The 57,671-nt window shown below is 46.8% G+C and carries 56 protein-coding genes, 2 tRNA genes and 2 pseudogenes; 22 read left to right on the plus strand and 38 right to left on the minus strand.

What is annotated here, in order from left to right; translation table 11 throughout:
- Nucleotides 1-50 precede the first annotated feature (50 nt).
- Entirely contained in the window at nt 51-1,730 is a 1,680-nt protein-coding gene (locus ON05_RS27050; RefSeq protein ID WP_010473097.1) for an OmpA family protein, read from the minus strand.
- A 1,166-nt stretch (nt 1,731-2,896) separates the two neighbouring features.
- Between ON05_RS27050 and ON05_RS27055 the strand changes: the two genes are divergently transcribed.
- Nucleotides 2,897-4,165 carry a hypothetical protein gene (locus ON05_RS27055; protein ID WP_010473095.1) on the plus strand — a complete coding sequence of 423 codons (1,269 nt, stop codon included), beginning with the start codon at nt 2,897-2,899 and terminating at the stop codon, nt 4,163-4,165.
- Between the two features lie 137 nt (nt 4,166-4,302).
- On the opposite strand, the pseudogene ON05_RS27060 reads toward ON05_RS27055, so the two are convergent.
- A pseudogene (locus ON05_RS27060) lies at nt 4,303-5,294 on the minus strand (IS1 family transposase).
- Nucleotides 5,295-5,349: 55 nt separating this feature from the next.
- Here ON05_RS27060 and ON05_RS38745 point away from each other — a divergent pair.
- Entirely contained in the window at nt 5,350-5,547 is a 198-nt protein-coding gene (locus tag ON05_RS38745; RefSeq protein ID WP_396150226.1) for a lipase family protein, read from the plus strand.
- Here ON05_RS38745 and ON05_RS27065 read toward each other — a convergent pair.
- The 8 genes and pseudogenes from ON05_RS27065 to ON05_RS27100 form a co-directional block, all read right to left on the minus strand.
- A pseudogene (locus ON05_RS27065) lies at nt 5,527-6,588 on the minus strand (ISKra4 family transposase). The gene ON05_RS38745 and the pseudogene ON05_RS27065 overlap by 21 nt on opposite strands.
- 343 nt (nt 6,589-6,931) lie before the next feature.
- Complete coding sequence (locus tag ON05_RS27070; RefSeq protein WP_010478056.1) at nt 6,932-7,996, minus strand: ABC transporter ATP-binding protein; 1,065 nt, start codon at nt 7,994-7,996, stop codon at nt 6,932-6,934.
- Nucleotides 7,997-8,028: 32 nt separating this feature from the next.
- Nucleotides 8,029-8,544 carry a DUF937 domain-containing protein gene (locus tag ON05_RS27075; RefSeq protein WP_010478058.1) on the minus strand — a complete coding sequence of 172 codons (516 nt, stop codon included), beginning with the start codon at nt 8,542-8,544 and terminating at the stop codon, nt 8,029-8,031.
- Between the two features lie 156 nt (nt 8,545-8,700).
- Nucleotides 8,701-9,375, minus strand: coding sequence for a response regulator transcription factor (locus tag ON05_RS27080; protein ID WP_010478060.1), 675 nt, complete (start codon nt 9,373-9,375; stop codon nt 8,701-8,703).
- Nucleotides 9,372-10,886, minus strand: coding sequence for a cell wall metabolism sensor histidine kinase WalK (locus ON05_RS27085; protein ID WP_010478062.1), 1,515 nt, complete (start codon nt 10,884-10,886; stop codon nt 9,372-9,374). Before ON05_RS27085 ends, ON05_RS27080 begins: the two co-directional genes overlap by 4 nt.
- Nucleotides 10,887-10,898: 12 nt before the next feature.
- The gene (locus ON05_RS27090; protein ID WP_010478064.1) at nt 10,899-11,510 is read right to left on the minus strand and encodes a cupin; all 612 of its coding nucleotides are present in this window, start codon (nt 11,508-11,510) and stop codon (nt 10,899-10,901) included.
- A 28-nt stretch (nt 11,511-11,538) separates the two neighbouring features.
- Nucleotides 11,539-11,676 carry a hypothetical protein gene (locus ON05_RS27095; protein ID WP_010478066.1) on the minus strand — a complete coding sequence of 46 codons (138 nt, stop codon included), beginning with the start codon at nt 11,674-11,676 and terminating at the stop codon, nt 11,539-11,541.
- A gap of 4 nt (nt 11,677-11,680) precedes the next feature.
- Nucleotides 11,681-11,950: a hypothetical protein gene (locus ON05_RS27100; RefSeq protein WP_010478067.1), complete on the minus strand. Its 270-nt coding sequence runs from the start codon at nt 11,948-11,950 to the stop codon at nt 11,681-11,683.
- 360 nt (nt 11,951-12,310) lie between these two features.
- Between ON05_RS27100 and ON05_RS27105 the strand changes: the two genes are divergently transcribed.
- Both ON05_RS27105 and ON05_RS27110 read left to right on the plus strand, forming a co-directional pair.
- Nucleotides 12,311-12,652 carry a hypothetical protein gene (locus ON05_RS27105; RefSeq protein ID WP_029315502.1) on the plus strand — a complete coding sequence of 114 codons (342 nt, stop codon included), beginning with the start codon at nt 12,311-12,313 and terminating at the stop codon, nt 12,650-12,652.
- Nucleotides 12,653-12,843: 191 nt separating this feature from the next.
- Nucleotides 12,844-13,305: a hypothetical protein gene (locus ON05_RS27110; protein ID WP_396150230.1), complete on the plus strand. Its 462-nt coding sequence runs from the start codon at nt 12,844-12,846 to the stop codon at nt 13,303-13,305.
- Nucleotides 13,306-13,412: 107 nt separating this feature from the next.
- Here ON05_RS27110 and ON05_RS27115 read toward each other — a convergent pair whose 3' ends face one another.
- Both ON05_RS27115 and upp read right to left on the minus strand, forming a co-directional pair.
- The gene (locus ON05_RS27115) at nt 13,413-13,688 is read right to left on the minus strand and encodes a YggT family protein (RefSeq protein ID WP_029315503.1); all 276 of its coding nucleotides are present in this window, start codon (nt 13,686-13,688) and stop codon (nt 13,413-13,415) included.
- 161 nt (nt 13,689-13,849) lie between these two features.
- Nucleotides 13,850-14,503, minus strand: coding sequence for a uracil phosphoribosyltransferase (upp, locus tag ON05_RS27120; protein WP_010478073.1), 654 nt, complete (start codon nt 14,501-14,503; stop codon nt 13,850-13,852).
- A 315-nt stretch (nt 14,504-14,818) separates the two neighbouring features.
- Here upp and crtH point away from each other — a divergent pair, with 315 nt between their 5' ends.
- The 11 genes from crtH (at nt 14,819) to ON05_RS27175 (ending at nt 28,122) form a co-directional block, all read left to right on the plus strand.
- Complete coding sequence (gene crtH, locus ON05_RS27125; RefSeq protein WP_010478075.1) at nt 14,819-16,339, plus strand: carotenoid isomerase; 1,521 nt, start codon at nt 14,819-14,821, stop codon at nt 16,337-16,339.
- Between the two features lie 98 nt (nt 16,340-16,437).
- Nucleotides 16,438-16,521: transfer RNA gene (locus ON05_RS27130), tRNA-Leu, on the plus strand.
- A gap of 13 nt (nt 16,522-16,534) precedes the next feature.
- Nucleotides 16,535-17,320 carry an RNA methyltransferase gene (locus ON05_RS27135; RefSeq protein WP_010478077.1) on the plus strand — a complete coding sequence of 262 codons (786 nt, stop codon included), beginning with the start codon at nt 16,535-16,537 and terminating at the stop codon, nt 17,318-17,320.
- A 90-nt stretch (nt 17,321-17,410) separates the two neighbouring features.
- Nucleotides 17,411-17,869: a hypothetical protein gene (locus tag ON05_RS27140; RefSeq protein WP_010478080.1), complete on the plus strand. Its 459-nt coding sequence runs from the start codon at nt 17,411-17,413 to the stop codon at nt 17,867-17,869.
- A gap of 386 nt (nt 17,870-18,255) precedes the next feature.
- The gene (glnA, locus tag ON05_RS27145) at nt 18,256-19,677 is read left to right on the plus strand and encodes a type I glutamate--ammonia ligase (RefSeq protein WP_010478081.1); all 1,422 of its coding nucleotides are present in this window, start codon (nt 18,256-18,258) and stop codon (nt 19,675-19,677) included.
- Nucleotides 19,678-20,197: 520 nt separating this feature from the next.
- On the plus strand, nt 20,198-21,076 hold the full coding sequence (locus ON05_RS27150; RefSeq protein WP_010478083.1) for a pentapeptide repeat-containing protein: 879 nt from the start codon (nt 20,198-20,200) through the stop codon (nt 21,074-21,076).
- Nucleotides 21,077-21,349: 273 nt separating this feature from the next.
- Entirely contained in the window at nt 21,350-24,139 is a 2,790-nt protein-coding gene (locus tag ON05_RS27155) for a GAF domain-containing protein (protein ID WP_010478085.1), read from the plus strand.
- A 446-nt stretch (nt 24,140-24,585) separates the two neighbouring features.
- A complete protein-coding gene (locus ON05_RS27160; protein WP_262562387.1) occupies nt 24,586-26,226 on the plus strand; it encodes a response regulator in 1,641 nt (546 codons plus the stop codon).
- 20 nt (nt 26,227-26,246) lie between these two features.
- Nucleotides 26,247-26,924: a response regulator transcription factor gene (locus ON05_RS27165; RefSeq protein WP_010478090.1), complete on the plus strand. Its 678-nt coding sequence runs from the start codon at nt 26,247-26,249 to the stop codon at nt 26,922-26,924.
- A 129-nt stretch (nt 26,925-27,053) separates the two neighbouring features.
- Nucleotides 27,054-27,731 (plus strand): hypothetical protein, encoded by a 678-nt coding sequence (locus tag ON05_RS27170; protein ID WP_010478092.1) that lies wholly within the window; start codon nt 27,054-27,056, stop codon nt 27,729-27,731.
- A 22-nt stretch (nt 27,732-27,753) separates the two neighbouring features.
- Complete coding sequence (locus tag ON05_RS27175) at nt 27,754-28,122, plus strand: hypothetical protein (protein ID WP_050857521.1); 369 nt, start codon at nt 27,754-27,756, stop codon at nt 28,120-28,122.
- Nucleotides 28,123-28,137: 15 nt separating this feature from the next.
- Here ON05_RS27175 and mgtE read toward each other — a convergent pair whose 3' ends face one another.
- On the minus strand, nt 28,138-29,580 hold the full coding sequence (gene mgtE, locus ON05_RS27180; protein ID WP_010478095.1) for a magnesium transporter: 1,443 nt from the start codon (nt 29,578-29,580) through the stop codon (nt 28,138-28,140).
- 279 nt (nt 29,581-29,859) lie between these two features.
- On the opposite strand from mgtE, the gene ON05_RS27185 reads away from it, so the two are divergent.
- Both ON05_RS27185 and fba read left to right on the plus strand, forming a co-directional pair.
- Nucleotides 29,860-29,931: transfer RNA gene (locus ON05_RS27185), tRNA-Lys, on the plus strand.
- Between the two features lie 140 nt (nt 29,932-30,071).
- Nucleotides 30,072-31,151 (plus strand): class II fructose-bisphosphate aldolase, encoded by a 1,080-nt coding sequence (gene fba, locus ON05_RS27190; protein ID WP_010478097.1) that lies wholly within the window; start codon nt 30,072-30,074, stop codon nt 31,149-31,151.
- Between the two features lie 185 nt (nt 31,152-31,336).
- Here fba and ON05_RS27195 read toward each other — a convergent pair whose 3' ends face one another.
- From ON05_RS27195 to ON05_RS27210, 4 genes are all read right to left on the minus strand, one after another.
- Complete coding sequence (locus tag ON05_RS27195; protein WP_236619094.1) at nt 31,337-33,115, minus strand: M23 family metallopeptidase; 1,779 nt, start codon at nt 33,113-33,115, stop codon at nt 31,337-31,339.
- A gap of 648 nt (nt 33,116-33,763) precedes the next feature.
- Nucleotides 33,764-34,225, minus strand: a complete 462-nt coding sequence (locus tag ON05_RS27200) for a tRNA (cytidine(34)-2'-O)-methyltransferase (RefSeq protein ID WP_010478101.1) — start codon at nt 34,223-34,225, stop codon at nt 33,764-33,766.
- Between the two features lie 26 nt (nt 34,226-34,251).
- Nucleotides 34,252-35,397: a glutamate--cysteine ligase gene (gene gshA / locus ON05_RS27205; RefSeq protein ID WP_010478103.1), complete on the minus strand. Its 1,146-nt coding sequence runs from the start codon at nt 35,395-35,397 to the stop codon at nt 34,252-34,254.
- A 329-nt stretch (nt 35,398-35,726) separates the two neighbouring features.
- Nucleotides 35,727-36,431, minus strand: a complete 705-nt coding sequence (locus ON05_RS27210) for an alpha/beta hydrolase (protein ID WP_029315505.1) — start codon at nt 36,429-36,431, stop codon at nt 35,727-35,729.
- 333 nt (nt 36,432-36,764) lie between these two features.
- Between ON05_RS27210 and hisA the strand changes: the two genes are divergently transcribed.
- Entirely contained in the window at nt 36,765-37,538 is a 774-nt protein-coding gene (hisA, locus tag ON05_RS27215; protein ID WP_010478107.1) for a 1-(5-phosphoribosyl)-5-[(5-phosphoribosylamino)methylideneamino]imidazole-4-carboxamide isomerase, read from the plus strand.
- Between the two features lie 318 nt (nt 37,539-37,856).
- Here the strand turns inward: hisA and ON05_RS27220 are convergent, their stop codons facing one another.
- The 8 genes from ON05_RS27220 to ON05_RS27255 all read right to left on the minus strand — a co-directional run bounded on the left by ON05_RS27220 (nt 37,857) and on the right by ON05_RS27255 (nt 40,911).
- Complete coding sequence (locus tag ON05_RS27220; RefSeq protein WP_010478111.1) at nt 37,857-38,159, minus strand: hypothetical protein; 303 nt, start codon at nt 38,157-38,159, stop codon at nt 37,857-37,859.
- Nucleotides 38,160-38,358: 199 nt separating this feature from the next.
- Nucleotides 38,359-38,688: a type II toxin-antitoxin system RelE/ParE family toxin gene (locus ON05_RS27225; protein ID WP_010478112.1), complete on the minus strand. Its 330-nt coding sequence runs from the start codon at nt 38,686-38,688 to the stop codon at nt 38,359-38,361.
- Nucleotides 38,672-38,935: a hypothetical protein gene (locus ON05_RS27230; protein WP_010478114.1), complete on the minus strand. Its 264-nt coding sequence runs from the start codon at nt 38,933-38,935 to the stop codon at nt 38,672-38,674. The genes ON05_RS27225 and ON05_RS27230 overlap by 17 nt, the downstream gene beginning before the upstream one ends.
- A 140-nt stretch (nt 38,936-39,075) precedes the next feature.
- Entirely contained in the window at nt 39,076-39,411 is a 336-nt protein-coding gene (gene mazF, locus ON05_RS27235; protein ID WP_010478116.1) for an endoribonuclease MazF, read from the minus strand.
- A 2-nt stretch (nt 39,412-39,413) separates the two neighbouring features.
- Nucleotides 39,414-39,656, minus strand: coding sequence for an AbrB/MazE/SpoVT family DNA-binding domain-containing protein (locus tag ON05_RS27240; protein WP_010478119.1), 243 nt, complete (start codon nt 39,654-39,656; stop codon nt 39,414-39,416).
- A 207-nt stretch (nt 39,657-39,863) separates the two neighbouring features.
- Nucleotides 39,864-40,163: a HigA family addiction module antitoxin gene (locus ON05_RS27245; RefSeq protein ID WP_039781435.1), complete on the minus strand. Its 300-nt coding sequence runs from the start codon at nt 40,161-40,163 to the stop codon at nt 39,864-39,866.
- 8 nt (nt 40,164-40,171) lie between these two features.
- A complete protein-coding gene (locus ON05_RS27250; RefSeq protein WP_029315507.1) occupies nt 40,172-40,450 on the minus strand; it encodes a type II toxin-antitoxin system RelE/ParE family toxin in 279 nt (92 codons plus the stop codon).
- A 59-nt stretch (nt 40,451-40,509) separates the two neighbouring features.
- Complete coding sequence (locus ON05_RS27255) at nt 40,510-40,911, minus strand: hypothetical protein (protein WP_010478124.1); 402 nt, start codon at nt 40,909-40,911, stop codon at nt 40,510-40,512.
- Nucleotides 40,912-41,007: 96 nt separating this feature from the next.
- Between ON05_RS27255 and ON05_RS27260 the strand changes: the two genes are divergently transcribed.
- On the plus strand, nt 41,008-42,249 hold the full coding sequence (locus ON05_RS27260; RefSeq protein ID WP_262561900.1) for an ISAs1 family transposase: 1,242 nt from the start codon (nt 41,008-41,010) through the stop codon (nt 42,247-42,249).
- A gap of 90 nt (nt 42,250-42,339) precedes the next feature.
- Here the strand turns inward: ON05_RS27260 and ON05_RS27265 are convergent, their stop codons facing one another.
- The 5 genes from ON05_RS27265 to ON05_RS27285 form a co-directional block, all read right to left on the minus strand.
- A complete protein-coding gene (locus ON05_RS27265; RefSeq protein ID WP_139026117.1) occupies nt 42,340-42,585 on the minus strand; it encodes a hypothetical protein in 246 nt (81 codons plus the stop codon).
- A gap of 377 nt (nt 42,586-42,962) precedes the next feature.
- On the minus strand, nt 42,963-43,910 hold the full coding sequence (locus ON05_RS27270; RefSeq protein ID WP_010479935.1) for a lipopolysaccharide assembly protein LapB: 948 nt from the start codon (nt 43,908-43,910) through the stop codon (nt 42,963-42,965).
- 126 nt (nt 43,911-44,036) lie between these two features.
- Entirely contained in the window at nt 44,037-45,422 is a 1,386-nt protein-coding gene (murD, locus tag ON05_RS27275) for a UDP-N-acetylmuramoyl-L-alanine--D-glutamate ligase (protein WP_010479936.1), read from the minus strand.
- Between the two features lie 72 nt (nt 45,423-45,494).
- A complete protein-coding gene (locus tag ON05_RS27280) occupies nt 45,495-46,541 on the minus strand; it encodes a zinc-dependent dehydrogenase (protein ID WP_010479937.1) in 1,047 nt (348 codons plus the stop codon).
- A 120-nt stretch (nt 46,542-46,661) separates the two neighbouring features.
- Nucleotides 46,662-47,504, minus strand: coding sequence for an acyl-CoA desaturase (locus tag ON05_RS27285; RefSeq protein WP_010479938.1), 843 nt, complete (start codon nt 47,502-47,504; stop codon nt 46,662-46,664).
- Between the two features lie 151 nt (nt 47,505-47,655).
- On the opposite strand from ON05_RS27285, the gene ON05_RS27290 reads away from it, so the two are divergent.
- A complete protein-coding gene (locus ON05_RS27290; RefSeq protein WP_010479940.1) occupies nt 47,656-48,888 on the plus strand; it encodes a methionine gamma-lyase family protein in 1,233 nt (410 codons plus the stop codon).
- A gap of 55 nt (nt 48,889-48,943) precedes the next feature.
- On the opposite strand, the gene ON05_RS27295 is transcribed toward ON05_RS27290, so the two are convergent.
- The 7 genes from ON05_RS27295 to ON05_RS27325 form a co-directional block, all read right to left on the minus strand.
- Nucleotides 48,944-49,186: a NifU family protein gene (locus tag ON05_RS27295; protein WP_010479941.1), complete on the minus strand. Its 243-nt coding sequence runs from the start codon at nt 49,184-49,186 to the stop codon at nt 48,944-48,946.
- A gap of 180 nt (nt 49,187-49,366) precedes the next feature.
- A complete protein-coding gene (locus ON05_RS27300) occupies nt 49,367-49,666 on the minus strand; it encodes a DUF3155 domain-containing protein (protein ID WP_012162079.1) in 300 nt (99 codons plus the stop codon).
- A gap of 204 nt (nt 49,667-49,870) precedes the next feature.
- Nucleotides 49,871-50,257, minus strand: coding sequence for a glycine cleavage system protein GcvH (gene gcvH / locus ON05_RS27305; RefSeq protein ID WP_010479943.1), 387 nt, complete (start codon nt 50,255-50,257; stop codon nt 49,871-49,873).
- A 76-nt stretch (nt 50,258-50,333) separates the two neighbouring features.
- The gene (gene gcvT, locus ON05_RS27310; RefSeq protein WP_010479944.1) at nt 50,334-51,440 is read right to left on the minus strand and encodes a glycine cleavage system aminomethyltransferase GcvT; all 1,107 of its coding nucleotides are present in this window, start codon (nt 51,438-51,440) and stop codon (nt 50,334-50,336) included.
- A 198-nt stretch (nt 51,441-51,638) separates the two neighbouring features.
- Nucleotides 51,639-52,373, minus strand: a complete 735-nt coding sequence (locus tag ON05_RS27315; RefSeq protein WP_010479946.1) for a class I SAM-dependent methyltransferase — start codon at nt 52,371-52,373, stop codon at nt 51,639-51,641.
- 335 nt (nt 52,374-52,708) lie between these two features.
- Complete coding sequence (locus ON05_RS27320) at nt 52,709-53,572, minus strand: DUF4344 domain-containing metallopeptidase (protein WP_010479950.1); 864 nt, start codon at nt 53,570-53,572, stop codon at nt 52,709-52,711.
- A gap of 34 nt (nt 53,573-53,606) precedes the next feature.
- Entirely contained in the window at nt 53,607-54,134 is a 528-nt protein-coding gene (locus ON05_RS27325; RefSeq protein ID WP_010479952.1) for a hypothetical protein, read from the minus strand.
- Between the two features lie 287 nt (nt 54,135-54,421).
- Here ON05_RS27325 and ON05_RS27330 point away from each other — a divergent pair, with 287 nt between their 5' ends.
- Both ON05_RS27330 and ON05_RS27335 read left to right on the plus strand, forming a co-directional pair.
- Complete coding sequence (locus tag ON05_RS27330; RefSeq protein ID WP_262562388.1) at nt 54,422-55,894, plus strand: hypothetical protein; 1,473 nt, start codon at nt 54,422-54,424, stop codon at nt 55,892-55,894.
- Nucleotides 55,895-55,923: 29 nt separating this feature from the next.
- Nucleotides 55,924-56,355 (plus strand): hypothetical protein, encoded by a 432-nt coding sequence (locus ON05_RS27335; protein ID WP_010479956.1) that lies wholly within the window; start codon nt 55,924-55,926, stop codon nt 56,353-56,355.
- Nucleotides 56,356-56,402: 47 nt separating this feature from the next.
- Here ON05_RS27335 and ON05_RS27340 read toward each other — a convergent pair whose 3' ends face one another.
- Entirely contained in the window at nt 56,403-57,341 is a 939-nt protein-coding gene (locus ON05_RS27340) for a serine hydrolase (RefSeq protein WP_010479958.1), read from the minus strand.
- Between the last annotated feature and the right edge of the window lie 330 nt (nt 57,342-57,671).

Here is a 57,671-nt window from a genome sequence, read left to right on the forward strand (position 1 = left end):
ATAAGTACTAAGCTTGGGTGATTAATCCACCTGATAATCGATCTAGCTATCTAAGGCGTTAATCCTTTTCCGATTGAGACTCTAATATTAGGGCTTTCTGTACCACCAGAATTCAAAGTCGTCTGAACACTAGCTGTAGGCAGCTTATCCACAACATATTGCTCCACTGCCGTCGCTCGACTTTTGAGGAGTGCTAAAGCCCTCGCACTACTGGCATCCGCAAAAGTGGCAGTAATCCGCACCGTATCGTCGGGATTGGCTGCGTCCAACACCTGATCCAATGACTTTTTAGCCTGATCATTAAGTTGGGCCGCCCCCACTTCAAACTGAATGGCAATGGTTGTTTGCGTTGTTGTCGCCACCGTTGTCTGGGTCTTTGCCACAGGGGGAGAGGCTGTAGGGTTAGGCTTGGATGAAATCGGTGGGGCAGTCGCTTGGGATGCAGGGCAGCTCGCAGCAGCATCTGACGTCGCCACTTCAGCCACAAACCGGCCATCATAAAGTTGATCCACACTATTCGGCGTAGCGGTCAGACGGCCACTACCATAGAGCACCTGTTTCGTGTAGTTGAGCCGCTGGCTCAGCAGTTTCGTCGGGCCATTCATCCAATGATTGGCACAATTGGCATCAAAAAAGTACACGCCTTGTAAAAAGTTCAAGGACTCTGATGCAGTCAATCCCCCTAAATTTTCAAACTGCTGTCGCCAAGCAGTTTTATCAATGGCACGTCGCGAAATATGCTCATAGTAGGCCTTGACAAACTCTTGGACCTTACCAGGGTGCTCCTTCAGGACTTGGGGAGAGGCCACTACTACATCAACAATCGATCGTTGAACATGGGCAGACGAGAGAGAAGGGATATACCCGGCTCGGTTGGCCTGAGTGACGTAAGGCTCCCAAAAAATTCCGGCAACGATATTTTCTCCGGGTTTGGGATTCTGAAACCGCTGCCAAGCCGTTGATGAATCATCCACCCGAATGATGTTGAATTTCTCCAACGCAAAATCTGGCGACTTATCAGCCAACAGAATACTGAGATATTCGCTAGGGGTATTCCCTGCAAAAATGATGGAGAGGAGTTCGCCCTGCTGGGCTGCTTGGGTGGCTGCACGATTCAAACCTTGAACCGTTGTGACTTGGGGAAATTGCTTATTGTTCAGAACCAAACGATCAGCACCACGGGTCCAGTCCCACATGGCGACGATTTTGCCGGTATTGGGGGTCTCAAACAGTTGATTGATGGTCGTCACCATAAAATCAACTTCACCACTGGAAAGCTTCTGCGATCGCGTTTCCTGATCTAATTCATCCGCATAGCCAATGGTAATTTCAGCATCTTTAAGCTTTTTCTGAAAGTCTTGGTCCCAGAGGGTACTGTATCCCAAGAACGTATCGCCTAAAACCTCAATATTGGCAGGGCCAGGACTGGCAACTGTCTCAGTCGCTCGCTTCCAAGGACTGATTAATGCGATCGCAGCACTGACGGCCCCTGCAAAGAGTAAAAAACTCAGAAGCACCGTTGTTTTCTTATTCGGTCGCTTAGCTTTATCGTCAGATGGCAAAGTATTCTGGGGTTGAGTAATACGTTTATGCTTAGGCTTGTCGTACAGTGGAGCCCCACACACGATGCACTTGGTCATGTGCATTCGGGTTACAAAATCGCATTGCCAGCAGTATTTACGATCGCCTTCGTCGCCAGCTTTTCTTTCAATGTCTAGTTCAGTTGCCAATCGAATGTCCCCTCAGCATTCATGTTATTCATTATATAGACATAATAAGCTGTAAGTCCTCGTTCCAGGACTCTAAAGTTCAAACTCCCCGATAAATAAGGCGAAGCTGGCAATTTAGCCCTATTATCATCCAGTGACTAAATAATAATTGTTATGAGTGAACCTTTTTGCCATTCGGTGGTTGGGCTGGCTAGAGCTTTATGAGAAGCCGTTTCGATCCCTTGTAATAGGTTGCACAGATTTTGAGCGAAGGAAAATGTCCAAACGGCTCAAGAATAGATCCTACTAGGCATTTTTCCAGGTGATGCATTACATTGACCCAAATTTGAACATGTAGCTTCAAGTGACACTTAGGGCAGTTGCCCCAGTCAGTTCAAGCCGAGAGCGGAAAGTCCTAAGCCTAATTGCCAGTAGCCAGTGCAGTGAGTAATCACTAAATTGCAGAGCTTCCTTGTATGTTGGAGAGCGCTGTTAAAAAACATGTCACGAATCTATTCAGCCGTCTCAGTAGTTGCGATCACACATAGGCAACACTGCTTACCCATTCACTATTAAAACAACAGTTCTCACAATATAATCACTAAATCAAAAATAGTAGAGCAAAGAATAACCTCAGACTATTTCAGCAGTAAAAACAGTATAATTTTTAGCCTAATATGGTCAACAGATCAAAACCCCACAGGCAATACAGCCAACTTAGTAGGAACAATAGACAGGTAGCTTATCAACTAGTTTTTTAGACAAATAAAAGCATTCGACCGACATATTACAATCATTAATCAATGGCTCACAGGAAGACAATAAAAAACTCTTTAAAATCATTTTTTTGCATAACTAAAATCTACTCAAAGTCAAAATATCAGACTGCAAATCATTAAGCATTGCACAGACATAGCGTAAAAAAATGTATCGAACAGCATAAAAATTCAATGCCAATCTGACAGATTTATAGACAATCAATCATAAATACATTGCCAAATTTACAACCATTGTGGCAGCTAGATTCTAGTAGCAAAAAGCTAATAATAGCAGTCATATATCTAGCTAGAACCCAAGCATGCAAAAAGTGATATTTGGGCAAAGCTCATGGATTTAATAATGCAATGAAGACTATATCTAGATTTATAGGGCTATTCATAGCTTGCATCGGATTTACTTTGAGTCTGATGGTGCCAATTTCTCCCTCTATAGCTGATACATTAACTCTGGACGTCAATGATGTCTCCTTCCTGTGGCCTATCCCCACCACTCAACAAGACGTGGCAAGATTAATTTCCGTGGGAGAAGAAACTTTAACCGGCGGAAAAATATGGCCACAGCAAGTATTTGATTCTGTTATTAACCAAGCACAAACGGTTAAAGTCTCAAACAATACGATTGATTTTGGTCGCACCTTCGCACCTCAGATCCAGCAGATAGACACCTGGAAAGTGGTAGGGGTCAGGGTAGATCCATGCGCACCCGGCACGGACAAAGCCATTAATCGGGTCTTTGGTTGTGCACCGCAAATCCGTGTGGTTGCTCAGCCTGTAACTGTTAGTGCTGCTGGACCTAAGATCCATGATTTGACAGCGCATCTAGTGTTCAGATACCTCCAAGGGGTGGATACACCAGCTATCCCCAATGGACCACCCAAAGCCATACCAGATGAACGTAAATTTCGTGAAATCGTTAATGATTTAAAGACCTTAAAAGCAGACCTACAGTTAGCTGGAATTGAAACCAACGGGAATTTAAGTATTCATCCCGGACTCAAAGCCAAACAAGCTAAGTTCGAAAGCAGTCTAAAGCAATTTCTACAAAAACACCTTTCAGAACAACAACTCGGAGGTGTTGCATTTATGGGGCTAGATGGAACCCAAGAACCCTGGATATTCTTTGCGATGTCTAGACAACCAGATGGAACCTTTGTGCAACAGGCTTTCCCAACACTTGGGGGACTAAATGCTCAAATGATCACTGGGACAAGCTTTGGTCAACGCATTATTCCAACCCCCACGCCCACCAATATTGATCGGAACCAAGGGGTCAGTACAGCTATGTTGCTTGGCCCCACCACTACAGCTAGATTAGGGAACTCTGTTGTTCAAGGCAGTCCAACCCCACAGGTACAGGATATTCCTGACATTATTGCTAATCCTCAAAAATCCAACTTTTTCAATACGGATTGCGTCAGTTGTCATACGGAAAGTGTTTTCCGTAGCCGACTAATCAAATCCAAAAATAGAGCCTTCAGTTACAAGCGACCCACTAATATTTCTAGTGTTGATCCATCACTCCTACCCAAAAGTGGATGGAATGTCAGGAGTTTTGGGTGGTTCCCTCCTGCAAGCCCAACTAGAAAAGCAATTCCAACCATCTCAATGAGAACAGCTAACGAAGCTGCTGAATCCGTAGAGTTTATCAATCACAAATATCTGGGCGAATCTGATTGAAGTTTTTTATATCTCAAGCATTCTGATCTCCAAAGCTTAGGCCAAAGATGCGGACATATATCGCTTTCACATCTGCATAAACTTTAGGGTTTTACATCTTGATGACATGGCTAACCAGGATTTTTGGCACTGGTCTACTAACAGGGCACATACCTAAACCCTTTATTGGTGAGGAGTTCTAGTGTGCTCAACGGACGAGAACAAAATCCCATCTCCATTGCTGGTGTGGTCTGCTTACTGAGCCCCAATGGGGTCTAACCCAGTTATGAATCAGGCGTTGTACATCTAGCACTCGCTGTAACCCGACCGCTTCTTAGCGTAGAGATTCTGCCGTCTTCGATAAGCACTACATCGTCTCCTCAAGGCAGCATTGTGAGCCTCATTATGATTGGCATGGACCTCAGACCCTAGACTGATAGCGGTAAAGGGATGCTCTGCTTTCACCCACTCTACTCGCCGATTCCCCTGAGACCCTTTAACTTTCATCGCGACTTCTAACCCCTCTCGCCAAACCTTGCGATGCCCATAGTCAGGATGACACTCCTCACCATTGAGATAGACATTGGCGAGCTTCCAAAGTTCTTGTCCATAACGCCTCTCACCATCGGTAAACCATCGAATCCCATCACAGGCTTTGACCCACTCCCAAGCTGAGTAAACGCCATTTGCAAAAGTTGTGCATCCTTGAGGCCAGCTTGTGCTGTCAACCAATAGCGGCTTTCGCGTTCAAGGAAATGGATGGTCCAGCCCTGGGATTGGCTGGGGGGAAGATTTTTGCCTACACGCGTGTAAACTTCATCCCTTCTACCGTCACATCAGAGGCTGCTGGTGCGGGAGGTGACCAGTTCTGTGCTTGGTCTGCTAGGCGTTTTTCCCAACGCATAATGGTGGTATGAGATTTACCGAAAGTTCGACCTGCAGCACGAATACCCATCCCTTCGGTGCGAGCTTTGATGGCATAGCTCACTACTGAACTAGCGGTGCGTAAGCGAGCCATTGGGGTACCCGTGCGTTCGTTGAAACGCCGATTGCAATCCTTACACTGATATCGCTGGACTAATATCCCATCTTGCAGGCTATCAAAGCCGCGCTTTAGGATCTTCTCGCTTAGACAATATGGGCATTCCATTGATCTACATTAGGTTGCGTCGGAAGCATTATAGCTAGATCCTGCTAACAGACCAGTGCCAGTCAGTGGGGTTTACACCTATGGACAGCCCAGAGTAGGCGATCAAACGTTTACAAACAAATTCAATCCCCCCTTAAGGTCTAAAACCTTCCGCGTGATCAATAACAATGATGTTGTCGCTAGAATTCCCAACATTGGCTATACAGATGTAGGGCAAGTTAAGGGGAGCATGTCACCTTTGCATTCCAATTAAGCCATTGAGGTAAGCACACCGATGTGCCAGCACTTGCGGGACATTACTTTCATTCCACTGCGCCCCTGAAATTTTGACTCTGCGACTAATCTGCTTGATAGCAGATTCAACAGCCCCAGACCCAATAGAGCAGATTTGCTCACTCTGGTAATAGTCATAATTGACGATCCGATGCCGATGTTTGCGAACATAGTTGCAAAAGACTTGGGCCTGCTTTTCTTCAATGACTCAAATAGAGCCAAGGTTTCATCAACCTTCCCCTGCCATAAGAGCTGCTCAGCCTGGTGCAGACGTTTGAGGGACCCACCGACCTTATGAAGATTTTCCACCAGATGGTACCAGTCCAGAATCTCTCGCCGTTGCTCAGGTATGCTCAGCTGACGAATGATATTCCAAATGCCATCATGACCATCCCTAAACAAGTCAGTGGAGAGGCTAACGGTTGCTGGTGAGTCCAGTCAATGAGCCGGGCATTATTGTGATAATCCGCGATGAGTCCCACATGCGTTGCCAGGGTTTTATAGTCTTTCCACTGACAAGGGTGTCCTAAAGGGGTGCGGATGCGCACTTTGCCACCATCTACACTCACTTCGGTTAAGCTTCATGAGCCTGGGGGTAGGAAACCGTTGTTGATGCACCAATCGCTGCTGGGTTTTGGCTGGTACCTGAATCCCAGTTAAATAAGCCACATCTTTAGCAGTTTGAGCATAGGAGACATTGGCACTGATGCGCAAGCAACAATTCTCTAAATGAGGACTGATTTGACGATAGGGGGAAACGGCTAGATGCTGTGCCTGTTGAGTTGTAATGCTTAGAACGCCCAAGGTGCTTTTCAGGCGTCGGTTGCGGCCTGCTGCTGTGCCAGTAGCTGTGCGGATAAAAATGACCGAGTTCGGGACTGACATGGGTCTGAATTTGCTGACGCACCGTCATCTCAATACCTTCTAGCGTCTTCAGGTTCTCTGGATCGCTTTCTTCGTACAGTAATTGGGCTATCGCATCAAGATGGACTTTGAGTTGAGCTGCTTTTTCGGAGTTCATTGATGAAGACTTCTGGGCAACACTTGTATCCTGAACGATTTCAAAACAATCTGCAAAGGTGACATGCTCCCAAGTTAAGTATTTTGATGAAGATGGTAGTTTATATGATGAATCTAACCTGAATCGATTTACAAAATTCCTAACTCGCCTGGAAGGTCGACTGAAAGACTTAGGAAGTCCTAGTTCCGATGGCATAAAAGATCACAATTTGGGCGAAGAATATATTCCACACCTAAAAGCTAAACGTCCCAATTCCATGACGGTATAGCTTCAAGAGCGTGTTGGTGTTATCTCATTCAGTGACACGTGACACGCTCCTCTTTTATTCAACCCAGTTTCATGGCTATTCCAAACGCTTCTGAGTTTGAACATCGAACCAATGCAGCTGATTCGTGGGTAATGCCACCGAAATCGTATCTCCCGACCAAGTTTGATCGGTGGGTAACAAAGCCCGAATCGTCTCTTCACCGCCCTGAACTTTAATGCTCAAGAGATTACTCATCCCCAAGTTCTCCACCAGGTAGACTTGGCCTGTAACCGTGGTGGCATCCCCTGATGTAGCGAGTCGGGTATGTTCAGGCCGAATGCCTAAAACAATTTCCCTCGGGTTCCCGGCACTACTCGGTAGAGGAATCCGAGTCTCCCCGAGAATAGCTGATTGATTCTCACACCTGAGGGTTAACAGATTCATCTGGGGGCTACCAATAAATCCAGCCACAAACTGGTTGGCAGGCCGAGAATAAATTTGTTGGGGCGGATCGAGCTGCTGTAAATCCCCTTGGTAGAGCACCGCCACCTTGGACGAAAGCGTCATCGCTTCTGTCTGATCATGAGTGACGTAGACAACCGGGGCATTTTGCTTTTCAAAGAGCTGCTTGAGTTCCGCTCGCACCTGCTCTCGCAGCAAAGCATCTAGATTGCTCAACGGCTCATCTAACAGGAATACGGCAGGGTTGCGCACTAAAGCTCGACCAAGGGCCACTCGCTGCCGCTGTCCCCCGGAGAGTTGTCCCGGTTTACGACGCATCAAGTCATCGAGGTTGAGGACTCGGCTGGCTTCAGCCACCCGCTGCTGGATATCAGTGCTAGACATTTTGCGTAGCTTCAGTCCTGACGCAATATTGTCGTAGACATTCATATGGGGATAGAGGGCATAGCTTTGAAACACCATGGCAATATCTCGGTCCCCGGCACTTTTATGGGTAACCACGTCGGGTCCAATCACCACATCCCCTCGGGTGGGCTGTTCTAGCCCTGCAATCAGCCGCAGAGTTGTGGATTTGCCACAGCCGGAGGGCCCCAACAACGTCAAGAACTCACCATCCTCCACCGTTAAGCTGAGGTCTTTAACAGGAACAACTTTAGGGTTGTAGGTTTTATTCAGGTGTTTGATCTCAAGTTTGGCCATAGGGCAGAGGGAAGTTGAAGTTGGTTAAAAGGCTAACGCTGGCCTAAAAAGTTTCCGGCTAAGCGCAGGGCATCGGCAACATCGACATCACCGTCCCCATCACTGTCTAGAAATTGATTTAACACAGGATTAGAACCCTGTTGCGGATTGGCTTGGGAAGAACCGCTATGGAGCAAATTCAACACAATGGGAACCAGGACGGGCAACAGGCCTTGAATCACGCTGCTACTTAAGCCGGTCCGCTGAGCAATTTCTTGGGCAATTTGCTGTTGTTGTCCGTCAGAAAACAGGGCATTGACTGCAGCCCCATTCGCACTCGTACCACTATATTGGTTGACGAGGGCTTGGGCTTGGTCCGCTGACTGAGACTTTAATGCAGAACGAACATGGTTGCCCAGTAGAGACATCGCCGCTTCGGTAGAGCTATTGTTCATGCCTTGTTGCTGGCTGAGTTGCTGCACCGTATTCAGGATATTGCCTAATTGGCCGGTATTAGCCTGTAAGGCTGGGTTATCAATAGCACTAACGATTTGATCAAAGAGTCCCATAGTTTTTTGTCGGCTTCAGGTGAGGATCGGACTGCAGCATCATGCTTCAGTCCAGAGATCGATAACTGAGCCTCATCCTAAGGGGTGAGCATTCATGGGATCAAGTTAAGGGCGCATCCCTTCATTGGACTTTACGTTTACCAAAGCAATAGCAATTTACTCTCTCATCACATAACCCACGCCCCTGACCGTCTGAATTAACCGCTTTTCTTGGTTCTCTTCTAGCTTGAGACGAAGGTAGCGAATGTAAACTTCGATGATATTTGAGTCCCCCATAAAGTCGTAGCCCCAGACTTGTTCCAGGATGCGATCGCGGGTCAATACCTGGCGAGGATGCATCATCAAATACACCAGCAAATCAAACTCTTTGGCCGTTAGCTCAATGGAGCGTTCACCCCGGAAGATCTCACGGGTGCGCTGGTTAAGGGTCAAGTTAGAGAATTCCAAAACATCGGGATCTTCTTCTTGGGTTCGCCGCAAGTGGGCTCGCACCCTGGCTAACAGCTCTTCGATGCTAAAGGGCTTCACCATATAGTCATCCGCCCCGGCATCCAGCCCTTCGACCCGATCGCTAATTTCATCTTTGGCGGTCAATAAAATGACGGGTACTTTATCCCCAGTTGCCCGCAGACGGCGGCAGACTTCAACACCAGAGAACCCTGGCAACATCCAGTCTAGGAGAATCAAATCCGGTTGAGACTCGCGAGCAGCGGTGAGTCCGCCGATGCCATCATTGGCCACGGTCACCTGATACCCCTCATGGGTCAGTTCCATCTCAACAAATTGAGCCAGTTTGGTTTCGTCTTCAACCAGGAGAATATGTGCTGTCATATTTTTGCTTCAGGAGATATGGGTAACGTCACGGTGAATGTACTGCCTTCACCCTCGGCAGACAGGACACTGACTTGTCCTCCCATGCCTTCGGTAAAGGTCTTGACTAGGGAGAGGCCCAGACCAACGCCACCGGTACAGCGGGCTCGGGCTTCATCTAATCGATAAAAACGTTCAAAAATGCGGGACTGTTGTTTGAGAGGAATACCATCGCCGCGATCGCACACATGAATCAAAGCTGTGTCCTCTCGTTGTTCTAGCTTCACAGTGACAGGTTCCGTCGTTGCAGAATATTTAATCGCATTTTCCACCAAGTTTACCAATACCTGTTGGAGACGCTTCGCATCAGCAAAAACGGGAATTAAAGGAGACTCAAACTCCAAATCAATCTCACGCTGATTAAACTTGTCTGCCATATTAACGACTTCTACCGCCACATCATTCAGAATCAACGTCTCCAGATGATAAGGCATATACCCATCATCCGCTCGGGCTAAACACAGCAAATCTTGCAATAACTGAATCGTCAGGTCCGCCTCAGCCGTAGAGATTTCCAAGGCTTCCCGCTGCATTTCAGTCAGGTTATCGCCCCGCCGTTGAATACTTTGCAAATAGCCCCGGACGATCGTGAGAGGTGTTCGCAGTTCATGGGAGACATTGCTCACAAACTCTCGCTGTCGCTCCGTAGCATGCTGCTGCTCATGCCAGGCCTCAGATAGGCGCTCCAACATCCGATTGAAAGTCTCTGTCAATTCCTGGATTTCACTGGGCGCATTATCAATTTCTACCTTTGTCTTCCCTAAATCATCCGGCGAAATGGCTTTTGTCATTAAGTCCATTTGGCTTAAGGAGCGTAAGGAACGATGAACATACCAAGTTAAAGCCAAAGTGATCAAGACAACGGCAACTGAACTAGCCAAAGCCAGGGATTGCACACTAGCGATAAACTGGCGTTGATCCTCAGTAATATCTTGAGCTACAAATAACGTTCCCAAAGACTGGTTCCTCACCATTAAAGGGCTATGGCAGGCGACAAAATCTCGTCCTTGAATGTGATAAACCTTGGGGACAATGCTGTCTCGGAAAGCCGTTGCCAACGTACCAGGGCCTTCAAATCGTTGCCACGTTGGCCCCGACATATTGGCAGACATCGCCACCAAATTTTCTTGGGAATCGTTGACCCACAGCAGTAAATTACGTCCTGACCGATTGTTAATCGCCTTTTCGATACTCTTTTGCAGCGGGAACATCTCATCTTGTTGATAAAGCACCACATCATCCGCAATTCGATCGCTAATATCAACAATTTTTTGCTTATGACTAGAAATCAAAATCCGCTGCATCTTCCAGCTCGTCCATACAGCGACACTGGTTAACCCCACAGCAATCAGTCCTGCAATACTAGCCGTCAGCCGAAACTGGAGTGACTTAGGATTCACAGCTTGGCGCAACTGGGGAGAGACGTTTCGCCATCCCTTACCCAGGGAAGATTTGATCGGAAGTTCACCCACGCTAGTCGTCCCTCAAAATAACTTAGCGGTATGGGAAACTGAATCAAAGCTGTACCGGTTCTGATAATCCGTCAGTCCGTAAAGATTAAACGTCACCGTTGGTTCATCCCCTAATGCTTCTACACAGTGAATGGCTTCAGGCATTAGGCTAATCGTATCGCCAGGATTTAAAGTCAACTCTCCTACAGACTCAATTTTGTGGGGATTGTCATCCGATGGGGTCCGCTGCCAAAACGTATTTTTCTCTTGGCCACTTACCAGCGCTACAACCCCCCACGTCGCATGATTATGAATCTGGGACGTTTGCCCCGGTGCCCAAACCACCGTTTGTACCGTCAGCGGGAAATTCGGCTCATCGTAGAGCATGGTGACAGACCAGCCCTTTTCAGGGTCAGGAGGCTGAATCTCAAACTGCAACCAGGCCGAGTCCGTTAACAGTTCTCTAACGAGGGGATAAATGGCCTGCAAACGCTCCTGATCTTGGTCAGTCGCGGCTAAAATATCTTCAACTTCTGTCAGAAACCGGTATAGTCTATAGGTTTGCGCTCTCTTCTGTGGCAAAGACTGATGGGACCAAGGTTGCACTTGGCCATCATCCTTCACGAACCAATCTTGGTCTACCATCTTGACGTTCTACAAAGTGGACTCAAATCTATTGAACACTGACTGGATAGTCAGGGGTAGGGGTCAGGAGACGACTGAAGGCATAGTTCCCCAGCTTTAGCGTAATCGCATAGGATTGAGTTTGTCCTTGATTGAGGTCACCATCACTCACTTTAGGTAAAGTCACTGGGTTAATCCCTTCCCCCCACAAATAGAAACCCAGGCTTAAAACTGGATTTGCGTTTTTCCAAAGTTTCGCTGCTCAGTTTCTTACAATCATCCGCCTGTGTTGTTTTGAACCTGAATTTTTCAGATTCTGTCTCTAAAAATTGACAGCCAGTTTGAGTCAATTTAATCACTTCTACAGGTTGATCGACATCGCTGGTTTGAGTGTTTGAATCACAGCCTTCCACAAGGACAAATGCGAATAAACTTTCATACCGAATGAGTCTAGATTGCATAGGGTTTCATCTCATCAAGGGGGCTAAAGCAAAGCCCTATCTCAAGTTTAAAGTTGTACAGATGATATCGCCCTGACCCCTAAATAAATTTTTCCTGAGAAGTATGTAGAATCAACCCAAACAGGCTTTAGGGTCACTGTTTAAAATCCTTCAATCCTGCCATAAATCACTTTCTTAACCAATCCCAATCTCCTTCTCAGCAAAATTTCAGATTAGTCAGTCTCAATCAAGAATGTCTGCCTGAACCTTCTGAAGAATTCGCCAAAAGAACTTCCTATTTCAGCCAAATTTCCATTTAATGCAACAATTAATTAGGCAATTTTAGTTGCACCAAAGATTAATCCGTCATGGAGAGTATCAATGAAAGTTAAATATATGGCAATGGTTGCCACCGTTTCTCTACTCAGTGTTGGTGGCCTGGTGATCGGTTGCGCTAATCCCTGTGCTGCTCAAGATAAGAACGGAGCCGAAACAACTGAAACAGCAGATCCCTGTGCTGCAAAGTCAGGCGATCCCTGTGCTGCCAAAGATGACCCCTGTGCTGCCAAAGGAGATCCTTGCGCCGCTAAAGATGACCCCTGTGCTGCCAAAGGAGATCCTTGCGCCGCTAAAGATGCCCCCTGTGCTGCCAAGGCAGATCCTTGCGCTGCAAAAGATGACCCCTGCGCTGCCAAATCTGAAGACCCCTGTGCAGGCTCCTAATCCTTTTCCCCATAGCCTTCGTTAAGGCTGTGCTCAATTACAACTACAGATAACGATAGAATGCTGGAGGTAGATACTATGGTGTCTACCTCTGTTCTATCTGCTGTTTTGCGAGAATTTGATCCATCACCATTGCCAACCAGAGATCCAAGCAAATGCACTGGGACAGATAGTTAGCAAAACCGTTTTCAATGATTAATCAGATGAAATCAACCACTATGTCTTTACGTGTCAAGTTTGCCTGTTTCTGTGTGGCGTTTGCATTGCTCTTCAGCAGTATTATCAGCCCGCCTGCCCTTGCGGTGACTCAAATTCAACTTAAGGATCTCACCTATGAAGAATGCTCTGCTGAGGTTGGCAAAGGAACCGTCACCAGTGGAGGACCAATCATGCGATTGGCCAACTGTTTTATCATTTCGGGGACAACGGTCAACAAATCCGGCAAACCTGTGATGGATGCAGACGTATTTGGCCGTATCTTTGATGCAAACAACAATCCAGCCATGGAAAACCGGGGACGGTTGGGAGCCATTGATATCGTTGAGCCTGGAGAAGGCACTTTCGAGCTAAGGGTGAGTGTTCCCGATGCCCTAGAAACCCCCTTTAAACTTGAACAGTTTAAGGCAAGCGGTTTTACAGCCAAAGTCCGTTAACGACTATTAATTTAACCAATAAAAAACAACCTGAGTTCAGCGTTAGAACTCAGGTTGTTTTTTATTTCAGAATAATGAGAAGACTGGCGAGCCTATAGCCGTTATTTCTAAATGGCGATTCCAGTCACAGCCTGCTGTAGGAACTGTAAAAGGAAAATAGCCAGAATCGGTGAAAAGTCGATGCCACCTAGAGGGGGAATGATGGAACGAAAAATATTGAGATAGGGATCAGTAAGCTGACTCAAAACCGAAAAGGGTGCACTACTCCAATCAATATTGGGGAACCAGCTTAGCAAAATCCGAATGATTAATAGAGCGAAGTAAATTTGTAAAAATGTTGCGAGACTACTAGCAATTAATGCTGTGATTTCGGTTGCTGCCATGGTGATGTATATGGGATTAGTCGTACAAGGTAGATTAATACTGATATCCATCAGTTTAGCGGATGTTTTGTAGTCAGGGTATACGGTGAGATTGTGAGATTGCCGTTCGAGAGGATCGGCCATCCACCACTATGGGGATACCCGACATCATCTAAATTCACCTAAGCAGTTTCAAAAGCGCGATCGCCCGCATCTCCTAACCCAGGAACAATAAACCCTTGTTCATTCAAGCCTTCATCAATCGTCGCAGTATAGATTTGTAAACTCGGGTAGTTTTCACCCAATTGCTTCAGCGCTGGGGGCGCTGCCACGACTGAGATAATCCGAACTAACTCTGGATCAGCTTGGCGTTGGGTGAGTTCCTGCATGGTGGCCATAATCGAACCGCCCGTGGCTAGCATCGGCTCTGTGATCAAGATGCGAGTTTGGGGCAGAAACTGATCTGGAAGTTTATTCAAATAACAGTGAGGTTGCAGGGTTTCTTCATCGCGCGCTAAACCCAAGTGGTAGGTGGCGGCTCTCGGGATGACACTTTGTGCGCCCTCTAGTAATGTCAGGCCAGCTCTGAGAATCGGTACCACTGCAACGGGTAGTTCAGGATTGATCACAGCAGCGGCAGCAGGACCTAAAGGTGTCTCAACTGTTGTTTCTACTAAAGGGAACCATTCCCGCATGGCTTCGTAAGTCAGCCATCGACCTAGCTCCGTCATCGCCGTCCGAAACATTACCCCTGGTGTATTCCGATCGCGGGCCACCGCCAACCAATGCTTAATTAAAGGATGAGGAGGAACATATACCCGAAGTTGAAGCGCCATATGGTTACTGAAGCAGGTTAGGAGCAAAGCAGTTCGTTCTTGAACCTGACCTATCATACGCCGTTTAATCCCTTGCCATCGGTGTCGAAACACAGACACCCAAAATTTTATTGAGAATTAATTGCAATTAGTCGGCAACTGATCTATATTTATTCATGTGTTCTCCTCTCAGAGGATTCGGCAGGTGGGGCCAAGGCGTTAGCGCAGCTTGGTTCCATTTTTTTTGAGGGGTTAGGTCTACAACAGCAGTCAAGGCTGATTCGTTTCTCTTTCAAGCAGGATAATAAAAGAGAAACATCCTACTAGCCCTTGCCCATGCCATCCTCTCTAAACAGCGGTCCTGATCAGACAATTAATTATGATGCCATCGTCATTGGCTCAGGGATTGGAGGATTGGTAACAGCGACTCAACTCGCAGCAAAAGGGGCCAACGTATTGGTTTTGGAACGTTACCTCATTCCAGGCGGAAGCGCAGGGTACTTTGAGCGCAGTGGCTATCGGTTTGATGTTGGGGCGTCCATGATTTTTGGATTTGGAGATCAGGGCACAACTAATCTGTTAACCCGCGCTTTAGCAGCCGTTGACCAGCACCTTGAGACCTTTCCCGATCCCGTCCAAATTCACTACCATCTCCCTCAGAACTTAGACCTGAAGGTGCATAGAGACTATGAGAAGTTTTTGCAAGAACTGATTTCACTTTTTCCCCATGAGCGCCGTGGCATCCGCCAGTTTTACGACACCTGTTGGCAAATCTTTAATAGCCTTAACAGTATGGAGTTGCTGTCTCTAGAAGAGCTTGGCTACCTAGCCCGTTCCTTTTGGCAGCATCCGGGCAGTTGTTTTCGGCTATTGCAGTATTTACCCCGCAATGTCGGGGACTATGCTCGGCGATATATCAAAGACCCTATTCTTCTCAAGTTTATTGATATGGAGTGCTATTGCTGGTCGGTGGTACCAGCCGCCCAAACGCCCATGATCAATGCTGGTATGGTGTTCTCTGATCGCCATTATGGCGGGGTGAATTATCCCAAGGGTGGGGTGGGTCAAATTGCCCTCAAGCTAGTGGAAGGACTAGAAGCTTCCGGGAGCCAGATTCGCTATCGGTCCCGGGTCAATAAAATTGTCTTGGAGCAGGGAACAGCCGTTGGGGTTCAGCTAGCCACGGGAGAAACCTACCGCGGCCAGCAGATTATTTCTAACGCCACTCGCTGGGACACGTTTGGCCATTTAGTAGATGAAGTTCCGCCAGCAGAAGCCAAGTGGCGACAACGCTATACCAAGTCTCCTAGCTTTTTAAGTCTGCATTTAGGGGTGAAAGCAGAAGCACTCCCTACAAACTTAGATTGCCATCATATTTTGTTGAGCGACTGGGATAAGATGGCTGAACCTGGCGCAACGGTATTTGTGTCCATTCCCACACTGCTCGACTCCTCGTTAGCCCCACCAGGACATCATATTGTCCATGCCTTTACACCAAGTTGGGTTAAGGATTGGCAGGTGAGATCGCAAACTCAATACAATGCCCAAAAACAAGCGGCAGCCCAAAAACTGATTAGCCGATTGCAACAAATTATCCCCAACTTGGACCAGCATATTCATCATATGGAAGTAGGCACGCCCCGCACCCACCGCCGCTTCCTTGGTCGCCAGGACGGCACCTATGGCCCTATCCCTAGCCGTCAACCCTGGGGTTTAGTGGGTATGCCCTTTAACCGCACCGCCATTCCTGGGTTATATTGCGTCGGGGATAGTACCTTTCCAGGGCAGGGCCTAAACGCCGTTGCTTTTTCGGGGTTTGCCTGTGCTCACCGAGTCGCCAAAGATTTGAAGCTATGACTAGCCCTGCTCCGCTTTTTCCAGGATTTCACAAGATTAGAGTTGACGGATTGCCGTAATGTGTTGAATGATAGTGAATCGCAGTTAATGCACAGCCAGCGGAACTGGCGGAATTGGTAGACGCGCTAGGTTCAGGTCCTAGTGTCTGCAAAGACATCCGGGTTCAAGTCCCGGGTTCCGCATCTTTTACACACTATGATTACCAGCTTGCAAAATCCGCTGATTAAACAAATGCGGAAGTTGCAGCAGGTCAAACATCGCCGCCAGCAGGGCAAGCTGCTGCTCGAAGGCACCCATTTACTCCAGTCTGCCTGGGAGCAAAATTGGTCCTTTGAGATTGTTTGCTATACAGATAGATGGCAAGCCAAATATCCCCAACTATGGCAGCAAATTCAAGGCCGAACGGTTCGGTTAGAGCAGGTCAGCCCAGAGGTCTTGCAAGCCACGGCAACTACCGTGCATCCTGATGGCGTGGTAGCAGTCGTCAGTCGACCAGCAACGCCAGCGCTACCGATTCAGACCCTAGGACTAGCCTTAGAGACCATTCAAGATCCGGGCAATCTCGGGACCTTGATTCGGACCGCTGTAGCAACTCAGGTGGAAGGGCTGTTGCTCAATCAACAGTGTGCAGATCTAGAAAGTCCCAAAGTATTGCGGGCTTCAGCCGGAGCTTGGTTTCATCTTCCTCAGCGGGCAACGGATACATTCATCACCGTATTACAAACGTATCAACAACAGGGCATGCAGCTTGTTGCTACGGTTCCCCATGCATCCCAAACCTTTTGGCAGGTGGATTATCGCCAACCCACCCTAATCTTAATTGGCAATGAAGGCGCAGGGTTATCCCAGCCTGTGTTGGATTTGGCCGATCATCAGGTCAATATTCCCATTGCTCAAGGGGTGGAGTCGTTGAATGCTGCGATCGCAGCTGCGCTTCTCCTCTACGAAGTCCGTCGGCAGCGTGATGGCAAACCAACTTGATTACGTTCAATAACATCCAAGAGACTCCGCCCCAGAAGCCCATAGAATAAAACTACCTAGTAAAGCTGCTGCAATTTTTAAAAATTTTCTATGACCACTGAAACGTCCTCTGCCAATGAAGTTGCTGCTGATGATTATGTTGTCATCGGTCTAGCGACCTGCTTTGTCAAAAAAGATAATAAGCTGCATCCAGTCAAAATCGTAGAGCCGATTCCTTCTGCCGCTCTAGAAGCGATTCTCAAAGGGATTCCCACCTCCTACGAAATGGCAGTTGCAACCACAGTTGGAGCAGTTTGGTCTAATGAAACACCTCAAGCTCCTTCAGGATTTCCGGCTGAAGCCCAATTCTGTGATGAGTTTTCTTTCCGCCTCCAAGCCACAGCCCGCAGTTATCGGTCACGCCCCGTTGCCAAGGAGCACCTAGCACCAGGAGCCCTAAAAACAGACTTCAACTTCTCCACAGAACGGAAACGAATGCTCAATGCAGACCGCACGGTCAGTACTGAAGACAATGTCAAACAGCATTCCCATACCCATAAAGTCCTCTAATCAGGCCATATAGCTGACTTAGTCTGTCGATTATTCCTAGTCCATAGGTCCCGCCCAACCTATTTGGTTTGCTCGGGTCTGATTCTGCTGGGCAAAGTGAACATTAATTTTACTGACAGCACAAAAAATTAAAGCAAGACTTTAGAAACGCTAATCCGTTGTGTTGATAGCTATTCTAGAGTTTTCTCCCTAAGGAAAAAGAGGGGATAAATAAAACTGTATTTAATGATACAAAATCTCTGTGATCCACTCTCTTAGGATATTAGGCTAAATCCTTAGCTTGACTCACCCTGAGCATTTTTGTTTGACCGCTTTTTATGAGCTTGGTAACATTTCTACCCCAGGGAATGCACTTGAGCTTGCTATTTACTGTTAAGGAGTAATTCATGGCCCAATCCCCCCAGGACATTCTGAATTGGATTAAAAACGACAATATTCAAGTCGTTGATCTTAAATTCATTGATATGCCAGGTATTTGGCAGCACCTGACCCTTTATCAAGATCAAATTGACGAAAGTAGCTTCACCGATGGTGTTGCATTTGATGGTTCTAGTATCCGGGGTTGGAAAGCCATCAACGAATCGGATATGGCCATGGTGCCTGATCCCAATACGGCTTGGATCGATCCGTTCATGGAAGAGCCCACTCTGAGCATGATTTGTAGCATTCAAGAACCTCGGACCAAAGAACCCTACGATCGATGCCCTCGCTCCATTGCTCAAAAGGCATTGGATTACCTCGCCACCACAGGTATTGGTGATACCGCATACTTCGGTCCTGAAGCTGAATTTTTCATCTTCGAAGATGTACGCTTTGATCAAACTGAAAATTCTGCCTATTACTATGTAGATACCAAAGAAGGTCGTTGGAATTCTGGAGCCGTTGAGGAAGGCGGTAACCTAGGTTATAAGCCCCGCTATAAGGAAGGCTATTTTCCCGTTTCTCCCACCGATACCCTTCAAGATATGCGGACGGAGATGCTGTTGACTATGGCTAAGTGCGGGGTGCCCATCGAAAAGCATCACCATGAAGTAGCCACGGGTGGCCAATGCGAACTGGGTATCAAGTTCCAGCCGATCATCGAGTCAGGGGATAGCTTGATGATCTATAAGTATTGCGTCAAGAATGTTGCCAAAAAATATGGCAAATCAGCGACCTTTATGCCCAAGCCCCTGTTTAACGACAATGGGTCGGGAATGCATACTCACCAGTCCATCTGGAAAGCTGGGCAGCCTCTATTTTGGGGAGATGGCTATGCCAATCTGAGCCAGACAGCGTTGCATTACATTGGCGGTATCCTTAAGCATGCCCCGGCATTATTGGCCCTCACCAACCCCACCACCAATTCTTATAAGCGTTTGGTTCCGGGCTTTGAGGCTCCCGTTAACCTGGCCTACTCTCAAGGTAACCGCTCTGCATCCATTCGGATTCCGCTTTCTGGTCCTAATCCCAAAGCAAAGCGTCTAGAATTCCGTTGTCCTGATGCTACTTGTAATCCATATCTCGCCTTTGCTGCGATGCTCTGTGCCGGGATTGACGGGATTAAAAATCAAATTGATCCAGGCAGCTCTTTGGATGTTGATATTTATGATCTCAGTCCTGAAGAACTCGCCAAGATTCCTTCTACCCCCGGTTCCTTGCTAGAAGCTTTAGAAGCATTGCAAAATGATCATAACTTCTTAGTCGACTCGGGTGTCTTTACTCAGGACTTCGTTGAGAACTGGATTGAGTACAAACTCGACAATGAGGTTAACCCCATGCGGTTGCGCCCTCATCCCTATGAATTGTCCTTGTACTACGATGTCTAGGACAGGTGTTCTAGGCTAGAGTCAAAGTGATTTACAACAAAAGCTGCCTGTACAGGCAGCTTTTGTTGTAAAAAGCGATCAAAAATATAGATTCCTTTACACTTAACTTAATATAAATTTCATTATTGTAGACTTCGAAAGTGATTGATCTTGATTGGCAGGCTAGATAGCGGTCGCTGACCTACTTTTCTTTGTTCTCTAAATCACAATCTAGTTTGAAAACGATGACCTAATGGTAGGTTATCGTTTTTTAGTAAGGTGATTTGAGGTGGAAATCAATGTATTGAGGCACTACCAAAAACTTGGTAGACAATAAAACATGCTATCTTGTCCGAAATCATAATCAAGTTCAGCATGCCAAGAACTAGGGGAGTAGTTTGGCATCAGCAACTTGGTTTTATTCCTAGACATCCATTCAACACAGATGATGTCATTATTTTCTAGTGAAGTAAAAGCCTTCTCTATAGATAGACGGGGATGTTTCACGCGTTAGAAAAATGAGTGCAATTGTGCCAACCCTATGAATCTCAAATCCTTAAACCAAGTATCAGATGCTAGCCAGGCCCCTCAAGACGATGGGCCAACAACAAAAACTCCTCTCTCAGGTCATCAAGACCAATTATTACAGCTGGCTCAACAGCGTAACCTGGAAGCTCTGACAACACTCATCGATCAGAAGCTAGCAGAACAGGTCGTGAAGGTCGCTGAAATTGAGTTTAAAAATGATTTGCTACAGCTCAGTGTAGAGTCCTCTGAAGTTCCTGAACAGTCCGTGACTGTACCTCTGATACGAGATTTTTTGAGTCAATTACGATTGCCTGAAGTAACAGCAGTGACCATTTATGGCCAAAAATTGGGTCAAGAGCTGCCGTTTTGGATGGAAGAGGTAGCTTTGGATTTGCTGATTCTGGATACGCAAGCCTTAATGCCTCAAACTATGGCTGCAGGAAGTGCTGAAGTTACAGCTGAAGAGCCCTCCCCTTTACCTGAGGCAGCACCATTACCCAGTGAAACTGCCCTGGATATAACAGCAAAGTACGAAGCAGGTGAACGCAATTTTGCTCGAATCAACCTTAAGGATGAGGCATTGCCGGGTATTAATCTGACCTTAGCGGACTTACAAGAAGCTAATTTTGTATGGTGCAATCTAAGGGAATCGAGTTTAAGCCATGCCAACCTTACGAGTGCCCAGTTGCGTCATGCGGATTTAACAAATGCCAATCTGCAGGGTGCAAAGTTACAGGGAACGGATTTGCAAGGGGCCAAGCTACAAGGGGCCAACTTAAGCTGGGCTGTTTTACGAGGCACCAACTTAACCGATGCAGATCTAACGGATGTTAATTTGCAAAATGCCACCCTAGAGCGTGTGATTATGCCCGATGGCACTATGCTTGATTAGATTATTTTGGGACTTCACCCCCCTGTTTCTTAATAGCTATTACTCAATTTCTAGGGATCTTGGATTTTCATTTATCAATGAAATTTCAGGTGCCAGACAAGTGAATTATTTCTAGGGATAGTATAAATTCTTATCAATATACGATCTCAATAAAACTCAAGTCTGAAAATATTGTTTTCAAATAGAGATAAGTATCTCAAAAGTTTTTGGGCATTATTTTCTATAGAGATCTATTACCTGCCTAGCATTATCTTGCAGGTGGAGTCATTTTGCATGATTATTCCTGAAACTGAACCTCCTCAACTCCCTAGCTCTTCCCAACAACCGACGATAGAACCATTGAATGTAGAAGATAGTGACCTTACCCCACCAACTGCGGCCCAACTCAAAATGCAATTACAACAAGCCATTTTGTTGGGGGATGTCACCAATGAAATTCGCCAAAGTCTGGATACAACTACTATTTTCCAAATCGCGGTTGACAAAGTTCAAACTTTACTACAAGTTGATCGAGTCGCTATCTTTCAGTTCGATCCAGCCACAGACTATAAACAGGGCGTTTTTGTCGCCGAGAAGGTTATTCCTATCTATTACTCTGCCGTGGCTGCACGGGTTCAAGATGATAGTTTTGGTGAAAATTATGCGACCAAATATCAATTGGGGCGGGTATTTGCAGTAGCCGATGTCTACGATGCTGGACTCAGTGACTGTCATATCCAGATTTATGAACGCTTTCAGGTCCGAGCAACATTAGTAGTCCCACTGCTTCAAGGAGAAAAATTATGGGGGCTGTTATGTATTCATCAATGCTCAAGACCCCGGGCATGGAAATCTGCAGAAATTGAGTTCATCAAAAAGTTAGCCGATCAGCTCAGTGTGGCCCTTAAACAAGCAGAGCTACATGAACAAGCTTTAGAAAAATCTCAGCAGTTACAAAGTGCTCTCAATCAAGTGAAAGCTCAAAAGGAGCGGGAGGCATGGCTCGCCCAGTATGAGCGGAACATCACCCAAATTATTCAAAATATTCACCAAAATCTAGATATTGAGGATATTTTTAAGGCTACGACTCGGGATATTCGACAGTTTCTAAAATGCGATCGCGTTGCGGTCTACACCTACAGTTCTGATGGCGCAGGGGAACTGCTTTTAGAATCTTCTGATACTCATCTACCACCATTATCCAAGAGCCAGGGGGCGAGTATTTGGCAAGAAATCTATTTAAATGCAACCCCAGACAACACCAGAGACTGCATCCCATTGGTGTCAGATATTGCTCAGCAAAACCACCCGGCCGGACACTTAGCCTTACTCAATCAATTCCAGATTCGGGCCTATATGCTCGTTCCCGTTTTAATTGGTGGCCAATTTTGGGGTTTATTAGTCACTTGCCAGCAAACCCCCCACCAATGGGACGACATTGAACAGAGTCTTCTGCGACGAGTGGGAGACCAATTAGGTGTCGCCTTACAGCATGCAGAATTAATGTATCAACTACAAAAATCCAAAGAAAAAGCAGAAGCTGCAAATCGTGCCAAAAGTGCTTTTTTAGCCAATATGAGCCATGAATTACGGACTCCCCTCAATGCCATCTTGGGATTTAGCCAGCTGCTCAATCGGGATAAAAATCTAACTCCCAAGCAAAAACAAACCCTTACTTCAATTAATCGCAGTGGTTCTCATTTATTGAATCTCATTAACGATGTCTTGGAAATGTCCAAAATTGAGGCAGGCCGGGTCTCCCTCAACTTCAAGAACTGTGACTTGATGAGTTTGTTGGATTCTATCCAAGAAATGTTTTTACTCAAGGTGGAATCGAAGGGGTTGAAATTAATGGTTGATAAAGCCCCTGACTTACCACCCTACATTCGGACCGATGAAAGTCGGCTTAGACAAGTCTTGATCAATGTATTGACGAATGCCCTCAAGTTTACTGAACAGGGTAGCGTGGCCCTTAAGGTGTATACCCAACCTCTAATATCACCTGATTTAGTCCCCACCCATGACGATGGCAACGCTGTGGCAGAAGAAAACCAACCCAATATCTACCTCTGCATTGATGTGGAAGATACGGGAGTAGGTATTTCTGCATCTGAAATGGGCAACCTGTTTGAAACCTTTACCCAAGCCTCAGCAGGGCGGAACTCCACAGAAGGAGCCGGGCTAGGCTTGGCCATCTGCCAACATTGTATCGAGCTAATGGGCGGTAACATCCTGATTGATAGCAAAGAGGGACAAGGAACCACGGTCCAGATCAAGGTACCCGTTATGGCGACCCAGACAAAGTCGGTGGATCACCTCGATGTTCCCATGGTGCAGACCCTAGCGCCCGGACACCCCCACATTCGCATGCTAGTCGTCGAAGACAATCCAGAGAATGCTCAGATCGTCATTGATTTAATGACTTCTGTCGGGTTTGAAGTGCAGTCGGTGGTCAATGGTCAACAAGCGGTTGCCTGCTGGCAAACCTGGCAGCCCCACGTCATTTTGATGGATTGGCAGATGCCCGTTATGAATGGCTATGAAGCAACGCAAACCATTCGCACCTTGGAAAGTCAAGCCGGATATACTATCCATCTTCAGGCTTCTCAAGATTCAAGTAGCAGCCCATCGGTCCTCTTTCCCCTCAACAATACGATTATTATTGCCCTCACAGCTAGCGTTTTTGAAGATACAAAGCAAGAATGTTTTGAAGCAGGTTGTGATGATTTTTTGCGCAAGCCATACCAACAAAGTGTTCTTTTTGAGATGCTAGCTCAGCATCTCAACCTCCAATATCTATATGATGAGTGTCCTCAAAATATCAATTTTTTACATTCATCAAGCCCTCAGAATATGCACCAAGGAGGTATTGAATACCAATTATCCCAACTTCCTAAACCGTGGTTAGCTAAACTGCACCAAGCGGCGATTGAACTCGATGAAGAGCAGATGAGTCAGCAGTTTGTAGAGATTACGTCTGACTACCCTTATTTAGCCACTCATTTAACGAAATTATTCCAAAATCTGCAGTTTGACCACATCGTAAACCTTACTCAAGCAGCCCTTCAAATCAAAAAACGGTAATGTCGTTCGACTATAATTCTATGCAGATCAAGCTAGAAATTCTCAAACATTTTTTATTTTGCTTTTGTCTCCATAGAATTTATTTCTTTGATCTACTCAATAAAAGCCATTCCATGCATCAAATAGTCTTATCTAAAGTATTTTTAATTACATAAATGCAGACAAAACTCTATTTCAAAAACCCCCTTGTGTCCGCAATTTTGCATCAAAGAACACGCCTCATTTCTTTTTTTCGCCTCTATCCTAGTCCCAGGAAGGAATACTCTTCACGAGGGAAATCCTAGTAAAGATACGGAGGAATATCTACATATATTTTTTTAAGATCAAGACAGCATTAGCTAACCTTTGAAAGGATCGAAGCTAGTTTATCCCTTTAGCAGTGCAAGTATCCCTTTTATTGCCAACAATATGGGAGACCCAAACTTCAATAGATTAAATTACGAGCAATGAAAAATAGCACTGCGAATATTTTGATTGTTGATGACAACGTGGACAATTTAAATGTCTTAGCTGGAATGTTGGCAGAACAAAACTATAAGGTCAGACGAGCCATTAATGGATCAATTGCACTCAGAGCAATCAAAGCGTCGATCCCTGATCTAATTTTGCTAGATATTGTGTTACCAGATATGACTGGATATGATATTTGCACCCAATTAAAACAGCATCCAAGCACCCAGGACATCCCGGTTATTTTCATTAGTTCCCTCAATGACGCCGAGGACAAAGTGAAGGCATTTGCGGTAGGCGGCGTGGATTATGTGTCTAAACCCTTCGAAATGGCTGAAGTCTGCGCTCGGATCCGCAATCAGCTAGAAATTCAGTTCGCAAAGGCAGAAATCGAATCTCTCAATGCCGAGTTGGAGCAACGCGTTCAAGAAAGGACCGCTGAACTGACTGCCGTTACTGTAACCCTAGAGAAACAGATCCAGGAACGCCAAAAAGCCGAACAGGCCTTGCGACACAGTGAAAGTCGCTTCCGAGCAATGATTGAAAATGCGTCTGATCTCATTCTTTTACTCGATCCACAGGGGATAGTTCATTACTCTAGCCCCTCTGTGGAAAGGAATCTGGGATATCTCCCCACCGATCTGCAGGGGCAATCCTTAGTCCATTTACTCCATCCCCAGGATCAGTCTAATATTACCCAATTATTAGCCGAGGTACTGGCAACGCCCAGCAAAGTTGCCGTTCCCCTAGAAATTCGATGGCAGCACCAAGCAGGACACTGGTGCACACTAGAAGCGATGGCCCAACAGTTTGCTGATACCAGCGGATTTTCCGGCATTGTAGTCAATGCTAGAGATATTACCGAACGACAAAAAATGGAGGCGATGCAACGAGCCTTAGAACAGGAACAAGAGTTAAGTGAACTGAAACTCCGCTTTTTCTCCATGGCATCCCATGAGTTTCGGACGCCCCTAAGTGTCATTCTGATGGCAGCTCAGATTCTTGGCAGCTCGGAGTCCCAGAGCCTAGACAGCAAACACCAGCGGAATATTGAGCGTATCCATACGAGCGCGCAATATTTGGAAAAGATGTTAGCAGATATCTTAGATATTGCTCGGTTAGAAGCACAAAAAAGGGAGTTCAATCCACGACCCGTTTGCGTGAAAACGATGTGCGATCGCATCCTGGATACACAGCAAACCTCCCATGGGGGAATTTCCAGAATTCGCTGTGCCTATACGGGGTTATCTGCGGAAATAGCCCTAGATCCGGATCTGTTCCAGTCTATTCTGAACAATCTGCTTGCCAATGCCCTTAAGTATTCGGCCCCAGAGAAATTGGTGCAGGTCAAGTTAACGCAAGAGCTAGACCAAATTGAATTAATGATCATCGATCAAGGCATTGGGATTCCTAAGGCTAGTCAATCCCAATTATTTGAAGCCTTTCATCGGGGGAATAATGTGGGTGAGATCGAAGGATCAGGTTTGGGATTGGCCATCGTCAAAAAATGTGTTGATCTTCATGGCGGCCATCTGTCATTTGTGAGTGAGGCTTCTGGTACCGCCTTTACGGTAAGATTACCGATCCAGACCAATCGACACCAGGCTGATCCACTCATTAGACAGACCGTAGCTTAGGCAGTAATGGTAGGGGGGACATGAGACTTTTACTGGTAGAAGATGACTACCCACTGGCAGCCGTGTTTGCGGAGGCCCTGGAAGATTCTGGCTATATCGTCGATGTCGTCCATGATGGAGAAGCCGGTTGGTATCAAGCAACGGAATCAGAATATGGCATTATTCTGCTAGATTGCATGCTGCCAAAGCTTGATGGTTTGGGGCTATGCCAGCGATTACGTGCCCATGGCTACACCATTCCCATCTTGATGATGACGGCCCGAGATGCCAGTACAGATAAAGTTCTGGGTTTAGATGCAGGGGCTGACGACTATCTGGTTAAGCCCGTCGATTTACCAGAGTTGTTAGCTCGGATACGTGCTGTCCTCAGGCGAGGCACAGCAACCCCTTCCCCCTTGTTATATTGGGGCGATCTCTGTCTCCATCCCTTAAACCACGAAGTGACCTATGCCAGTCACCCCGTTAAGTTAACCCCCACTGAATTTTCACTCCTAGAACTGTTCCTGCGCAGTGGATTACGGGTACTTAGCCGCAAAATTATTATTAGCCATCTTTGGGATTTAGAAGATCCGCCTGGGGAAGAAACCGTTAAAGCCCACATCAAAGGGTTACGGCAGAAACTAGCAGAAGCCGGCGCACCTAAGACGTTCATCGAAACAATTCGGGGGGTTGGCTACCGGATGCAGCCGATTCCGTAAATCTTCCCGCTTTCTTCCCGCTTTCTCCCTTTTCTCTTTACTCTCCCCAAATATATTGAGACTAGGTCACATCAAAGTGGCTTTTCGTTTCACAACGCACAGAAATCTGCTGGCCTTATAGGGGGAATTATGACATCGACTACTTTTCAAGTATCAGACTCAACGAATGTCTCGATTGCACAACCGGATTTATATGTATCACTTTTAAATAAAAGTTTCCTATTTTCCTCAGCTGGAACCCAGGAAGATTATGCCCATCAATTATTAGAGCTTAATGGCCTTGCTTGTCAGCTCAATCAGCTGCTCCAACAAGCTCCCGAGCATCATTGTGCTCAAAGTGCCGTGGGAGTCGTTATTCCCAGTGGCTTAACAGCCAAAGAAGCCTATCCATTGGGTAAAGAACTCGGCCAGCAAGAATATCAACATTTTGTCGCCTTAGCCTCTACACCCCAGCGATACCTGTTACCCGAGCAATTACTCGTACTGATTGACTGGTGGTCCCAATCTTATTTGTCCCATTATGGTCAATTACTGATTGACGCAACCCGCTCATCCGATACCTATATTTATTTAGAGGTGTTGAGCACCTCCCATATCAGCCTCAAGCAGGACGAGCATCATCCCGATTGCGCCTTCTATGGGGGGCTAATTGCAGGCTTCTTTAGTGGCTTAGTGGATCGTGATTTTGAGGTCATTGAGCCAGATTGGTGGCAAGCAAAAGGCAAACGCTGCCATTTTCTAATGGCTCCCCAATCGGAGCTGGATGCCCAATTCTTTTGGCAAACCGTTGATACATTATCAGCCTAGGGGTGCGGAAAGGAAGATGACCATGATCACAACCTATTCTAAACCCGCTACGCCAGAGCGCATCAGCAATGATGTCACCACCACAACCTGTTATTACATTCGCAAGCTGCTCGCGACCTATTCGGGTGAACTACAGTCTTTTATTGCTGAAGGAGCAGGCCTTATTGCCGATGCGAAATCCGATCTCAATCATGTTTTGGAAAGCTTATATTTAGACGAACCCGACATCAGCGTGATGGCTCGAGAGCTGGAGGTTTTGGCCCAACTGCATCGGAGTTTAAGTGGCCAGGTTAAAGATAGTATCAGTATCCCAGGGCAACTCGCAGAAGTAGAAAGGCGGATTTTCTGGGTTCTAGGTCTCAAGAGAGTCGATCGATCTGGGAAAGGTTAAGCCATCCCTGATAACTTAAATTCTCGTCAATATAAACCGAGCGACTGCAAAGTAGATAAACACCCCTAACACATCAACTGCAGTGGTAATAAACGGTGCTGACATCAATGCCGGGTCAAACCCAATCGCCCTAAAAACGAAGGGAAGGGCTGATCCGGCCACGGAGGCCAAAATGGAGATGGCGATTAAACTGATACCGACTGCGATCGCAACCGCTAAACTGCCCTGGAGAAAATACGCCCAAATCACCACAATCACCCCCAACATCAAGCCCAATATGGCACCAGCAGACGCTTCTCGCTGAATCACCCATAGGGGATGATTGGCCTGGGGCTGATCGACATTTAGACTGCGAATAACCACCGTTGAGGACTGGGCTCCAACATTACCTCCCGTCCCAATTAATAACGGAATAAAACTAGACAAAGCCACAACCTTCTTGAGCATATCTTCCTGGCTATGGATCACAGCGGTTGTACCCGTATTAGTCAACAGCAACACCAACAGCCACACCACCCGTCTGCGGGCAACCGTGAGTAAATTCGTCTGAAAATAATCATCTCCTCCGGATTGTACCCCGCCCATGCGGTAGATATCTTCAGTCGTTTCTTCTTCAAAAATATCAATAACGTCATCAACGGTGACAATCCCCACTAGGCGTTCTTCTCGATCTACCACTGGCATCGCCAGAAAATCGTAGCGTTGAATCGTCCGAGCCACCTCTTCTTGGTCCGTATCCGTACTGACAGACACCACATCCCGAGTCATAATTTCGCCAATGGTTTGCTCTGGCTGAGCCGTCACCAAATCCCGCAAAGAAATAATTCCAGTTAAATGGCGGGCAATATCGACCACATATAGGTAATACACCGTTTCTGTGAACCGGGCTAGACTCCGAATTCGTTCCAATGCCTGAAAGACATTTAAGTTCTCCTTTAACGACACATATTCCGGCGTCATAATCCGCCCCGCCGTACCTGCTTCGTATCCCAACAACAAGGCAGTGGCTTGCCGTTCAATCAGGCTGAGCTGCCCTAGTAGGCGGCTAACCACCTTCGCAGGTAGTTCATCAAACAAGCGAGCCCGATCGTCCGGGGACATCTTATCGACAATATCCAAGACATCTTGCCGTTTAAACTCTTCGATCAGAGATTGCTGAACGTTGGAATTTAAATTCTCATAGACTTCAATCGCTTCATCTTTAGACAACAAGCGAAAGGCAATGGCCTGTTTAGCCTCCGGGAGTTCTTCGATCGCTTCCGCAATATCTGCCGGCTGTACCGGAACCAGCAAGGCTTTTGCACCTTGTAGATTCCCCTGCTCTAACAGCATCAGCAGTTGAGATCGCACCAGCTCCCGCAATTCCTTGCGGGAAACCACTTGTAATCTGGAATCAGCATTTTCAGTCAAGCCAGATCCTCTTAGATATACGCCTTGTAGTGCTGGCAATCCAATCATTAGGCAGCCACAGCACAAGTGACCCCTTACTTCACAGGTTCTAAAATATAGGTCCACTCAAACACTGCCAGCCCTTAGTTTACGCTATTGTGAGGGCGGTTGTGGGAAATGCTGATGCGGGAGTCACTACCGCGATCTTTTCTTCCTTCTACAGACCCACTCAGACTTAAATCGTTATCTGCAGATGGTAGATAAAGACTGCAATCTGTCTCCCGCTGCGCAACTCATCCAAAGTTATGTTAGGGTGGGTTCCTATGTTAGAATACATGGGCCTCAGAGGGGTCGCTAACTCAACGGTAGAGTACTCGGCTTTTAACCGATTAGTTCCGGGTTCGAATCCCGGGCGACCCATTTTTTTGGATTCAACACCCCATACTTGAGATTAAGCTACCGGAGAACCCGCTAGACAGGGTAGGATATCTAAAGATTAGCGTAAGAATTCGGCGCAGTTTTCGCTTTTTATCGACGACAAACATTTAGGAGGATCAACTATGGCGCTTGTACCAATGCGGCTTTTGCTCGATCATGCCGCCGAAAACGGCTACGGCATTCCGGCATACAACGTGAACAACATGGAGCAAATCATCTCCATTATGCAAGCTGCAGATGAGGCAGATAGCCCCGTAATTTTGCAAGCTTCTCGTGGTGCCCGTAGCTATGCGGGTGAGCATTTTCTCCGCCACCTAATTACAGCTGCGGTTGAGTCCTACCCTCATATCCCCATCGCGATGCACCAAGACCATGGCAATAGCCCTTCCACATGCTATTCCGCCATGAAGAATGGGTTTACCAGCGTCATGATGGATGGTTCCTTGGAAGCAGATGCTAAGACCCCTGCAAGCTTTGAGTACAACGTTGATGTGACCCGTAAAGTTGTACAAGTCGCTCATGCCATCGGCGTCAGCGTTGAAGGTGAACTAGGTTGCTTAGGTTCCTTGGAAACGGGTCAAGGTGACAAGGAAGATGGTCATGGTTTTGAAGGGACCCTCAGCCGCGACCAGCTCCTGACTGACCCTGACGAAGCCGTTGAGTTTGTTGAGCAGACTCAAGTGGATGCCCTAGCCGTTGCCATTGGCACTAGCCACGGTGCTTATAAGTTTTCGCGTAAGCCTACCGGTGAAATTCTAGCCATTAGCCGCATTGAAGAGATTCACAGCCGCTTACCCAACACTCACTTGGTCATGCACGGGTCTTCTTCTGTGCCCCAAGAGTGGATCGACATGATCAACGCCCATGGCGGCAAAATTCCTGAAACTTATGGTGTTCCTGTAGAGGAAATCCAAAAGGGAATCAAGAGTGGTGTTCGCAAGGTCAATATTGATACTGACAATCGTTTAGCGATTACAGCCGCTATTCGGGAAGCAGCCTCTAAAGATCCTAGCAACTTTGACCCCCGTCATTTCTTGAAGCCTTCTATCAAGTACATGAAGCAAGTTTGCCTAGCTCGTTATGAGTCTTTTGGCACTTCTGGAAATGCCAGCAAGATTAAGCAACAGCCCCTAGACATTTTTGCCATTAAATATGCCAAGGGTGAGTTGGATGCAACGACTAAGAAAACTGTAACTGCCTAAACCAGTGGTGCAAATTTAGGTGGTGCGATTACACCACCTAAATTTGTCGAACGGCATTCCCACTCTCAGTATGTTTTAAGTAGAAGTGAAGACTGACTTAATCCAGTTCCAAAGAACATCAAGAAGGCCATGAAATATATTTCATGGCCTTCTTGATGTTTTAATATCTATGGATGCCTACCCTTTTAGAGCTTTCTAAGAAAGGGAACCGGGTTAATCGCACCTTTACCCGCAGGATGGAGTTCGAAGTGGGTGTGAGGCCCAGTACTGAGTCCAGTGCTCCCCATCTCAGCAATCTGTTGGCCTTGGTAAACAGATTGTCCAACGCGGGTTTTAATACGGTGGTTATGGGCATATAAGGTCAAGCTACCATCTGGGTGGCGGATCTCAACTAAATTGCCATATCCCCAGCGATTCCAGCCTGCAGTGGTCACAATGCCAGGAGCAGATGCTATGACCGGTGTACCCACAGGGGCAGCAATATCGATACCCCGATGGGGTCGTCCCCAACGCCAGCCGAACCCAGAAGTCAGAATGCCTTTAGCAGGCCACAAATACTTTTGGGGGCCCGGAAGCATTTGGCTAGGGAGGTAACGATCAACGGAAGAAAGAGGCGGTAACTCTAAACTCGGAACCTGAGGCAACAGATTACGAGTGGCGATCTTCGTCGCATCACTATTTAACTTCGTACTGGGGGCCGACTGAATCGGTAAAATAGCGACCGGCGGAGAGGCTTTAGTTGCGAGAGACTTGGTATCATCCTGGGTTGCTTTAGGCTCCTTGGATGTTTCAACCGTTGTCTTTTCCCCTTCCCCTAACACATCACTTGGCTTCGTCTTTGTCTCAGAATCGTTAAGAGCAACAATGTCCTCAACTGTTGTTAACGACAAGGACAGGGATTGATGGGCAGGAATGCGAAGCTTCGTTTCTGGCCCAATAGAAGCAGGGTCACTAATGCGATTTGCCTTCGTGATTTCCTTTGCCGAAACCTGGTAAAGGCGAGAGATATCGTCTAACGTCTCCCCCGGCTTGACCTGATGAACAATTGCTCCAGAGTCGATGAGAGCTGAGTTTTGCTCGTTCGGGATGATCGTTTGGGACAAATCGATATCGGGGAGGACAGCCAGGGAGGTAGAGTCCACTGATTTGACAGCAGTCGTGTCCTCAGGGCTATCTTTCTCAGACGTTGAGACATCCAGCGCTTCAATCCCTTGGGGGCTGCCCTCAAGGGTGGCAGACAAGTCTAAGGGATTGTTAATGGAAGCTAAACTCAACTCAACATCTGACTGTTCGGATTGAGGCAGAAGCTCATCTAAATCAAGTAGGGGTTGGCTAGGTAACTCAGCCAACAGGATAGGCTCCACCTCTAGGATGGCTGATGTGCTGAGTTCTACACTCTCTTCAATATTGTCAAGGTCGAGAATATCGATGGCTTCTAACAGATTTTTAGAGGTCAAGGGAGTCGTCAGCTCGTCAGCCAACTCTTGAGACACTCCAACCAAGGTACTTTGCGTAAAAGAAACGCCTGCCTTAGACACTAGTGATTTAGAAGATTTTTCAGACTCCAGAGGTGCAGATTTAAGGGCCAGAGAACCAACCGGTTTAGTAGTCAGCAATGTAGTGGGCTTTGACCCTAGAGTTGGCTCAGCTGCAATGAGTGCAGATGAGCGCTGTACAGTCCGCTGTTGAAATAGCCTAGAGGACTGGGTGAGGTTCTGGTTTGAATAAGCCGATAATTTATATCGAGGAGAACCGATCAGATCTGGCAACTGCACAGATGTAGAGGTGGATAGCTTTTGATGAGCCGGAGAAACGGCAGCTACAGCCGTCTGCCCAGTTGTTAGTCCGCCGATGGCACTGACCGTGATCATGAAACCTAGAACACTGACAGAACGAGTTCGACGAAGGAGAGTTGATACCCCTGACGAAGTGATATCAATCTTCTGCGGAATTTCTCGTTTCAATGAGGACCTCCTAGATGCGTAATGTGTCTCTGAATGACTCAGAAAAAGAACTGAGTGTATAACTGCGTTTGAGAGCTGGAATATAAGTTTTTAATTATCTCATAACATTGTTCTTAATGTTTGAGTGATCATGTCGTATCGAGAATCATATTAGGTAAAAATACCTTGCTTCTCTAAAATAAACAAGTTTCAAGTCGGTGCAGGCTAAACATGCTTGAATTAGAACCCTGGTCACGGATAGTAAACAGTATTCACAAATACCTTTGCCCAGAGTGTTCTACAGAAGCCTCTCACATGATTCACAATGACTGAGTGAATCAGAGCAGTGGTATTGCTCTGGATGGAGTGGCTTTCATTAATCTGCCCAGGAGCTTACTCGTATATCCTGCGTGATCCTACTGAATTCTTAAATAAAACCATCTAGGGATTGGTTATGCCTCCGTAAAAACACATAGAAGAGCTAACAGACTGCCTGAAATCAGTGAGATTCGAAGTCTAGATATAGATATTTATTTAAACTAAACTGATACATTAAAAATACTTATTTGTTTATAGAGAGAAATATTCCATTTATCCTAATCTATCTATTTGAATCTGCCAAAATTAGGGGCGACCCTGTACAGATTTACCTCATTTCAAGTCTGAGGGTTAAGTCATTAATGCTAGCTGTCTACGAGCTTCAAATAGTCCAACAGCAGCACTGACAGACAGGTTCAAACTTCTGACCTGCTCATGGGCCATCGGGATACGAAGCACCGCAGAGCTATCTTGCAGAATATCTGGGGGTAAACCACTGGATTCACTCCCAAAGATCAGCCAATCATCCTCGCAGAATTGGAATTGCAAGTAGCTATGGGTTCCAGATTTGCTGAAGCTAACGGAACGTCCACCTTGTTGCTGACGCACCTGCTCAAAGGTATCCCAAGAAGCATGGGTTTGGAGTTTTACAAAGGGCCAGTAGTCTAGTCCTGCCCGCTTTAAATACCGATCGGATATTTCAAAACCTAAAGGCTCAACCAAATGCAGCTCGGTTTGCGTTGCCGCACAGGTCCGAGCAATATTACCTGTGTTGGGAGGGATCTCAGGATAAACAAGGACAATCCGGAGCATGGCTTAGACGTTAGCTGGTGGACTTTTTATACCGCTACAGGCTCACATAATTTGTTGCGCAGATCAATCTCTGTTTGGGCCATGTTTGCGATCGCATCCTGCATCACAGACCGAATCGACTGCCCCTGTTGATGCTGCCTCAACCATTGTTGAGCCTCATTTCCTTGGTCCAAAATCTGGTGCATCGGCGACAGAAAACAGCTAAATCCTGATTGTTTCGCCATCGGCCATACTTCGGTATACAGCTCTTCAATCCAGTCTCGGGCCAGAATTTTGCGGCCATCTTGCCAATGGGTCAATTCCGCATCCAAACTATGGGTGGCAGCAGCGATTTCATTTGCATCTGCTAGAGCAACCAGGTATTCAGGATCAGTCTTGAAGTTGCTACCCACCAAAGGATCAAGCTGGAGATCATCAAGCAGCTGGAGGATTCGGGCTTCTAGCAACGCTGTAATCGCTAATAAATGGATGGGATGAGTGACGAGATCGCAAATTCTCAACTCCAAGCGATTCAAATCATAGGGACGACGATTGCCGTTGGGGCGCACCGAACTCCACAAGTGGCGCACGTTTTGCATCGTGCCCTGTAATAGCTGTGACTCGGTCCAATCAATAAAATGCTGATGACTGGTAAACAGGGGCACCTGGGCTGGGGTTTTGGGGAAGACGGCCCAACGAGACGAATGATGGCCCGTCACCTGCTCCCCTAAAAAGGGAGAAGAAGCACTTAAGGCCAAAAATAGTGGGGCTTCCATCCGAACTAGGCGACATGCCTGGAAGAGCTGCTCGATGTCAGGAATACCAATATTGATATGAATACTGGCCGTCACAACACTCGTACCGTAGGTCTGCTCAATATAGGAATGGTAAGGATTTTTAGGATCAGACCGATAAAAACGCTGATGATCTGCCAGGGCCAGGGTACTGCCTGGAATCAGGGTATAGTCTCCCAACGTTCGCACATATTCGCGAAGCTGGAGACGAGGTTTGAGAAGATCACAAAGCAGGGGATCATAATGATGGGCTGGGGCAGTCGTATATTCGACATTACGACTGTCAGGTTCTCGCACAAACCCATCTAAATCGGCAACAATTCGGTCGGACAGGCCAACAATCTCACCTGAGGGTTTCCCAGTATACAGTTCTACCTCGAACCCTTTAGAAAGCACCATGCATATCCCTCGCTCTTGTCAAACAGATTATAGGCAGCAGATCTGAATAGACCCTTAGAAAGAGTTAGTAAATTTGATGAGGGCAAACCAAGGTTGAATGTACACCTAAAAATCGAACACGATCAATCAAATAGGTGTACGGCTAGCAATGATGTCGCTCACTCGGCAGATCGTTGTTCACATTCTGACATATTTCGGTGCAGGTGTTGGGTAGAGTCCCGCCCCCCGCAGGACTTCAGCCAAGCCAAAACAAGCATGAGGGCTACAAATGCCGATCATTACCGTTTAGAAAAACGATGTATGGAGTGCTTTCCTATAATCGGTTCAACTTATTCCATGAAAGAACGAATGGTATCTGAGAGAATATCGAGGATTCCAGATTGCTGAATATAGGGTTGAGCTTGTTTTAAGATAGGACCCGCTTCTTTTAAGAGGGGACCTGCATCTTCTAAGAGAGGAGCGGCTTCTTTAAGCAAGGGGCTAGCAGCTCCGATGGCTGGGGCAAATTGCTTACCCTTGGCAATGATGGGGCCATATTTTTGATAGGCTTCCAACAGCCGCTCACCATCTACTTCGACAGTGCTGGTGGGATAACTTTCAAGGGTATCTAGGATGGTAATTTTGCCATCTCGGCTAGCGTCTAATACCAGGGCAGAGCGAATGGCCTGACGACTGGCTCGTTTAGAAGGGGGAGACATGATTTCCCCGGCTTCATCGAGCATGGCATCGCCAAAGGGGGTATTAAGTAACTGATCGAGCTGAGTAGAACTGACGGCAAAGGGGCGAGTGAGAATGTCGCTTACTTTTTCTGGCTCTTGTTCCGCTAACTCTAAATACACTTTTAGATCAGCAGGGGCACGACCTGTGTCAGCCAATTCTCGTAGGGAGCTAACCGGAACCGATCGGGCAATGGGGCCATATTTAAAGACAACCTGTTCTGCAGCCCCAGAAGGTAATGCGCTCAATAGCACAGCCGCACAACTTCCTAATACATAATTCCACCATTTGCTGGTCTGTGATGTTGTTGAACTCATAGCGCTAGGGCCTATACCTTTCCAATCTTAAGAATACCCAATTACCATGACCAAAATGTGATCCCGGAGTTCCTGAAGTCTAAGAGATCTATAGTATTAGGTCGAACCCGTCGGGGATGGAATAGGATTTTGGCTGGGCGTTGATCTGGTATGGAGTGGGCGAAAATGCTCTCAAACCTGCTTCAATAGAAAGGAACGAAATCGGTTTATAGGCTCTGTAGCACTATATTCGAGGCCCAGTTAAAGCCAGCCGTTCAGGGTTTGAAATGGCATGGGGCTTGGAGTGATACAGAGTGATTCACGAAAATTTGGCCACTGAAAGGTAAACGCTTTATGGATGTTATCCCTGCTATTGACTTGTTAGAGGGTCGGTGTGTCCGGCTATATCAAGGGGACTATGACCAATCCCAGGTGTTTTCCGAGAATCCAGTTGAAGTTGCCAAAGCATGGGAAGCACAAGGGGCCAGGTGGCTCCATTTAGTGGATTTGGATGGCGCGAAGACTGGACAGCCCGTGAATCTAGACACCATTGCAGCGGTGGTAGAGGCTTTAGAAATTCCGGTGCAAGTGGGGGGAGGCTTGCGCGATCGCACCCGCGTTACCCAACTCCTCAATTTAGGTGTAAGAAGAGGCATTTTAGGTACGGTAGCCATTGAGAACCCTGATCTAGTGCAGGAGCTATGTCAGGAATTTCCCGATCAGATTGTGGTGGGGATTGATGCAAGGGAAGGCAGAGTGGCCACCCGAGGCTGGTTAGAAACCTCTGAGATCCTGGCGGTAGACTTAGCCCAACGCATGGTGACGGCAGGTGCGGCGGCGATTATTTACACGGATATTCAGCGGGATGGTACATTGCAAGGTCCTAATATTCCGATGCTACGAGAAATGGCTGAGGCGATTACGATTCCGGTGATTGCTTCTGGCGGCGTCAGCTCCATTACAGACCTACTGAATTTGCTAGCTTTAGAGGCTATTGGGGTCACAGGTGCAATTGTGGGTAAAGCCTTATATACAGAAGATATCGCTTTATCAGAAGCCCTTCGGGCCGTGGGTCCGGGTCGCTGGCAGGATGTGCCCCCTGATTTAGGCTCTTCTGCGCTGGCCTAGAAGTGACAACGCCACTCAGCAAACCATTCGAACGGGGGTATTGAAAACACCATGCAATACTTCAAGAGCTATTCAAGCTCAAATTCAACGCTCAGAAGAGGATGAGAATGCTCAAGTACCTCGGCAAGAGCTTCAGCACTTTGCCTGTTTCCTTCCCACAGCAAAAAAGTGCTTGAATTCGTGAATTTATACGTCAATCCATATTGTTTAAAGATAGGGATAGCAGATTTGAGCTGTTTCCAAACATCCTGAGTCCAGTTCGGATCGGACTCGTGTGGCCAAGAAACGATTATCGTGCCATCCTCATTCACCATGTACCTATATATCTTGGATATCTAAGGTTAAAGTAGGCGGTGCCGCAAAATCTCTACAGTCAATCGCCTTCTCTGATAAAGCCATATCAGGATGGACCGAGCATTTCAGACGATACTCGTTGGTGAAATATTGGCAGTTACTACAAGGGATTTGATGCATCCGATTTGAGACTCGGATACTGTATGCGATCGCAGATCCAATATTCCAAAGTATTAACCCCACAATCCCCCAAGCTAAACAAAAGCCTATTCCCACAAACAGAGGATGCAAGAGAGGGGAATAACTAACCCACAGTTGATAAACCATAATGTCTCGCTAACTAAGCCATATGCTGATGGGCAATTAAACTACCCACCCTTACGGTAAAACCTTAAAAACATCGGCTAAGCAAGGATCATAGCTTCGTTATAAATATTTCAATCTCTTTACCCTTGGTAATTGAGCAACACAATTAGGTTACTCATTACCTCAGATTTAAACGTCACTGGTCAAGAAATCTGTGGTCTCACTCCAGTTCCTCTAAATCATCTAGTGTCAGTGGTGCTTGGGCACTATGACGGATATACAACGTATAAACTGTGCCCTCTTGAATCGTAAAAAGAACTCGATATACGTTTTTGTTCTTCCCATACAAGAGTTGGCGTACTTCCTCTGGAAAAATCTCATGTTCGATTGCTAGGGCACAGCGTTGCGGCTTCTCTTGCAGCGTAGCAATCGTATTCATTAATCCTCGGAACCAGCGATCGGCAAACTCAGGATTGCGTTCTCGATACCAGCGATAGGCTTGCTCAATTTGAGCTTCCGCAATTGGAGTGATTTCAACCTGAAATGCCATACTTTTGCTGCATTTCTTGGACAAAATTGCCAACAGGGCGAGTTTGACCAGAGTTGAGTTCCTCAAAGCCTTGCTGAATCCCCTCAATCGTTTCCAACTGATCTATCAGTTGGCGGAGTTTAGTCGGATCGATTTTGCCGGGATCAAGAAAGGTGACGAGAACTTGGGAGTGGTTACTAATATTTTGCGGTAGCTCGGCAAGCTGAATTTGCCCATCCTGATAAGTGCCTTCGATGGTTTTGAGCATAAGGTGTTGTTGGATTGGTGGCTCTTTCAATTTTACCAATGGAAGCCAAAGGATCACCCGAATGTACAGTCTTACCAACCACTTAGCGGCATAACGATTAGGGGCACTGGCGTTTAAATCTAAGATTATCTGTTTAAAAATTAGGGAAGAAGCGTTTTCAGTTTCTTCGTAACCTCAGTAACAGTCTCATCAGGGAGCTTGGCAATAAATTCGGCATTGCGTTGCTGCCAATCTAGGCTTTTGACTTGATCCGATAGAATCACGCCTGATACTTTTTCACTTGACGGAATAACAACCTCAAAGGGATAGCCCTTAATCTGGTTAGTGATGGGACACAAAAGCGCTAAACGGACCTTACGGTTGTAAGCCAATAGTGACAGGATCAAGGCTGGACGCCTGCCTGCTTGTTCATGACCTGTCTGAGGATTAAAATCAATCCACACTGCATCACCCTGTTCGGGGATATAGGACACCATGCTTACCAAGCCTCATTACCGACGGAAGCCGATGTCTCAATTTCGGCATGGATATTCTCTTCCGTAACATCTTCAAGTAGCTGCTCTAGGGAGTAGTGAGTTTCAAGGATGGGAGTAATCACTAACTTACCCTCGACCATGCTTAAATCAACTTCAGTGTCAGGCTGAAGACGGATCTCTGCCGCAAATGATTTGGGAATTCGTAGGGCTAAGCTATTGCCCCACTTTTGCACTTTAGTCTTCATCAGAAACCCATAAGTATATACAAAGAGTATACACAAGCCTAACTGATTGGTGTTAGAGGCGATCTCAAGAATGTTGCAATACAGATAGCCTCATCCAAGTTGTTTTCGGGTCATAAGGACACGAAAATAGCCTCGCCGCGTTCTCCGAATAATCCACTAACCTTCGATAACAACAACAGAGTTGAGTTTCAACGACTAAGCTGTTTGCTAAGCTGAGCGAGGCTCTACACGCCTGGCAATCTCATCACGAGTTGGCAGCGTTTTAAGGTCGTATATCGCTTGAAGATTCAACCAAGAGGCTGCATCGCCTCCAAAGTAGCGGGCTAGTCGCTCTGCCGTATCAGCAGTAACAGACCGACGCTCTTTCACAATCTCGTGAATGCGAGTAGCTGGAACATTTAGGGCCAATGCTAGGGCATTCACACTCATATTAAGAGGGGCAAGGAAATCTTCTCTTAGAATTTCTCCTGGATGTACCGGACGCATACGATTAGTGGCTTTACTCATAATGATTTTTAGTGATAATCAACAATCTCGACATCAGCAGGACCATTTTCGGTCCACACAAAACACACACGAAATTGAGCATTGATGCGAATGCTGTACTGTCCTTTGCGATTCCCTTTCAAGGCTTCAAGTTGGTTGCCGGGAGGGGAACGCAGAAATCCTAGGGTCTGAGCTGCATCTAGTTGAGTCAGCTTGCGAATTGCTACCTCTTTGAAAGCTCTAAATTGGCGAGGATCACCACCTTCGAACAAAGACCGCGTCTGCTTACAGCGAAATGACTGAATCATGCCTAATTTTATTACGCATAACGTAATACGTCGACAGTATAGATATTGACGAGGATCAACTATATACTCTCTTCGATTTTTTTTAGTGAATCCAAGAACTTTGGCTCGCCTAATGCTTTCACCATACCGTTGGGCAAATGCTGCCTGGTTTTTGGGTTAGCCACAAAGGGGGTATCAAGATCTGCAGAAAAGAGAACCATCCCTTCATCTTTCAGTAGATCAAAAATAGCAACCAAGAGTTCGGGGACTAACGCAGGGCGATCAATAACTATCGCATCAGTACTTATTAGACCTCTTTTTCCAGCGGTCATAGATGAGCCACAATCAAGTTCCCACCAGATTGTGTCTTTTATGAAGTATTCTTTTTTCCCAACTTTTTTGAAGGCTTGAGATAGCCTCGAAAGGCGAAATTCTTTAGATTCTTGATTTTCAAAACAATGGATGAACCAATCTACACTCATTTTATTCTGTAAAACCCGTTTGTCGGGCAGGGGCAGCGCAAGAAAAATAAAGCTGTAATATGCTATGGAACTCCATTCTGTTAAAAGGGTTTCCCCATGGCTACAGGATTCAGCAAGCCTCCTTCCTCACCAGCTTCCACTGACTCATCCTCGTCACTACTGCCAACCACGGATTGCGATCAGGCTTATCAACAACTGTCCGAGTGTTTTCAGGAGTTGACTGATCCGCGGGGTGGTCAAGGTGTCCAGCATCCGTTTGTCAGCATCGTCGTGATTGGACTGTTAGCCAGTTTAGGTGGCGCACAGGGGTGGGAAGATATTGAAACCTATGGTCTGAGCCATGAAGATTGGTTGTCGAATTTTCTGAGCCTACCGTCCGGGATACCGACAGCAGACACCTATCGACGAGTGTTTGAGCGTATTTGCCCCACGGCCTTTGAGCGGAGTTTCAATCACTGGTTAGATCAGGTAGTGACGGCCCTCGGCGCTCAAGTGATTCCGATTGATGGCAAACAACTCAGGGGTTCCTATGACCGCAATCAAGACCAATCCGCCTTGCATCTGGTCAGTGCTTGGGCCAGTGAGTATCGGCTATTTCTTGGACAGGTCAAAGTTGCAGACAAGAGTAACGAAATTACCGCTATTCCAGCACTGCTAGAGCTATTAGACATTGCCGGGTGCATTATCACCATTGATGCAATGGGAACTCAGCACGAGATTGCCCATCGCATTCAAGCTAAAGGCGCTGACTATGTGCTGGCCCTCAAAGAGAATCATCCCACGCTGTTTGAGCAGGTTGAGCAATGGTTTGAAACGGCTGAAGCGAATGAGTTTAAGGGCATTGAGTACAGCTATGATGTGCGGGTGGAAGCCGGACACCATCGTCGCGAGAAACGACAAGTTTGGGCGGTGTCCCTTCAACAAATGGGTCCTCTGTACAAGCAGGCGCAGTGGAAGGGCTTGCAAAGCATCGTCAAGGTCGCTCGGACCCGCCACTTGTGGAACAAAACCACCTATGAGGTGATGTTTTACATCAGTTCTCTACCGCCCATTGCTCAGCAGTTGGGCAAAGCCATCCGCCAGCATTGGTCGATTGAGAACCAACTCCACTGGGTCTTAGATGTGACCTTTGGCGAAGATGCCAGCCGCATTCGCACAGGACATGCGCCGGAAAACATGGCCATCCTGAAGCGCTGGAGCATCAACCTCCTGAATCAAGAAACGTCCTTTAAGAAAAGTACCCGTCAAAAACTAAAACGGGCGAGCATGGATGAAGCGTATATGCTCAAAGTTCTAGGTGCTTCTATTCCTTTACAGTCTAGCCTTTCAGAGGCTTGATTTTCTTGCGCTGCCCCTGGTTTGTCGGGCCATAACAAACAGCTTGGATTTCAGGAACTTAACAACCCGCAGAACCAATGCAATGGCTTGTTATACATCTCCCTCTAGCATGGGAAGGTATTTATCGATTTCATCGTCGGATGCCTTCCAATTGTCCCCCCGGACCTCATGAAGTTTGGTAAGGCCAAGTAGTGAAAGCGGATCCTCTGCAACATACTCGTTACCTTTGCCAGAGGCTGTCCAGACCATCTCTTGATCGGCGTTCACGACTCTTGAAGCAATGGTGAATCCCATTGACGCTAATGCGAGAATTGCCGGAACTTCAACATTGGCCATAGATACAATTTTCATAGTCAGAAATTTTGTCCTGATTGTTTGATGCTTAACAGTTAGGGTAGTAGCTGCCAACAGTTACCATTCAGCAGTTATATGAAAATACTACTTGGCGTTCGCGTAATAAATTCGCGAAACAAACATTCGCCTAAATATACCTAAAACCCTCACTAGAAAATGGATACAGCATTAGTTCTGTTTGTGAAAGGCTATTTCTTTCCTCAAAATATTGCATTAGATTGCTCAGTTTATGAGTCTAATCAGACAAAGAATAATCTTTCAGAAGGATGAATTTACAGGCTGTAACGATTACATAGAGAGAGTTATAAGCTTTTTGAACAAGAAATCTTTTTGCATTTCTATAACGCGAACGCCAAGTACTAGGCTGATGTATGAATAGGGATGTTATCGAGCCAATCCCATTGCTCCCTCTCAACTAGCTCAGATAAATCGGCCCAAAGCTCCTTACTCAGACTACCTGTTGCAGCTTCCACGATGTATTGGCCCAAGAGATCCTTCGCTAGCCCAGGATCAGCAGACCATCGCACTAAAAGTCTTTTAAACTCTAGAGTTGCCCCCCGTAAATCACCGGACTTCCAAAGGCAATAAGCTTTTTGCTCCAATAAGAGTTCATAACGCCAAGCCCGAAAACTGGTAAAAAAGGAAGCTTTGACTTGGCTGTAGGCACGATAAGCCTCTACCCATTTCTCAAGATCGTGCAGGCAGTGAGCACGATAAAGCAAAGCCCATTGATGCTCCTTATCCTCTGCTAATACAGCTTCAAAGTGTTGAAGGGCTTCTTCAACGGAATGGCTCTTATCGCGATAACAGAGTGATCCGAGCGTATACTGCACATGCGCATCAGTTGGAGCAAGAGTTTGAGCCTTGTAAGCAGAACGCCATGCAGTGTTCCATACTTTTCTCGCATTAATTTCTTCTAAGCACTCTGCAGTTTCCTGAGCTGATATTGCTCGTGAGTGATGCACAAAGTGATCATCTGGAGTTATGCTCAGGGCTGTCTTATAGACTCTATCGAGAGCAAGCCATGCTCGATAAGACCAGGACAATTCTGGTTCAAGAAATATAGCCAGTTGCTTCAATCGTTCTTGGGGAAGCATGTCAATATGAACCGTATCTTGCAAAAAGATCTTCAGATCAATCTTTTCAGCTTCTGCAACATCACTAATTTCAATATTTTTCTCTAGCCACAACACCATTTCTTGCTTTGGAGACAGCGTACTAGAAGAATGCTGCTTATCAAGTTTTCCTCGAAGTTGAGCACGGTTGCGTTGATCTCTTAGCCCAGTTTTTACTGGAGAACGTGGCATTTACCCCTCCATATCACAAGGAAACTTTACTATAGTTAGCAGGCCACTTCCTTCTTAACATAAGTGAATTGGTGGTTCATCCAACTCTCAATGCAGATTCGAAGTGAATTCCCGATAAAGCAGAGGTTATTTCAGTCGTTCTTGGCACAATTGCCGGAAATGATCGCCTCGTTTCTCAAAGTTTTGATATTGGTCAAAACTAGCACAAGCAGGTGATAAGAGCACACTTTTAGCTTGGAGCGAAGGGGCCAATTCAGCAGCTTTGGTAACCGCCTTATCCATTGTTTCTACGATTTCATAATCGTTATATCCAATCGCCTTAAGGCGCTGGCTAAAAGCATCGGCAGCACTGCCAATCAATAACACCTTGGCCGCTTGAGTCTGAATGGTTTGCAGCCATGCCTGATCGTCACCAACTTTAGCTTCCCCACCCGCGATCAGAATGGCAGGACGATTGACCGCAGCCAAGCCAGTTTGGGCTGCTTCATAATTCGTGGCCTTGCTGTCATTGATAAAATCTATGCCCTGCCAGGTACAGATATGTTCTAGGCGATGGGCCACACCGGGAAACGTGGATACGGCAGTTGCGATCGCATCCTTCTCAATCCCCGCCAAATGAGCCACAGCAACTGCCAGTAAAAGGTTCTGCTGGTTATGAACCCCCAACATCCGCATGGAGGATACCGGCACAATGGGTTCTCCTTCCACCTTCACCCATCCCTCTTCAATAAAAATATTGGGCACTGGACAGCGTTGACCATTACAGGCATCCGGCAAACTGGGGCCATGACTACTCGTCCAATAGGCATCCGCCCATCGCCAAGGCAAGCCTTTGATCAAGCCTTGATCATCACCATTGAGAATTTTCTGTTTGGACTGATTGAGAAGTAGGGCCTTAATTTCGCGATAGCACTCAACGGTGCCGTGCCGCTCCAGATGATCAGGGGAGAAGGTCGTCCAGACACCAATCGTGGGGGCTAGGGTGGGGGAGGATTCAATTTGATAGCTACTCACCTCCGCAATCACCCAGTCCAGCGGATCGCCTGCTAGGGCCAATTCACAGGCACTGTAGCCAATATTGCCGCAGGCGGGTGCCCGCAACCCCGCCGCCTTAAAGATGGCTTCAACAATCGCAGTGGTAGTGGTTTTGCCATTGGTCCCCGTAATTCCGACCCAAGGATATTGCTTGAGGTATCGCCAGGCCAGTTCAAGTTCACCAAAGGTCTCAATGCCTTGAGATCGTGCCTCTTCCAGGGCAGGCAACTGCCACGGCACTCCAGGACTGACCACAATCCGATCAGGGCGAGTCAGCCCCAGGTCCGCCAAGGCTGATAGGGAAAATTTCAGATTTAAATGGACGGAGATACCTTCTGTTGCCAAGGTTTTCTGAGTCGCCACTAACCCTTCTGAATGGCCTGCATCACCCACCGAAACTTGCCACCCCTCCCGGCGCAGCAGACGAGCAGCCGCGATACCGGAGCGACCAAGACCAATAATATGAACAGCAGGCATAGAAGGGAGCAAAGTGATTCAGCAATCCTGATCGTATCGCTTGGTGGTCCCTTTGCTCCAATTAAATGCTTCTTAGGGATAAATTAAAATCTTATAGGTCTCAGGTCCAGGAGAAACCGCCTGCTCGACCGCATTCGCTAAGTCTTGAAGCGGATAGCGATCGCTGACTAAGGCATCGACATCAATTCGCTGGTTGAAAATAATGTCCGCCGACTGTTTCTGTAATCGAAAAGAAGAGCTATAGCTACCAATCAAATCGATTTCGCGACGATACAAGACATTGGGATTAATGGGAATTTCGACCTCATCCGGGAATTCAGCGAAGAACAGAATCTTGCCTCCCTTGCGGGTACAGTCGAGGGCTTGGAAAAAAGCTTTATCACTGGGCACTGCCAACAGGCTGACATCTACCCCCATACCATTCGTCAGGTCTTGAATCTTTGTGGCTAGGTCTGGATCGCGGGCATCAAAGGCCGCCGTCGCTCCGACTTGCTTCGCTTTTTCAATCCGTGTGGGTAAGAGATCGGTTGTAATGGCCCGGCCTCCCACATAATTGACGAGCATGACGAACATTAAGCCAATCGGGCCAGCTCCCGTAATCAGCACCGTTTGCCCTGGCTTGATATCGGCTTTGGTGACGGCCTTCAAACAGCAGTTAGTGGGTTCAACAAAGCTCGCTTGCTCAAAGGAAATATCATCAGGGATTTCGATTAAGCCACCCCGCTCAACAATATGCCCCGGCACTTTCACATAATCAGCAAACCCACCGCCGCTGGGGCTAAATCCTGCCGTGGTGGTGATATTTTTATACACGTCGCACATGGAGAAGTTGTCATTTAGACAATACTCACAGTGCATACAGGGAATATGGTGCAGAACAACCACCCGTTGCCCCACCTGCCAGTCTTTAACCTCAGAACCCACAGCCGCAATCTCGCCTGCCGTCTCATGACCAAAGATTCGGGGCGGCTCGTAGAGGGGATAGCGAATTTTTTTAATGTCGGATTGACAGAGACCCACTACTTTGACTTGAACGAGAACCTCATCTGCACCTACCTCAGGCTTTGGTATCTCTTCATAGCTGAGCTGATTAACCCCGCGAAAGACTTGAGCTTTCATGCTTCCCGAACCCTAACAAACGTCTGTTTTCAGCTTATCGTGTTGCTTCCTGCCCCTCAAGCTATGAAACCCCACCAGCAGGCAGGGTTTCATTTTAATGATTATGGGAGGTGTTGGGGGCTAGGCACCATCATTGGATGCCAGTTGTTGGGCATTAGGCAGGCGAACTTTATCCGCTAAGCCCAGAGATTGGAGTAACTGCACCATCATCCAAGTGGTATCAATTTCCCACCATTGCAAGCCATGGCGAGCAGACTGAGGAAACGCATGGTGGTTATTGTGCCAGCCTTCACCATAGGTGAGGAGGGCAACCCACCAGCAATTGGTGGATTGGTCATCAGACTCATAGGTTTTATAGCCAAACTTATGGGTGGCACTATTTACAAACCAAGTACAGTGATACACCAACACCAAGCGGACAAAAATACCCCAAACTACTAGAGGCCAACCGCCAATAAAGTAAAGTAACACCCCAAAGACAATTTGCATGGGGAAGAAGTAGTCATCTAAAAACCGATAAAAGGGATCGGTGTTGATGTCTTTCGTCAGTTTGTCAATGTCTGCTTCTGCAGGGATTTCATGAATCATCCAGCCCATATGGCTCCACCAGAAGCCGTTACGGGAATTATGCTGATCCAGATCCGTATCAGAATGCATATGGTGGTTGCGATGCAAGCCAACCCACCAAATCACGCCGCCCTCACAGGCTAAGGATCCGCAAAAGACGAGAAAATACTCCAGCCACTTGGGGGTTTTGAAACTGCGGTGGGTGAGCATCCGATGCCAACCCAGGGTGATACCGAGTCCACCGGTAACCCAGTGAAAAAAGACGGCAAAGCCGACGGCTGCCCAGCTAAAGTTGCTAGGTAAGAAGGCAAATAATGCTCCAATATGGATGGCAATTAGGACCACAATAAAGGTCCAATCACGCTTAAGCTGTGATGGCGGTGTTGCGATAGTCATTTAGTCTCTTTGTAAATGAATATTTCGACAAGAAAACAAGGGTAAATCTAATCCAGGATTCTCAAACTTGCCTAATCTCCGCCTAAGCTCTGTACGTCCACAGCGATCAAAATCAAGCCTTGGCTGTACGTTGTAAAGAAAAAGTTGCTCTATGAAACCCCTTACACAGCTAGAGGCAGCCGAACAGGCAATGTCTCTCATCTTTTCTAAGATTGACACTCAAGTCAAGAAAAACTTAACACAAATATTAAAATCTTTTCATAATTGCCGCTTGGGTCCCCATCATTTTGCTAGTGTATCGGGTTACGGTCATGACGATTTAGGGCGGCAAGTCCTGGATCAAGTCTTTGCCGAAGTCATGGGCGCAGAAGCAGCTCTAGTGCGGGTCCAATTTGTATCCGGTACCCATGCGATCGCAGCTGCTCTATTTGGCGTATTGCGCCCTGGTGACCAGATGTTATCCGTGGCCGGAGCCCCCTACGATACTTTAGAAGAAGTGATTGGCATTCGCGGAGAAGGCCAAGGCTCCCTTAAAGAGTTTGGGGTGGAGTATCGGCAACTGGAGTTAACCCCAGCCGGAACCATCGATTGGCCAGCCTTAGAAACCAGCATTCAACCCCAAACGCGCCTCGTCTTGATTCAACGATCCTGTGGCTATAGTTGGCGGCCCAGTTTAAGTATTGAAGAGATTGGCAAAATTGTGGACCGGGTAAAAGCCCAAAACCCGAATACTATTTGTTTTGTTGATAATTGCTATGGGGAATTTATCGCAGATCGGGAGCCTCCCGCCGTCGGGGCCGATCTGATTGCTGGGTCCCTAATTAAAAATCCTGGGGGCACCATTGTCACTGCCGGGGGATATATTGCTGGGCGGCGTGATCTGGTGGAAGCTGCAGCCTGTCGATTGACCTCACCAGGGATTGGCTCAGCCGGAGGAGCGACCTTGGATCAAACCCGGTTGATGTTTCAAGGGTTATTTTTAGCCCCGCAAATGGTGGGGGAAGCCATGAAGGGCAATCATCTAGTGGCCCATGTGTTTCAGGAGCTGGGCTATCCAGTTAATCCCTTGCCCGAAGCCCCGCGTCGAGATGTGATCCAGGCGGTAAAGCTCGGATCTGCAGAAAAATTAGTGGCCTTTTGTCAGGCTTTTCAGCAATATTCACCCGTGGGGTCTTATCTCGATCCGATGCCTGCTCCGATGCCGGGCTATGAGAGTAATTTAGTGATGGCGGGGGGCACTTTTATAGATGGCAGTACCTCAGAACTCTCTGCCGATGGACCGTTGCGAGAGCCCTATATTGTCTTCTGTCAGGGAGGAACCCATTGGACTCATGTTGCGATCGCATTAGAAGCTGCCATTGAAGCCGTCGGTCCCGCCTCTTAATCAAAAAGGGCCTGTTGATGTAACAGGCCCCCGATTATTTCAAATTTGCGGTGATTTAAAAGACCTGCTCAACCTCAGCAATCTCAGGGATGGTGTCTCTTAATTTGCGTTCAATCCCCATCTTTAAAGTCATGGCAGAGCTAGGACAAGATCCACAGGCCCCTTGTAGGCGTAGCTTCACTACAGGACCTTCGACTTCAACCAACTCAACATTGCCGCCGTCTGCCATCAGGTAGGGACGCAGCTCATCTAATACTGTTTCGACGTTTTCGGGATTAAGTTCTAACGTTTGTGACATGACTAAACCTTGGTGTGCTGATCTATATTGTAGCGATTGCAGTAGAGACCTTATACGCCTGAACGATATCCATCTCTAACTGCCTGCAGAGAGTCCCTGCATTAATGAGGGTCTCAAATAGTCAAAAATAAAGGGTGAAGGCTAACCTTCACCCTTATTAAAAATTAGGAGCTTGAACTATCACCTTGCAAGAGACAATTCTTCCGTTTCTACCCTTAAGCTAGGGAATAGAAAATGATTCTCTTCGACATATTGAGCACCGAACAAACCTTTTTCGGCCCAAAAATACCGATCAGTGGTATGTTCGTTGCGTTTGACGAGAAGTAAAGCGGGTGGAATAACCCCTTCCGTTTTAATATACTTCCGGGCTGCCGTTACTGGCTTATCCTCACCACTCTCGATACTGAACTGAGGAACATTTTCCAAAATTCGACGTCCTTCCTGTCGACGACGACTTTTGCGTTTCCGTCTTCTTGCCAAACCCAAGACCTCCTTAAGCTATACCGCAGTGTAGTCAAAGTTACAAAAGCTTAATGAGTATAACTGGAGACAAATTAGAATTCAACTTTATCTTAAGTTTTGATAAGCGAAAATAGGTTGACAAACGATTTATTGCACCTTATGAGCTTTTTTAGATGTAAAAAATTGTAAAGTTTCCTCAGGGATTTATGAGACAATTCGGGGTTAGCCTTCGACCTTAGCCTGGTAGTCTGACGCCGACATAGCCTTGTCTAAAGCCGCAGATCCACTCACCTTAATCTTGAGTAGCCAACCGTTATTGTAGGGATCTTCTGCGAGTTGTTCAGGGGCATCGGCAATGGCGGTATTGCACTCCAATACTGTTCCATTAATCGGAGCATAAATATCTTCTACGGCTTTGACGGATTCGATATTTCCCATCGTCTCCCCTTGGGATAATTCATCACCCACTTCTGGCAATTCAATAAAGACAATATCCCCTAACTGATCAATGGCAAATGCGGTGATACCAACCGTGGCAACATCTCCCTCCAAACGAACATATTCGTGGGAGTCCATATATTTCAAATTGTCGGGATATTCAAAACTCATAATGGGGTGCCTCAGTCAGTAAGGAAGTTGAGTAGGATTTCAGGAGAATCATCCAAACCATATTTTGCCTTAAATCTTACGCTTTAGGTCGCCGATAAAAGGGCTTTTTAACAACCGTTGCCGGTTGGGGCTTCTTGCGGATTAATACCGCTACTTCCGTACCGGATTTGGCATAAGCCGTTGGGACATAGGCGAGGGCAATCGATTTACCCAAAGTGGGTGAAAAACTGCCGCTGGTGACAATGCCCACTTCTTGGTCATTGACCCAAACGGGATAATCATGACGAGCAATATGGCGCCCCTGCATTTCCAGAGCCACTAACTTACGGGGCGGTCCCTCTGCTTGCTGCTTCTTGAGGGTGTCTTGGCCAATAAACTCACCTTGATCTAGATTAACCAACCATCCCAACCCGGCTTCGTAGGGGGTTGTAGTGTCATTAATATCTTGACCATAAAGCGCCATAGCGGCTTCTAGTCTTAAGGTATCGCGGGCTCCCAAACCGCAGGGAGCAACGCCAGCCTCCAAAAGGGTTTGCCAGAGTTTCTTACCCGTCTCTGGATCGATCATGACTTCAAACCCATCTTCGCCCGTATATCCGGTGCGGGCAAACCAGGCAGGTTGCTCCAGGATGGTGCCAGACTGATGGCGATAGTTGCGAATGGCTGAGAGCTCGGTGGGGGTGAAGCGCTGCAGGGTTGCGATCGCATCGGGTCCTTGCACGGCAATTAGCACATGGGAGTCGGAAACATCCTCAAACCCAATCGCTTCAGCGGAAACATTCTCTAATAACCAGGCTTTGTCCTTAGCCGTAGTCGAGGCATTGACAATCAGCTTGCCAATTTCTGCTCCTGAGTCTGAGATCCCCTCAAAGTAAAAGATTAGATCATCAATAATCCCAGCTTGCTCATTCAAAAAGACAGAGTACTTTGCTTGCCCCGGTTCAAGCTGACTGAGATCAGAGGGGACTAAGGGCTGCAGTTTCTGCCGTAAGTTATCTCCCTTGAGCAAGAACTTACCCATATGAGAGATATCAAACATGCCCACTTTTTGACGGACGCTTTGATGCTCAACGGTGATGCCTTCATATTGAACAGGCATATTCCAACCCCCAAAGCCCATCATCCGAGCATTGAGCTGCTGATGTTGCTCTAGTAAAGGAGTCGGTTTCAAGGAGTCTGCCATGGTAATCCACGTTTGCACTAAGCTTCTGGCTGGGCTCGATGTAACACACCATCTGCGAACCAGCCCTCGCATTTATATCATGAACCCAGTGTCCAGATCAGTGCCGTAGCGATATAACCACTGATCTGTTGGGAATATCTTTAAGAAACGAATTCATTGATAAATCTGGTGTTGAGGCCATTGGATTGAACTCGATATCTAATTCCTATCGCGAGATTTTTCCCACACAGATATGTGAGATCGACTGGTGTTCGTAAACGGCTCCTTGTTCCAACCGCCCCATCTTGCTTTTAACTTTAAGTTGGCGAGCCTCGCCATCAGATCCAGCTCTGATGGCCAAACGTAGCGAAAAGGCGTTGAGGACAGTTCTGTGTCTCGATCACGAATGCGCATATGGTACGACTTGAGGGATTGGGATACGACATCATAGTCATCTATGCCCCAATGATCCGCTCCAAACTCAAAAACATGTTTGGTTTCACCAAAGGGGATGCACTGCAGCGCAGGTACCATAACCTCAATCACAAAACTGCCGCCAGGTTCGAGATGTATGGCTGCGTTTTGGAAACATCTAATTTGTTCATCCTGGGTTGTCAGGTTCATGATGGTATTGAAAACCAGATAGACAAGGGAGAAGGTTCCATTGCAAGGTGTGGTCGCAAAATCACCTTGAGTCACAGGAATGCGATCTGTTTTTTCAGTAAGCTTAGTAAGCATTGCTTCAGAAAGATCGATGCCATGAACTTCAACACCTGACTGTTCCAGTGGTATAGCGATTCGACCTGTGCCAACGCCAAATTCGAGTGCCCTACCAGATCCAGCAAGTTTTGCCAGAAAATCAACGACAGGTTTCACTAATTCAGCGTTGGAAGACTCAACGTCTTCATCATAATTTTTAGCGACTTTTTGAGGGAAATAGTCGTTAGTATTCATGATTCAAAAGGAAACAGATAGGAAGATCAATATCAATCGTTGAGACACCTGGGTGAGCTACTTTTGCCAGAGATGAAGACTTGAAATCATCAAGAGACCACCCACCAGGACTAGCAAAGCAAAACTATCACTACACATGTAAAAAGCCCTTCATGCGGATATTGGTTGGTCGAGGAAGCAAGCGGTTTTTATAGAGTCTGTCATAATGTCTACTCTAGCGTTGAACTAGTAGCTAGCATTGATGTAATGGGTCTTGGGATCTCTAAACCAAGCACCTATGGCCCAATCGTTTGGTTGTAAACGACAGCGATAAATTCGTTCGTTCAAGGTGAGGTTCACTTCCGGTAAGGAGCCAGAAGAAATTTCCAGCTTCGTTCACGACGCTGATAGTCTACGGGACATAAGTCAGCCCGCTCCTGAGGAAGATCGCCGCTGGTGACAAAGTTCGCAAACTTCTCAGGATTACTGCCATAAATAATGCAAGAAACGGTATAAAAACGCTGTGCCCCTAAACCATGGGATGTCCAAAACGGTAGTTCTTGAAGTTGCTCTTCTTCTTCCGCATCCACATCAAACTGATCGATGCCAGCGATGACTGCATCATCGTCTTGCAGTTCTAACAACATCATTGTGGCGAACTCATCCACAACATTCTCTTCTAGCCCGGTAATGGGAAGTTGGTATTGGTCCACAAAAGCATGACCCAGTTCGTGAAAAAACGTGAACAGAGCGGAGTAGATCACCTCATCTGCATAGGCTTCAGAAGACTGATTATCTTCGCCCAAAATGTCGGTATATTGCTTGAGCAGCTCGTAACACATTTCGATTTTGACTTGCTCAGGATCATAAAACGCATTCGCTTCACCACATTCTTGAAAGCTAACTGTGATGTCTCTGGGTAAAGCAAACTTGGTATTGAGCTGGGCAATCAATCCATCTGATTCCTGGGGCACAGAAAATTCCAGGGAATCTTGGAGAGCTGCATAGATAACATTGAAGTTCGCATCCCTCGGCTGCACATAAACGATCCGCAGGTCACCTTGGTCGGTAATTTTATGGCGAGCCAGTTGGGCAACTTTGATCGGTTTATTTTGAGGTGAGGCATTGATTAAAGGACTCGTGCATCCCGAAGTGGCCCATAGTACGCTGCTTATCGCAACACCCCACTGCCAAGATTTAAACCGAGCATGCTTAACCATAAGTGATACCCCTTTACACTAGCCAGATACGACATTAAGTTGACCACTCCCAATACTCATGACATGGCCCAACAATACCTTCAAGCAATTGTCGAAATTTGGGATCCCATACTTCCTGGTCACAATCCGACACATAAACATAGAAACGTGCAAATTCCATTGACTCAACGTAATTCAAGTCCTTGATACACAGCTTTGAAGTACAAAAAGGACAGGTGATGGCACGATCTTGCAACGCAGTCTTAGAATCTTCTTTACATACTTCGTTTACATTATCCATTACATCGGAAGAGCATTTTGGGCATTTGATTTCATAAAGGTAGTTTGGAACAGGGTGTTCTTTTGATTCGTCAACGATTCCCATTCCGCCAAACTTCGCCTTAATATCAAGGTCGCAATCTGGGAATGGGCGGTCTGCATCGCGAAAAGCACGAATTCGATTCAAAATTACTGGTGTTTTGAGGAACACACCGTACTCCCAAAGCCTTTCGGCTAATTCCTCTCCACATCCTGACCACTGGTCTTGGTTCTCGGGTACATAATAAACACTAACCTGTCCCAAGTCTCGTCTCCTATTGCAATAATAAGACTTCCATGAATTTATACTGGGACATCGATTTCAGATAAGAATCATTTAATTCTGAAATAGATATTAGTTTTCGGAATTTTATTGATTTAAAGCTTACGGTTTTTGATATCTCGGAAGATTGCAAAAAAGCTGTTACCAAATTTGCAACCCCTGTCAAACCTAAGGGCAGTTGGGCTAGAGTCGGAATGAACAGCTCTACTTGGAACTCATCCACTATTCGGGAGATCCATCTAAGCCATCCTTGTTGTCGAGATTTTCATATGTTTAAACGATTGCCCGTCATTCAAACCCTCTTCAGTACCCTAGCGGTATCTATGGTGCTGACGTCTTCAGCCCTAGCGACAAAGCCAACCTTGATTGCCGAGGAAGAATCGTTTAATCCCATTGCCCCCAAATCAGAATCTGCGCCGGTGGAGAACAGCGATGTCATAGAGCCCCAGCCCCGCCGCCGCCCGATCTTCGATAATGGCTATCAACGGGTGATTGACCAAACGGTGCAAATGGTCACCAATCCCAAAGCTCAACGGTTGGCCCAACGGTTTGGCTTAAATATCCTCAACGTTACTTGGGAAGATACGGGACGCTACAAAAACTCCTCCGTTGGTCCCAACATTAGCGATATGACGATTCAAGTCCAACATCGCGATCCAAAGACTCGGTCCAATCGCCTGCATCTCATGCCTGTGATTCGACATCCCAACTTTTCTGATAAAACTGCTGATGTTCGCCTCGATCGGTTTTTCCTCAAAGTCGGCAATGAGAAAGGGGCAAAATTACGCAAAGTGGCCCTCAAAGATATTTTGAAAGACCCACGAAGATACCTGCATCAGCCCAACTCTTGGACAGGCCGTCAAAAATCACTTTTGGCCCCTCGCGATACCCATGCGTTGGTCAGTGCTCAAGCCAGTTTCCTACCGATACCCAAGGGCGGCAAGGCTGAATTCAATCCGGTACTGTTCAATTACCAGTCCTATGCAGATAACCCTGCAGTCCTTACGATTCTGGCGACCCGCGAAGGGACCAGCATGACGGTGATTGATAATAAGCGCGATGCCTTCTCTGCAGGTCAGACTTGGGGACAACGGTTGTTCTTTAACCAAAATGGTGAGCGAGCCAGTTTGACGGGGCAGCGAGCCAGCGATTTTGTTAGTAGTGGTCAGTCTTCTTCTGCATCGGCCAGTAGCTCTAAGGAGGTGGAAGACCGAGGCTTAAATATGGTGCTGCTCATTCAAGTCCCTCTCAAACAGAAACGGCCACCCATGCCATTGTTTGCACCTGAAGCGATGGAGGATAGCGCAGTCGGTGCGAGTGCCCCCACGGCAAAAGCCCAACGCAGTAATGTTGAGGCTGCCGTCATTGGTCATGGTGAAGTGGAGGGGCCGTTTACCGAAATTGATAACTTGGCCATTGAGCGCGATCCGCGTTTTCCGGTTCGGGTCACAGTCCAGTTCTATAAAGCCACCAGCAATGGGGCTGTGTCTCAGGCCGATATGAAGCACATTAACCAACAAATCGCTCGGGTCTATGACGATGCCGACTATGTGGGCAGTTTAGTGGTCGAGGGAGATACGGGGCGCCCCACAGAGTATGACAGCTCTAAACAGGAACCCCCCACTTGGTGGCAGGAATTCTGGAAGCGGCATCGTTCCAATACCGGACAATCGAAGGAAGATGCTTGGGAAATGCTCAATCGGCTCATGGCGCAAGCATGGTCTGAGAATTCTGATTCCTAAGTGGGTTAATGCCTAGGGCTTTCAATGGCATGATTGAACTATCAGCATCCGATTTTTCAATTAGTCCACCCCAAATAGCTATTCGAGAGTGGTGGCAAGCGCTGATCAATATTGAAGCAACGTTTTGCATCACTATTGGCAAAATCCAAATGATTCAAGAACCCCACTTTTGCGTCGTGGAACTGGTCAACGCACTTCGGTGTTGGGAAGCCAGTTCCAATTACTTATCAGATTTTGAATATGAATCTATGAATGAAGAAGAGACTGAACTCTTGTGGTTTCAGTTAACTTCAGAGGATCGTTGGCTCGTCGGCTCAGCATGGCAACAAACTGAATGCCCAGATCCGGTGTCTACCCAAGCGCTAAAAACGGCCATTCATATTTTCAACAAGAGTGTCGAGCAATCTGTTGCGAATGATCTGGGTGTTTATCTTATGGACTTTAAGGAGTTCGCTGCTTGATCAAGCTTTGCAATTCAAACGTCCACTTGCAAGAAACAATTAGACGGCTAGTCGAGGCTTTGGAGGGTATCGCTAAATAAGTTAAAAAAGCGATACTCTTCCAGTGGTTGTTGGTCATTCCAGGTCGCAGAGACACAGTAATTATTGCCCAAGTCATCTTTGAGGGCTGTGGTTAGATTCAAGACGCCCGGTTCTGCGCCCCCTTTAAAGGCCACCTGTTGCCAGTTATCAGCATTGATAATGCCGGTATTGATATGCATCAGTGGTAAATCGGCAACCTGGGCAATCAGTTGGCAGAGTTCTTGGGTGGTGAAAAACCATTCAATGTCTGGGGCCAGGGGGTCACTATCCACTAGCTCAACGGGTGGAAGTGGGGCCTTGTGGATGGTTGGAAGTAGATCTGGACGAGCAGTACTTTGTCGATAGGTCTCTAGCAAGTCTTGATTCTCGGGGCTTTTGAGGGTGAAGACCTCTTGCGTTGATAAAAAGGGCTGGTTCCGAGGAGAGGCTGTGGCTAGGGTGTCTCGGCCTACAACCTGAATTAGAATATCCGCTGCTGTATTGTCACTGACGGAAATCATCAGGCTGGCCAAGGTTTGGAGGGTTAGAGGGGCCTGATCGGGCCAGTCTTGGAGGATGCCGCTAGGAATGCTTTTCCATTCGGGTTTTAGTTGAATCACCTCATCCCAGGAATGTTGTCCTGCATCAATTTGCTGCTGGAGTTCGGCGAGTACTTGGAGCTTAAACGCAGATGCGATCGCAAGGGGTTTCTCAGTATTTAGAGAGGCGACAGCTTCATTATCCTTAAGAACCAAAACACTTGTTCCCCCAGGTAAGGCATCAAATTCATCCATCAGCTTGCTAGGAACAGCGAATACCTCTGAATAAGTCAGTCCTAGGCAAATTAGGAGAAATATCGTTCCAAGGGCCGTAATCACTCCTCGCTTTAAAAAGTTTTTATGATCAAAATGGTGATAAAAACCCATAATTAATCAACCCAGAATTTCCTAACACCCAGAATTATTGATCTGCACCAGAGAAAAAATGCGTAATTATACGGAAGATTAAAAATATCTCATTTCAAAGTTCCGTATTTCTGACCTGAACACTCTCGACTTATTTGGGGATCATAGACATATATAAAAAATCGATATTCGGGGGATATGATCAAATGCTAATTCCTATTGCTGGATTTGCTGCTTTATCAATGTTATCTATCATCACAAATACATTAATCCTGATGGATAGCAAGGATGCTCCCATCGAGAACTAAAACGCTAACCCTTTGACTGCAAGCGATGCAATCAGGATTAGAC

It is taken from the genome of Acaryochloris sp. CCMEE 5410 (genome assembly GCF_000238775.2).
GTDB lineage: Bacteria > Cyanobacteriota > Cyanobacteriia > Thermosynechococcales > Thermosynechococcaceae > Acaryochloris.

What these genes read in the sequence shown, in the direction of transcription:
- ON05_RS27150 (WP_010478083.1), top strand. Translation starts at nt 20,198, where the DNA reads ATGAATCTCAAATCCTTAAACCAAGTATCAGATGCTAGCCAGGCCCCT.
- mgtE (WP_010478095.1), bottom strand. Translation starts at nt 29,580, where the DNA reads ATGATTGGATTGCCAGCACTACAAGGCGTATATCTAAGAGGATCTGGC.
- ON05_RS27155 (WP_010478085.1), top strand. Translation starts at nt 21,350, where the DNA reads ATGATTATTCCTGAAACTGAACCTCCTCAACTCCCTAGCTCTTCCCAA.
- ON05_RS27160 (WP_262562387.1), top strand. Translation starts at nt 24,586, where the DNA reads ATGAAAAATAGCACTGCGAATATTTTGATTGTTGATGACAACGTGGAC.
- ON05_RS27175 (WP_050857521.1), top strand. Translation starts at nt 27,754, where the DNA reads ATGATCACAACCTATTCTAAACCCGCTACGCCAGAGCGCATCAGCAAT.
- ON05_RS27335 (WP_010479956.1), top strand. Translation starts at nt 55,924, where the DNA reads ATGATTGAACTATCAGCATCCGATTTTTCAATTAGTCCACCCCAAATA.
- ON05_RS27260 (WP_262561900.1), top strand. Translation starts at nt 41,008, where the DNA reads ATGGCTACAGGATTCAGCAAGCCTCCTTCCTCACCAGCTTCCACTGAC.
- crtH (WP_010478075.1), top strand. Translation starts at nt 14,819, where the DNA reads ATGCCATCCTCTCTAAACAGCGGTCCTGATCAGACAATTAATTATGAT.
- upp (WP_010478073.1), bottom strand. Translation starts at nt 14,503, where the DNA reads ATGGCGCTTCAACTTCGGGTATATGTTCCTCCTCATCCTTTAATTAAG.
- ON05_RS27165 (WP_010478090.1), top strand. Translation starts at nt 26,247, where the DNA reads ATGAGACTTTTACTGGTAGAAGATGACTACCCACTGGCAGCCGTGTTT.
- ON05_RS27100 (WP_010478067.1), bottom strand. Translation starts at nt 11,950, where the DNA reads ATGCAATCTAGACTCATTCGGTATGAAAGTTTATTCGCATTTGTCCTT.
- ON05_RS27320 (WP_010479950.1), bottom strand. Translation starts at nt 53,572, where the DNA reads ATGGTTAAGCATGCTCGGTTTAAATCTTGGCAGTGGGGTGTTGCGATA.
- gcvT (WP_010479944.1), bottom strand. Translation starts at nt 51,440, where the DNA reads ATGGCAGACTCCTTGAAACCGACTCCTTTACTAGAGCAACATCAGCAG.
- ON05_RS27140 (WP_010478080.1), top strand. Translation starts at nt 17,411, where the DNA reads ATGACCACTGAAACGTCCTCTGCCAATGAAGTTGCTGCTGATGATTAT.
- ON05_RS27055 (WP_010473095.1), top strand. Translation starts at nt 2,897, where the DNA reads ATGGTGCCAATTTCTCCCTCTATAGCTGATACATTAACTCTGGACGTC.
- ON05_RS27250 (WP_029315507.1), bottom strand. Translation starts at nt 40,450, where the DNA reads ATGATTCAGTCATTTCGCTGTAAGCAGACGCGGTCTTTGTTCGAAGGT.
- ON05_RS27315 (WP_010479946.1), bottom strand. Translation starts at nt 52,373, where the DNA reads ATGAATACTAACGACTATTTCCCTCAAAAAGTCGCTAAAAATTATGAT.
- ON05_RS27340 (WP_010479958.1), bottom strand. Translation starts at nt 57,341, where the DNA reads ATGGGTTTTTATCACCATTTTGATCATAAAAACTTTTTAAAGCGAGGA.
- glnA (WP_010478081.1), top strand. Translation starts at nt 18,256, where the DNA reads ATGGCCCAATCCCCCCAGGACATTCTGAATTGGATTAAAAACGACAAT.
- gshA (WP_010478103.1), bottom strand. Translation starts at nt 35,397, where the DNA reads ATGGTGCTTTCTAAAGGGTTCGAGGTAGAACTGTATACTGGGAAACCC.
- ON05_RS27070 (WP_010478056.1), bottom strand. Translation starts at nt 7,996, where the DNA reads ATGGCCAAACTTGAGATCAAACACCTGAATAAAACCTACAACCCTAAA.
- ON05_RS27115 (WP_029315503.1), bottom strand. Translation starts at nt 13,688, where the DNA reads ATGGCAGCAACCGAAATCACAGCATTAATTGCTAGTAGTCTCGCAACA.
- ON05_RS27075 (WP_010478058.1), bottom strand. Translation starts at nt 8,544, where the DNA reads ATGGGACTCTTTGATCAAATCGTTAGTGCTATTGATAACCCAGCCTTA.
- ON05_RS27330 (WP_262562388.1), top strand. Translation starts at nt 54,422, where the DNA reads ATGTTTAAACGATTGCCCGTCATTCAAACCCTCTTCAGTACCCTAGCG.
- mazF (WP_010478116.1), bottom strand. Translation starts at nt 39,411, where the DNA reads ATGGTGTCCTATATCCCCGAACAGGGTGATGCAGTGTGGATTGATTTT.
- ON05_RS27270 (WP_010479935.1), bottom strand. Translation starts at nt 43,910, where the DNA reads ATGCCACGTTCTCCAGTAAAAACTGGGCTAAGAGATCAACGCAACCGT.
- ON05_RS27105 (WP_029315502.1), top strand. Translation starts at nt 12,311, where the DNA reads ATGAAAGTTAAATATATGGCAATGGTTGCCACCGTTTCTCTACTCAGT.
- ON05_RS27225 (WP_010478112.1), bottom strand. Translation starts at nt 38,688, where the DNA reads ATGGCATTTCAGGTTGAAATCACTCCAATTGCGGAAGCTCAAATTGAG.
- ON05_RS27170 (WP_010478092.1), top strand. Translation starts at nt 27,054, where the DNA reads ATGACATCGACTACTTTTCAAGTATCAGACTCAACGAATGTCTCGATT.
- ON05_RS27245 (WP_039781435.1), bottom strand. Translation starts at nt 40,163, where the DNA reads ATGAGTAAAGCCACTAATCGTATGCGTCCGGTACATCCAGGAGAAATT.
- ON05_RS27110 (WP_396150230.1), top strand. Translation starts at nt 12,844, where the DNA reads ATGATTAATCAGATGAAATCAACCACTATGTCTTTACGTGTCAAGTTT.
- ON05_RS27230 (WP_010478114.1), bottom strand. Translation starts at nt 38,935, where the DNA reads ATGCTCAAAACCATCGAAGGCACTTATCAGGATGGGCAAATTCAGCTT.
- ON05_RS27290 (WP_010479940.1), top strand. Translation starts at nt 47,656, where the DNA reads ATGAAACCCCTTACACAGCTAGAGGCAGCCGAACAGGCAATGTCTCTC.
- ON05_RS27135 (WP_010478077.1), top strand. Translation starts at nt 16,535, where the DNA reads ATGATTACCAGCTTGCAAAATCCGCTGATTAAACAAATGCGGAAGTTG.
- murD (WP_010479936.1), bottom strand. Translation starts at nt 45,422, where the DNA reads ATGCCTGCTGTTCATATTATTGGTCTTGGTCGCTCCGGTATCGCGGCT.
- ON05_RS27280 (WP_010479937.1), bottom strand. Translation starts at nt 46,541, where the DNA reads ATGAAAGCTCAAGTCTTTCGCGGGGTTAATCAGCTCAGCTATGAAGAG.
- ON05_RS27285 (WP_010479938.1), bottom strand. Translation starts at nt 47,504, where the DNA reads ATGACTATCGCAACACCGCCATCACAGCTTAAGCGTGATTGGACCTTT.
- ON05_RS27295 (WP_010479941.1), bottom strand. Translation starts at nt 49,186, where the DNA reads ATGTCACAAACGTTAGAACTTAATCCCGAAAACGTCGAAACAGTATTA.
- ON05_RS27255 (WP_010478124.1), bottom strand. Translation starts at nt 40,911, where the DNA reads ATGAGTGTAGATTGGTTCATCCATTGTTTTGAAAATCAAGAATCTAAA.
- ON05_RS27265 (WP_139026117.1), bottom strand. Translation starts at nt 42,585, where the DNA reads ATGGCCAATGTTGAAGTTCCGGCAATTCTCGCATTAGCGTCAATGGGA.
- gcvH (WP_010479943.1), bottom strand. Translation starts at nt 50,257, where the DNA reads ATGAGTTTTGAATATCCCGACAATTTGAAATATATGGACTCCCACGAA.
- fba (WP_010478097.1), top strand. Translation starts at nt 30,072, where the DNA reads ATGGCGCTTGTACCAATGCGGCTTTTGCTCGATCATGCCGCCGAAAAC.
- ON05_RS27080 (WP_010478060.1), bottom strand. Translation starts at nt 9,375, where the DNA reads ATGACAGCACATATTCTCCTGGTTGAAGACGAAACCAAACTGGCTCAA.
- ON05_RS27240 (WP_010478119.1), bottom strand. Translation starts at nt 39,656, where the DNA reads ATGAAGACTAAAGTGCAAAAGTGGGGCAATAGCTTAGCCCTACGAATT.
- ON05_RS27090 (WP_010478064.1), bottom strand. Translation starts at nt 11,510, where the DNA reads ATGGTAGACCAAGATTGGTTCGTGAAGGATGATGGCCAAGTGCAACCT.
- ON05_RS27200 (WP_010478101.1), bottom strand. Translation starts at nt 34,225, where the DNA reads ATGCTCCGGATTGTCCTTGTTTATCCTGAGATCCCTCCCAACACAGGT.
- ON05_RS27220 (WP_010478111.1), bottom strand. Translation starts at nt 38,159, where the DNA reads ATGGTTTATCAACTGTGGGTTAGTTATTCCCCTCTCTTGCATCCTCTG.
- hisA (WP_010478107.1), top strand. Translation starts at nt 36,765, where the DNA reads ATGGATGTTATCCCTGCTATTGACTTGTTAGAGGGTCGGTGTGTCCGG.
- ON05_RS27210 (WP_029315505.1), bottom strand. Translation starts at nt 36,431, where the DNA reads ATGAGTTCAACAACATCACAGACCAGCAAATGGTGGAATTATGTATTA.